At 69.7% G+C, this 57476-nt stretch carries 50 protein-coding genes (1 of these 50 running past the window's edge); 26 read left to right on the top strand and 24 right to left on the bottom strand.

The features are described 5' to 3' along the window. Positions 1 to 244: 244 nt before the first annotated feature. Both TSO352_RS22345 and TSO352_RS22350 read right to left on the bottom strand, forming a co-directional pair. Positions 245 to 814, bottom strand: a complete 570-nt coding sequence (locus tag TSO352_RS22345) for a cob(I)yrinic acid a,c-diamide adenosyltransferase (RefSeq protein ID WP_109109410.1) — start codon at positions 812 to 814, stop codon at positions 245 to 247. A gap of 8 nt (positions 815 to 822) precedes the next feature. Next, complete coding sequence (locus TSO352_RS22350) at positions 823 to 1017, bottom strand: twin transmembrane helix small protein (RefSeq protein ID WP_109109411.1); 195 nt, start codon at positions 1015 to 1017, stop codon at positions 823 to 825. A gap of 395 nt (positions 1018 to 1412) precedes the next feature. Here TSO352_RS22350 and TSO352_RS22355 point away from each other — a divergent pair, with 395 nt between their 5' ends. Next, entirely contained in the window at positions 1413 to 2876 is a 1464-nt protein-coding gene (locus TSO352_RS22355; RefSeq protein ID WP_109109412.1) for a GH1 family beta-glucosidase, read from the top strand. 28 nt (positions 2877 to 2904) lie between these two features. Then, positions 2905 to 3324 carry a hypothetical protein gene (locus TSO352_RS22360; protein ID WP_109109413.1) on the top strand — a complete coding sequence of 140 codons (420 nt, stop codon included), beginning with the start codon at positions 2905 to 2907 and terminating at the stop codon, positions 3322 to 3324. 3 nt (positions 3325 to 3327) lie between these two features. Here the strand turns inward: TSO352_RS22360 and TSO352_RS22365 are convergent, their stop codons facing one another. Further along, positions 3328 to 3588 (bottom strand): hypothetical protein, encoded by a 261-nt coding sequence (locus tag TSO352_RS22365; RefSeq protein ID WP_109109414.1) that lies wholly within the window; start codon positions 3586 to 3588, stop codon positions 3328 to 3330. 237 nt (positions 3589 to 3825) lie between these two features. Here TSO352_RS22365 and TSO352_RS22370 point away from each other — a divergent pair, with 237 nt between their 5' ends. Beyond that, positions 3826 to 4764, top strand: a complete 939-nt coding sequence (locus TSO352_RS22370) for a peptidoglycan-binding domain-containing protein (RefSeq protein ID WP_109109415.1) — start codon at positions 3826 to 3828, stop codon at positions 4762 to 4764. A 6-nt stretch (positions 4765 to 4770) separates the two neighbouring features. Here TSO352_RS22370 and TSO352_RS22375 read toward each other — a convergent pair whose 3' ends face one another. The 7 genes from TSO352_RS22375 to TSO352_RS22405 form a co-directional block, all read right to left on the bottom strand. Then, on the bottom strand, positions 4771 to 5013 hold the full coding sequence (locus TSO352_RS22375; RefSeq protein ID WP_199231692.1) for a DUF1178 family protein: 243 nt from the start codon (positions 5011 to 5013) through the stop codon (positions 4771 to 4773). A 94-nt stretch (positions 5014 to 5107) separates the two neighbouring features. Further along, positions 5108 to 5788, bottom strand: a complete 681-nt coding sequence (gene nth / locus TSO352_RS22380) for an endonuclease III (protein ID WP_109109416.1) — start codon at positions 5786 to 5788, stop codon at positions 5108 to 5110. 108 nt (positions 5789 to 5896) lie between these two features. Then, complete coding sequence (locus TSO352_RS22385; protein WP_109109417.1) at positions 5897 to 6715, bottom strand: ATP-binding cassette domain-containing protein; 819 nt, start codon at positions 6713 to 6715, stop codon at positions 5897 to 5899. Between the two features lie 11 nt (positions 6716 to 6726). After that, the gene (locus TSO352_RS22390; protein WP_109109418.1) at positions 6727 to 7503 is read right to left on the bottom strand and encodes an ABC transporter permease; all 777 of its coding nucleotides are present in this window, start codon (positions 7501 to 7503) and stop codon (positions 6727 to 6729) included. Between the two features lie 365 nt (positions 7504 to 7868). Next, on the bottom strand, positions 7869 to 9005 hold the full coding sequence (alr, locus tag TSO352_RS22395) for an alanine racemase (protein WP_247872311.1): 1137 nt from the start codon (positions 9003 to 9005) through the stop codon (positions 7869 to 7871). Between the two features lies 1 nt (position 9006). After that, the gene (locus TSO352_RS22400) at positions 9007 to 10512 is read right to left on the bottom strand and encodes a replicative DNA helicase (protein ID WP_109109419.1); all 1506 of its coding nucleotides are present in this window, start codon (positions 10510 to 10512) and stop codon (positions 9007 to 9009) included. A gap of 138 nt (positions 10513 to 10650) precedes the next feature. Beyond that, positions 10651 to 11235, bottom strand: coding sequence for a TIGR00730 family Rossman fold protein (locus TSO352_RS22405; protein WP_109109420.1), 585 nt, complete (start codon positions 11233 to 11235; stop codon positions 10651 to 10653). 158 nt (positions 11236 to 11393) lie between these two features. On the opposite strand from TSO352_RS22405, the gene TSO352_RS22410 reads away from it, so the two are divergent. The 3 genes from TSO352_RS22410 (at position 11394) to TSO352_RS22420 (ending at position 13979) form a co-directional block, all read left to right on the top strand. Continuing rightward, the gene (locus TSO352_RS22410) at positions 11394 to 11873 is read left to right on the top strand and encodes a cytochrome c (RefSeq protein ID WP_109109421.1); all 480 of its coding nucleotides are present in this window, start codon (positions 11394 to 11396) and stop codon (positions 11871 to 11873) included. Positions 11874 to 11877: 4 nt separating this feature from the next. Continuing rightward, positions 11878 to 12756: a cytochrome c gene (locus TSO352_RS22415; RefSeq protein ID WP_109109422.1), complete on the top strand. Its 879-nt coding sequence runs from the start codon at positions 11878 to 11880 to the stop codon at positions 12754 to 12756. A gap of 155 nt (positions 12757 to 12911) precedes the next feature. Next, positions 12912 to 13979, top strand: a complete 1068-nt coding sequence (locus tag TSO352_RS22420; protein ID WP_247872312.1) for a LysM peptidoglycan-binding domain-containing protein — start codon at positions 12912 to 12914, stop codon at positions 13977 to 13979. Positions 13980 to 14000: 21 nt separating this feature from the next. Here the strand turns inward: TSO352_RS22420 and TSO352_RS22425 are convergent, their stop codons facing one another. Next, positions 14001 to 14414 (bottom strand): hypothetical protein, encoded by a 414-nt coding sequence (locus tag TSO352_RS22425; RefSeq protein ID WP_109109424.1) that lies wholly within the window; start codon positions 14412 to 14414, stop codon positions 14001 to 14003. A 10-nt stretch (positions 14415 to 14424) separates the two neighbouring features. Next, complete coding sequence (corA, locus tag TSO352_RS22430) at positions 14425 to 15432, bottom strand: magnesium/cobalt transporter CorA (protein WP_109109425.1); 1008 nt, start codon at positions 15430 to 15432, stop codon at positions 14425 to 14427. Between corA and TSO352_RS22435 the strand changes: the two genes are divergently transcribed. From TSO352_RS22435 to TSO352_RS22455, 5 genes are all read left to right on the top strand, one after another. Then, entirely contained in the window at positions 15431 to 16096 is a 666-nt protein-coding gene (locus TSO352_RS22435; protein ID WP_247872313.1) for a hypothetical protein, read from the top strand. The genes corA and TSO352_RS22435 overlap by 2 nt on opposite strands. Before the next feature lie 101 nt (positions 16097 to 16197). Beyond that, positions 16198 to 17124, top strand: a complete 927-nt coding sequence (gene prs / locus TSO352_RS22440) for a ribose-phosphate diphosphokinase (RefSeq protein ID WP_109109427.1) — start codon at positions 16198 to 16200, stop codon at positions 17122 to 17124. Between the two features lie 213 nt (positions 17125 to 17337). After that, positions 17338 to 19110: a methyl-accepting chemotaxis protein gene (locus tag TSO352_RS22445; RefSeq protein WP_109109428.1), complete on the top strand. Its 1773-nt coding sequence runs from the start codon at positions 17338 to 17340 to the stop codon at positions 19108 to 19110. 199 nt (positions 19111 to 19309) lie between these two features. Beyond that, positions 19310 to 19816 (top strand): hypothetical protein, encoded by a 507-nt coding sequence (locus TSO352_RS22450; protein WP_109110800.1) that lies wholly within the window; start codon positions 19310 to 19312, stop codon positions 19814 to 19816. A gap of 119 nt (positions 19817 to 19935) precedes the next feature. Beyond that, the gene (locus TSO352_RS22455) at positions 19936 to 22677 is read left to right on the top strand and encodes an EAL domain-containing protein (protein WP_247872314.1); all 2742 of its coding nucleotides are present in this window, start codon (positions 19936 to 19938) and stop codon (positions 22675 to 22677) included. A 41-nt stretch (positions 22678 to 22718) separates the two neighbouring features. Here TSO352_RS22455 and TSO352_RS22460 read toward each other — a convergent pair whose 3' ends face one another. The 3 genes from TSO352_RS22460 to TSO352_RS22470 form a co-directional block, all read right to left on the bottom strand. After that, entirely contained in the window at positions 22719 to 23123 is a 405-nt protein-coding gene (locus tag TSO352_RS22460) for a type II toxin-antitoxin system VapC family toxin (RefSeq protein WP_109109429.1), read from the bottom strand. Then, positions 23120 to 23380 (bottom strand): AbrB/MazE/SpoVT family DNA-binding domain-containing protein, encoded by a 261-nt coding sequence (locus tag TSO352_RS22465; protein WP_109109430.1) that lies wholly within the window; start codon positions 23378 to 23380, stop codon positions 23120 to 23122. The genes TSO352_RS22460 and TSO352_RS22465 overlap by 4 nt, the downstream gene beginning before the upstream one ends. 91 nt (positions 23381 to 23471) lie before the next feature. After that, positions 23472 to 24779: an acetylornithine deacetylase/succinyl-diaminopimelate desuccinylase family protein gene (locus TSO352_RS22470; RefSeq protein WP_109109431.1), complete on the bottom strand. Its 1308-nt coding sequence runs from the start codon at positions 24777 to 24779 to the stop codon at positions 23472 to 23474. Positions 24780 to 24973: 194 nt separating this feature from the next. On the opposite strand from TSO352_RS22470, the gene TSO352_RS22475 reads away from it, so the two are divergent. The 4 genes from TSO352_RS22475 to TSO352_RS22490 all read left to right on the top strand — a co-directional run bounded on the left by TSO352_RS22475 (position 24974) and on the right by TSO352_RS22490 (position 28860). Continuing rightward, a complete protein-coding gene (locus tag TSO352_RS22475; RefSeq protein WP_109109432.1) occupies positions 24974 to 25816 on the top strand; it encodes a 2-keto-4-pentenoate hydratase in 843 nt (280 codons plus the stop codon). Positions 25817 to 25976: 160 nt separating this feature from the next. After that, positions 25977 to 26927, top strand: coding sequence for a DMT family transporter (locus tag TSO352_RS22480; RefSeq protein WP_247872315.1), 951 nt, complete (start codon positions 25977 to 25979; stop codon positions 26925 to 26927). 123 nt (positions 26928 to 27050) lie between these two features. Next, positions 27051 to 27518, top strand: coding sequence for a DoxX family protein (locus TSO352_RS22485; protein ID WP_211100391.1), 468 nt, complete (start codon positions 27051 to 27053; stop codon positions 27516 to 27518). Positions 27519 to 27594: 76 nt separating this feature from the next. Further along, positions 27595 to 28860, top strand: a complete 1266-nt coding sequence (locus TSO352_RS22490; protein ID WP_199231693.1) for a hypothetical protein — start codon at positions 27595 to 27597, stop codon at positions 28858 to 28860. A 142-nt stretch (positions 28861 to 29002) separates the two neighbouring features. Here TSO352_RS22490 and TSO352_RS22495 read toward each other — a convergent pair whose 3' ends face one another. From TSO352_RS22495 to TSO352_RS22510, 4 genes are all read right to left on the bottom strand, one after another. Then, entirely contained in the window at positions 29003 to 30697 is a 1695-nt protein-coding gene (locus TSO352_RS22495) for a HAMP domain-containing methyl-accepting chemotaxis protein (protein WP_247872316.1), read from the bottom strand. Between the two features lie 276 nt (positions 30698 to 30973). Continuing rightward, entirely contained in the window at positions 30974 to 32878 is a 1905-nt protein-coding gene (uvrC, locus tag TSO352_RS22500; protein ID WP_109109434.1) for an excinuclease ABC subunit UvrC, read from the bottom strand. Between the two features lie 125 nt (positions 32879 to 33003). Next, on the bottom strand, positions 33004 to 34059 hold the full coding sequence (locus tag TSO352_RS22505) for a GMP reductase (protein ID WP_109109435.1): 1056 nt from the start codon (positions 34057 to 34059) through the stop codon (positions 33004 to 33006). Between the two features lie 265 nt (positions 34060 to 34324). Further along, positions 34325 to 35140 (bottom strand): DeoR family transcriptional regulator, encoded by an 816-nt coding sequence (locus tag TSO352_RS22510; RefSeq protein ID WP_109109436.1) that lies wholly within the window; start codon positions 35138 to 35140, stop codon positions 34325 to 34327. 338 nt (positions 35141 to 35478) lie between these two features. Here TSO352_RS22510 and TSO352_RS22515 point away from each other — a divergent pair, with 338 nt between their 5' ends. From TSO352_RS22515 to glpK, 9 genes are all read left to right on the top strand, one after another. Continuing rightward, on the top strand, positions 35479 to 37659 hold the full coding sequence (locus TSO352_RS22515; protein ID WP_109109437.1) for a methyl-accepting chemotaxis protein: 2181 nt from the start codon (positions 35479 to 35481) through the stop codon (positions 37657 to 37659). A gap of 206 nt (positions 37660 to 37865) precedes the next feature. Further along, on the top strand, positions 37866 to 39518 hold the full coding sequence (gene glpD / locus TSO352_RS22520) for a glycerol-3-phosphate dehydrogenase (RefSeq protein WP_109109438.1): 1653 nt from the start codon (positions 37866 to 37868) through the stop codon (positions 39516 to 39518). Next, positions 39515 to 40618 (top strand): ABC transporter ATP-binding protein, encoded by a 1104-nt coding sequence (locus TSO352_RS22525; protein WP_109109439.1) that lies wholly within the window; start codon positions 39515 to 39517, stop codon positions 40616 to 40618. Before glpD ends, TSO352_RS22525 begins: the two co-directional genes overlap by 4 nt. Positions 40619 to 40631: 13 nt before the next feature. Continuing rightward, a complete protein-coding gene (locus tag TSO352_RS22530; RefSeq protein WP_109109440.1) occupies positions 40632 to 41720 on the top strand; it encodes an ABC transporter ATP-binding protein in 1089 nt (362 codons plus the stop codon). 12 nt (positions 41721 to 41732) lie between these two features. Further along, on the top strand, positions 41733 to 42608 hold the full coding sequence (locus tag TSO352_RS22535) for a sugar ABC transporter permease (RefSeq protein ID WP_109109441.1): 876 nt from the start codon (positions 41733 to 41735) through the stop codon (positions 42606 to 42608). 131 nt (positions 42609 to 42739) lie between these two features. Continuing rightward, complete coding sequence (locus tag TSO352_RS22540; RefSeq protein WP_247872520.1) at positions 42740 to 43492, top strand: carbohydrate ABC transporter permease; 753 nt, start codon at positions 42740 to 42742, stop codon at positions 43490 to 43492. A gap of 13 nt (positions 43493 to 43505) precedes the next feature. Continuing rightward, positions 43506 to 43784 carry a DUF2160 domain-containing protein gene (locus TSO352_RS22545; protein ID WP_199231695.1) on the top strand — a complete coding sequence of 93 codons (279 nt, stop codon included), beginning with the start codon at positions 43506 to 43508 and terminating at the stop codon, positions 43782 to 43784. Positions 43785 to 43919: 135 nt separating this feature from the next. After that, positions 43920 to 45695 carry an ABC transporter substrate-binding protein gene (locus TSO352_RS22550; protein WP_247872317.1) on the top strand — a complete coding sequence of 592 codons (1776 nt, stop codon included), beginning with the start codon at positions 43920 to 43922 and terminating at the stop codon, positions 45693 to 45695. 273 nt (positions 45696 to 45968) lie between these two features. Beyond that, positions 45969 to 47462: a glycerol kinase GlpK gene (gene glpK, locus TSO352_RS22555; protein ID WP_109109443.1), complete on the top strand. Its 1494-nt coding sequence runs from the start codon at positions 45969 to 45971 to the stop codon at positions 47460 to 47462. 108 nt (positions 47463 to 47570) lie between these two features. Here glpK and TSO352_RS22560 read toward each other — a convergent pair whose 3' ends face one another. The 3 genes from TSO352_RS22560 to TSO352_RS22570 form a co-directional block, all read right to left on the bottom strand. After that, positions 47571 to 49196: a 3-(methylthio)propionyl-CoA ligase gene (locus TSO352_RS22560; RefSeq protein WP_109109444.1), complete on the bottom strand. Its 1626-nt coding sequence runs from the start codon at positions 49194 to 49196 to the stop codon at positions 47571 to 47573. Between the two features lie 79 nt (positions 49197 to 49275). Beyond that, positions 49276 to 49680 (bottom strand): MerR family DNA-binding transcriptional regulator, encoded by a 405-nt coding sequence (locus TSO352_RS22565; RefSeq protein WP_109109445.1) that lies wholly within the window; start codon positions 49678 to 49680, stop codon positions 49276 to 49278. Between the two features lie 196 nt (positions 49681 to 49876). Further along, the gene (locus TSO352_RS22570) at positions 49877 to 51568 is read right to left on the bottom strand and encodes a methyl-accepting chemotaxis protein (protein ID WP_247872318.1); all 1692 of its coding nucleotides are present in this window, start codon (positions 51566 to 51568) and stop codon (positions 49877 to 49879) included. Positions 51569 to 51910: 342 nt separating this feature from the next. On the opposite strand from TSO352_RS22570, the gene TSO352_RS22575 reads away from it, so the two are divergent. Continuing rightward, positions 51911 to 53638 carry a glycosyltransferase family 39 protein gene (locus TSO352_RS22575; RefSeq protein ID WP_146210782.1) on the top strand — a complete coding sequence of 576 codons (1728 nt, stop codon included), beginning with the start codon at positions 51911 to 51913 and terminating at the stop codon, positions 53636 to 53638. A 9-nt stretch (positions 53639 to 53647) separates the two neighbouring features. On the opposite strand, the gene TSO352_RS22580 is transcribed toward TSO352_RS22575, so the two are convergent. Then, positions 53648 to 55048, bottom strand: a complete 1401-nt coding sequence (locus TSO352_RS22580) for a sigma-54 dependent transcriptional regulator (RefSeq protein WP_247872319.1) — start codon at positions 55046 to 55048, stop codon at positions 53648 to 53650. Then, positions 55041 to 56855 (bottom strand): ATP-binding protein, encoded by a 1815-nt coding sequence (locus TSO352_RS22585; RefSeq protein ID WP_109109448.1) that lies wholly within the window; start codon positions 56853 to 56855, stop codon positions 55041 to 55043. Before TSO352_RS22585 ends, TSO352_RS22580 begins: the two co-directional genes overlap by 8 nt. A 326-nt stretch (positions 56856 to 57181) precedes the next feature. Here TSO352_RS22585 and TSO352_RS22590 point away from each other — a divergent pair, with 326 nt between their 5' ends. Next, positions 57182 to 57476, top strand: partial view of a class I SAM-dependent methyltransferase gene (locus TSO352_RS22590; protein WP_109109449.1) — the beginning only. It continues 323 nt past the right edge of the window; 295 of the gene's 618 nt are visible here — the first part of the coding sequence; its start codon is at positions 57182 to 57184; its stop codon lies beyond the right edge, outside the window.

Below are 57476 nucleotides of genomic sequence, written 5' to 3' on the forward strand. Positions count from 1 at the left end.
GATCTTCACGTTGTAGTCGACCACTCGCTTAACGGGGACGAGGACTTTCATAACTCACCCTGGCTGCTCTGAGCGCGCCTTTTACGGCGAACACCGCGAAAATTGCTGTGGTTGCGAACGGACCATAGGATCTGGCATTACCACTGTCAATGACGCCCCGAGGTTGGGCGGGAACCGGGTATCGCACTCTTTGGCGCTGCCTCGTCAGCGCTTGCGCGGTGGTCGGGTTCGCGCGGGTGGTCGGTCAGCGGTTGGCACCGGGCACCCACAGCACGTCGTCGGCGCCGTTGCGATTCACCACACGGCTCAGCACGAACAGATGGTCGGACAGCCGGTTGACGTATTTCAGCGCCGCCGGGGTCACCGCTTCGTCGCGGGCGAGGTCGGTCATCAGCCGCTCCGCCCGCCGCACGACGGTGCGGGCCAGATGCAGGTGGGCCGCCGCCGGCGAGCCGCCGGGCAGGATGAAGGAGGTCAGCGGCGCCAGGCCGGCGTTCATCGCGTCGATCTCCGCCTCCAGCCGGTCGACCTGGGCGTCGACGATGCGCAGCGGCGGGTATTTCGGCGCCTCCTCCTCCGGCGTGCAGAGGTCGGCGCCCAGGTCGAACAGGTCGTTCTGAATGCGGCCGAGCATCGCGTCGGCCTCCGGCCACGCCGCGGTGTGGAGACGGGCCATGCCGACGGTGGCGTTCGCCTCGTCCACCGTGCCGTAGGCGGCGACGCGGCGGTCGCCCTTCGGCACCCGGCGCCCGTCGCCGAGCGAGGTTTCCCCGGCGTCGCCGCCGCGCGTGTAGATCTTGGTCAGCTTCACCATGGCGTCGGTCAGCCCCGTGTCAGGATGGCGAGCACGAACAGCAGCAACGCGACGCCCTGCAGCATCACGCGCAGCCGCATCGCCTTGTTGGAGCGCCGCGGGTCGCCGCGGCCGCCGCGGGCCATGAAGAAGAGGCCGACGAACAGCGAGCCGACCACCGTCAGCATCGCCAGGACCATCAGGATGGGGAAAAGGTCTTGCATGGCGTCACTATACCGCAGCGATGACGCCACGCCTACGGCGTCGCTGTCGAATCCTCCGCCGGCGCGACGCTCCCGGTTCCGTCCCGGATTTGCGCGGGTGCGCCGTCAGTGATAGGAATAATAGCCTTTATGTGCCGGGAAAGGGGCCGTCATGCTCGTCATCCGCCGCCGTCCATCCGCCCGCCGGATGAAACAGTGGAACATCGCCCCAAAAGTGTTTCACCGTGTTCCAAACGTTCCATCGGCGCTCACCCTTCCGTTGGATGATCCGGAAAGATATCCGGAGAATCGCCGATGCGGGAAATCCCCCCGTTGCCAAAACCGTTGGTCCGCATAGAGTGCGCGGCGACGGACACCGAAGCGTCGGCTTCGGGATCGGATCGGAGACACGGGCGATGCGGCGGCGGACTTTTCTGAAGACGGCCCTGAAGGCGACGGTGGCGGCGACGGCCGGCACCGGGGCGCTGGCGGCGTTGACCCGCGGTGCCGTGCAGGCGGCTCCCGGCGCCCCCCCGGCCCGGGTCGCCCTTCCCGACGGCTTCCTGTGGGGCTGTTCCACCTCGGCCTACCAGATCGAGGGCGCGGTGACGGAGGACGGGCGCGGACCCAGCGTGTGGGACACCTACAGCCATTCCTTCGGCCGCACCGTCGACGGCGACACCGGCGACATCGCCTGCGACCACTACCACCGCTACGCCGAGGACGTGGAGTTGATGGCGCGGGCCGGCATGCGCGCCTACCGCTTTTCCATCGCCTGGCCGCGGGTGCTGCCGCTGGGGACCGGCACGGTCAACCCCAAGGGACTCGACTTCTATGACCGCCTGACCGACACGCTGCTGGCCCGCGGGATCGAGCCCTGGCCCTGCCTGTTCCACTGGGACCTGCCGCAGGCGCTGCAGGACAAGGGCGGCTGGACCAACCGCGACATCGCCGGCTGGTTCACCGACTACGCGCTGGCGGTGACCGCCCGGCTGGGCGACCGCGCCAAGCACTGGGCCATGCTGAACGAGCCGTCGGTCGTCGCCATCTTCGGCCACGGCACCGGCGGGCACGCGCCGGGGATGACCGGGCGGGTGAACTGCCTGAAGGCGATCCACCACCAGAACCTGGCGCAGGGCACCGCGCTGGCCGCGCTGCGCGCCGCGGGGGCGACGGCGAAGGGCTGGCAGCTCGGCACCGTGCTGTCGCTGCAACCGTCCTGGCCGGTCGGCGGGCTCGACTCGAACTACCCGGCCTCGCTGATGTGGGACGCGGTGTGGAACCGCTCCTGCCTCGACCCGCTGATCAAGGGCCGCTATCCGGAGTTGCTGGAGGCCGACTTCGCCCGCATCATCAAGCCGGACGACCTCGCGCGCATCCGCCAGCCGGTGGATTTCCTCGGCGTCAACTATTACAGCCGCATGCACCAGCAGCCCGACCCGCAGGGGCTGTTCGGCACCGGTTACGGCTCGCCGCCGGAGGGCACGCGCAAGACGGCGATGGACTGGCCGGTGGAGCCCGACGGGCTGGCCGAGATCCTGGTCGAACTGCAGGAAAGCTACGGCAATCCGCCGGTCTACGTGACGGAGAACGGCGCCGACTACCCCGACAGCGTCGGGCCGGGCGGACAGGTCGAGGACGGCGATCGCATCGCCTACCTGCGCGACCACATGCTGGCCGCCGCCAAGGCGATCGACGAGGGCTGCAACGTCAAGGGCTGGATGGTGTGGACGCTGCTGGACAATTTCGAATGGTCGGAAGGCTACCGCCGCCATTTCGGCCTCGTCCAGGTCGATCGCAAGACGCTGGCCCGCAAGCCGAAGGCCAGCTACGACTGGTACGCCTCGGTCATCCGCAACAACGCGGTTCCGCTGGCGTAGGGGCGCCGGTGACGGGTAGACTGCCGCCATGCCCGCCCCCCGCCCGCCCCAACCGACCCGCTACGCCATCCAGAAGGCGCGCGGCAAGGGATGGAAGACGCTGGAGGTCGGCGACGGGCTGCCGCAGGCCAAGGCGCGCTTCGACCAGATGGTCGGCGTCAACCCGCGCGCCTATTTCCGGCTGATCCAGCTCGATTACAACGCCGACTCCGGCTACGAGGGGATGGAGTTCAACTGGACGCTGATCGAGCTGTATGACCCGACCAGGGGCGGCGGCATCCGGCCGGCCCCCCGGCCCGGGAAGGCCCCCAAGGCGCCGCCCAGGCCGGACGCCAAGCCGAAGGCGAAGGAAGCGGTCGCCCTGCCGCTGCGCGTCTATTTTGCGGTGATCCTCATCGGCACGCTGGCCGGGGTTCTGACCTACCTGCACCTGGCCGGCGGGCGGTGACCGTCACTCCGTGCCGTAGCCCTTGCGCCGCATGCATTGGCTGAAGATTTCCTTGCGATAGCCGAACTGCGGCGTCTCCGGCAGCGGGCGCAGCGGGTAGCCGCGCAGCCGCATGGTGTTGTCCACCTGCTCGGTGCATTCGTCGTAGGCGATGGTCGGCACGGCCTCGCCCGCCGTCCACTCGCGGTAGGACGGCGCGCTGCCGCAACCCGCCAGCAGCGTTGCGGTCGCGAGCGCCAGCCCGGCGATCCTGAATCCGGTCATGGGTTGCGTCCCCTTCTGCTGCCCCCGAATTGACGGTAGCACGGCCGGACCCATCTCATCCATTTTCGGAGCCTGTTTTTCGAGCGCGCCTTTTCGGCAACGCTGCGCCGGGGACAACGCAGACGCACAAAAATCGCCACCGGAAAAGGGCCGCAATCTGGTAACACGGTTGCAGCCCCTGATCGGGGTGTGTCGTGGCTCTGAAGTTGGTCGGGCGTCACGGACGGAGGGATAGGCATGTCTGGGAATTCGCGGCGGGCGCCGGGTGGCGCCGCTGTGGCGGCTGTGGCGGTGATCGTGTCGGCGCTGGCGGTGGGCGCACCGGGGGCGGCCTGGGCTCAATCGGCGGCGGCCGACATCCAATGGGCGCAGACCATCCTGAAGGAAAAGGGCTACGACATCGGCGGCCGCGCCAAGGGCCAGATGACGCCGGAGACGCGCTCCGCCCTCAGCGCCTACCAGAAGTCGGTCGGCCTGCCCGCCACCGGCAATCTCGACCAGGCCACCGTCGCCAAGCTGATGGGCGAGCGGGAGAAGAAGGCTTCCCCGACCATGGGCAGCCTGTCCAAGAGCCAGATCGGCCAGACCCGCCACGACAAGGAGGTGGTGCCGCGCGCCGCCCCGACCGGCCGGGTCGATGCCGGCAACGAGAGCGTCGGCGGCATGGCGCAGTTTGGCGGAGCGCCGGTGTCCTCGTCGTCCTCATCCTCATCCAGTTCGGCCAGCCACAGCGCGCCGGCGCCCTCCGCGGCACCGGCGGCCCGCCCGGCAACTGCCGCCGCGGCATTGAGCGCTTCTGTCCCGGCCGCCACGCGCCCGGCGACCGGCGCGTCCGACGGGCCGGTCCCCCAGGCGGCGCCCCGTGGGGCTGTCGCGGCGGCTGCCCCCGATGGCCAAACGGTTCCGGTCGAGGAGCCGGTGGCGGTGGGCGGCGGCCCGTCGGTCTGGCAGTCCAACGCCGCGCGGGCCGGGGTCGCAGGATTGATCGCCGCGACGCTGGGCGGCATCGGCTTTGCCTGGTGGCGCAGCGGCCGGGGCGTCGATCCGATCCGTGGTGCTCCCGCCGGCGATGACCGGCCGCGCGAGAACCGCGTCGAGCCGAGCTTCGGCACCCCCCGCCGGCGCGAGGAGTTGACGCCGGGGCCGCGGCTGACCGCCGAGGCGCGCCGGCGGTAACACCGCTCACATCATCGACATCATCGGACAGCCGCCCCCGCCGCCGCAGCCTCCCGGCGCGCAGGCGGGGGCCGGCGGGGCGGCCTGGGTCTTGCCGACGCGGGGCGCCATGATCGCCTTGGCGACGTCGGTGCCGTTGCAGGACGGGCAGGCGATGCCGGCGGATTTCTTGGTGTCGTAGTCGGCCATGTTGTCGAACCACTGGTCGAACTCATGGCCGCAGGCGCAACGCAGGGCATAGACGATCATCGCGGAGCCTTGGAAAGCGGAACGGTGGCGTCCTTCTAGCCGTCCCGCCGCCGCCTCGCCAGGATCTGCGTCAATGCGTCGCTGACGGTTCCACTCACCGGTGGTCGGTAACACCGACCCGCGCGCACATCGACAGCAGCGGGCAGGTCGAGCAGCGTGGCCGGATGCCGGTGCAGATCCATTTGCCGAAAGGCACCAGCCGTTCGTTGATCTCCACCCAATAGCGTTTCGGCAGCACCGCCAGCAGGGCCGCCATCGTCTTTTCCGGGGTCGGTGCGGCGACGTAGCCCCAGCGGTTGGTGACGCGGTGGACATGGACGTCGACCGCCAGCGCCGGAATGTCGAAGCCGACCGCCAGCGTCAGCGCTGCGATCTTCGGCCCGACCCCGTGGAACCGCATCAGGGCGTCTGGGGTGTCGGGCACCTCACTGCCATGCTCGTCCCGGATGCGGCGGGAGAGGGCGAGGATGTCGCGCGCCTTCGGCTCGGGAAAGGTGGCGCCGCGCAGCAGCCCGACCAGCCGGTCCTCCGCCAGGGCCGCCATCGTCGCCGGGGTACGGGCGACGGCGAACAGCCGCTCGCACACCACCAGGGTCGTCTCGTCGCGGGTGCGGGCGGAGATCAGGCTCGCCACCAGCTGTTCGAAGGGCGAGGCGTAGCCGCGGTCCCGCAGATCGAACATCGCCGCCTTCGGATAGCCGGCGACCGCCAGGCGCAGACGGCGAAAGGCCTCGTCGATGTCGAAGGCCTGGGACGTCGCGGGGTGCGAACTCAAGGGCGGCTCTCCGGACACGGGGGCGCGGGATACGGGCGTATGGCTGAGCAACACCGGCCCCCCGCCTCCGTTCCACCGCGGCCTTGTCCGTACGGTGGAAAACCGGACCTACAGCGCCTTGATCTGCATCTTGATCGGTCCGTCGGCCCGGCCGTGGACGAACTGGTCGACATAGGCATTGCCGGAATTGTCGATGTCGCGGGCGTGGCCGGTCCAGATGATGCGGCCCTGGTAGATCATGGCGATGCGATCGGCGATCTTGCGGGCCGAGGCCATGTCGTGGGTGATGGTGACCGCGGTGGCGCCGAGGTCCTTCACGCACTGCACGATCAGCTCGTTGATGACGTCGGCCATAATCGGGTCGAGGCCGGTCGTTGGTTCGTCGAAGAAGATGATTTCCGGCTCGTCGGCGATGGCACGGGCCAGAGCGACGCGCTTCTGCATGCCGCCCGACAGCTCCGCCGGCGACAGCTCCGCCACGTCGGGGGTGAGGCCGACGGCGCCCAGCTTGGCGATGGCGATCTCCTTGGCCTTGGCGCGCGGCATGTGCTCGCCCTGGATCAGGCCGAAAGCGACGTTCTCCCACACCGGCAGGCTGTCGAACAGGGCGGCGCCCTGGAACAGCATGCCGAACTTGTGCAGCAGCTTCTCCCGGTCGCGCGAGCGCAGCCTGGTCGTCTCTTCCCCATCGACCTTGATCGAGCCGGAGTCGGGTGTCAGCAGGCCGAGGATGCTCTTCAGCATCACCGACTTGCCGGTACCCGACCCGCCGATGACGACCAGCGACTCGCCGCGGCCGACCTCCAGGTCGATGCCGTTCAGCACCTTCTTGTGGCCGAAATGCTTGGTGACGCCCTTGAGCGCGATCTTGGGGACCGTGGCGGGCGGAACGGCATTGGATGAAACGGCGGCGGGCGGAACGGTCATGGCAATGGCGCTCACTTCGTCGAGAAGAAGATGCCGGTGATCAGGTAGTTCCACACCAGAATCATGATGGAGGCCGACACCACCGCGTTGGTGGTCGCCGCGCCGACGCCCTGGGCGCCGCCCTTGGAGTGGTAGCCGTGGTAGCAGCCCATCAGCGCGATCAGGAAACCGAAGATCGCCGCCTTCACCAGACCGGAGATGACGTCGATCGGGTGGAGGAATTCCCAGGTGCGGTTGATGTAGCTGGCGGCGTTGAAGTCCAGCCGGTAGACGCCGACCAGGAAGCCGCCGAACACGCCGATGATGTCGGCGACCACCACCAGCAGCGGCACCATGGTCAGGCCGGCGATCAGCCGCGGCGCCACCAGATACTTGTAGGGATTGGTCGACAGGGTCGACAGGGCATCGATCTGCTCGGTCACCCGCATGGTGCCGATCTCGGCCGCCATGGCGGCGCCGATGCGTCCCGCGACCATCAGGCCGGCCAGCACCGGCCCCAGCTCGCGCGTGATCGACAGCACCACCACGGTGGCGATGGCGCCCTCCGCCTGGAAGCGGGAGAAGCCGCTGTAGCTCTGCAGCGCCAGCACCATGCCGGTGAACAGCGCCGTCAACCCGACCACCGGCAGCGAGTAATAGCCGATGTCGATCATCTGCCGCAGGATCTGCCGGGGGTAGAGCGGCGGGCGCACGCAGTGCGACAGCGCGGACCCGGTGAACAGGGCAAGGCGTCCGGTCGCTTCCAGGAAGATCAGGAAGGCCCGGCCGGTGGCGGCGAGGAAACCCATCAGTCGGCCCGCATCCTAGTTTGTGTCTCGTTTGGGCGATGCGGTCATAGCACCGATAGGCCTTGCGGTCATCCTTGGACTTCGCAATGGCAGGGCATGTCAGTCAAACGCCCGGCATCGTAGCCGGCGACGGCTCCCCCTTCCCCGACGCGGTGGAATGGAACGTTTGAAACAGGTTTGGCGTTCTGTTCCATTGTTCCATCCGCCGGACCGGCGTCCATGAGCCACTGCGTGTCGGAACGGGTGGGGCATGCGGACGCCTTTGCGGTCGAGGACAGGACGTGTCTTCCTACCACGGGCGCGAGGCGTGGTTAACACCGGGGTGAAAACCGGTGCCTTCCGGAAACCGACAGACCGATGGACGGTCACCCGCCGAGATAGATCCGGTGGTAACGCCGGCCGAGCGAGGTCAGGATTTCGTAGCCGATGGTCCCACCTTCCGCCGCGACCTGGTCGACCGGGCGGTGGGGGCCGATCAGCTCGACCAGTCGGCCGGGCTGCGCCGCCGATTCGGGCAGGCCGGTGACGTCGATGGTGATCAGGTCCATGGAGATGCGGCCGACGATCGGCGCCGCCACGCCATCGACGATGATGTGCCCCTTGCCGCCCAGCGAGCGCATGTAGCCGTCGGCGTAACCGACGCCGATGGTGGCGATCCGCGCCGGTCCCGTGAGCCTGTGGGCGGCGCCATAGCCGACCGTCATCGGCGGGGCGCAGTGCCGCACCTGCAACAGCCGGGCGTCCAGCCGCACCGTGTCCCGCATCGGGTTGGCGAGGTGCGGCGTCGGGTTGACGCCGTAGAGCGCGCAGCCCGGCCGGGCGAGGTCGAAGTGATGGTCCTTGCCGTGGAAGATGCCCGACGAATTGGCGAAGCTGGCCTTCGCTTTGGGCAGCCGGGCCAGCGCCGCACGGAAGCGGTCGCGCTGCTCCGCCGTCATCGGCTGGTCGAACTCGTCGGCGCAGGCGAGGTGGGTCATCCAGTAACGGACGTCGATGCCCTCCAGCCACTCCGGATGGGCGGCCAGAGCGTCCAGCTCGTCGGGGCCGAGGCCCAGGCGGTTCATGCCGGTGTCGATGTGGATCACCGCCGGCAGCACCTCGCCCCGCGACGCGGCGACGTCCCGCCAGGCCGCGATCTCGCCCAGATGGTTCAGCACCGGCAGGATGCGGTTGGCGAGGAAGTCGCCCGCGCAGCCGGCCGGCAGGCCGCCGAGCGAGAAGATTTGCGCGTCCGGGGCGACCGGCTCCAGCGCCCGGCGGACGGCCAGCGCCTCCTCGAGCTGGGCGACGACGAAGGTCCGGCAGCCGGCAGCGGCCAGCGCCGGGACGATGCGCGGCACGCCTAGCCCATAGGCGTCGGCCTTGACCACCGCCGAGCATTCGGCGGGGGCGACGCGGTCGCGCAGCTGGGTCCAGTTGGCGACGACGGCGCCGAGATCCACGGTGAGGATCGCGCCGGCGCGCGGGTTCGGGTCGGTCACGGACACAATGTTGCCAGACACCTTATTCGTCACCCTGATGGTGTTGGTCGAGATCGCCGAACTTGGTGAACTGGCCGTCGAAGTAGAGACGCACGGTTCCGATCGGACCATGGCGCTGCTTGGCGATGATCACCTCGGCGGTGTTGTGCACCTCGCCGAGGCGCTGCTGCCAGCGCTGGTAGCGGTCATTGAACTTGTCGTCGCTCTCGTCCGGCCGGCGCGACGGCTCGGCGCGCTCAAGATAATACTGTTCGCGGAAAACGAACATCACGACGTCGGCGTCCTGCTCGATCGAGCCCGATTCGCGCAGGTCGGCGAGCTGCGGCCGCTTGTCCTCGCGCAGTTCAACCGCGCGGCTCAACTGCGACAGCGCCACGACGGGGACGTCGAGTTCCTTGGCGATCGCCTTCAGGCCGCGGGTGATCTCCGAGATTTCCTGCACCCGGTTCTCGGCCCCGCGCGCCGACGAGCCGCGCAACAACTGCAGGTAGTCAACCACCACCATGCTGAGGCCCGAGGTGCGTTTCAGCCGGCGGCAGCGCGTGCGCACCGCGGCGACCGACAGCGCCGGGGTGTCGTCGACGTAGAAGGGGCAGCGCGCCAGATCCTGGCTGGCCTGGACGAATTTCGGGAAGTCGGTGTCGCGGATCTCGCCGCGCCGGATCTTGTCGCCGGGCACCTGCACCTCGTCGGCGAGGATACGGGTGGCGAGCTGTTCGGCCGACATTTCCAGCGAGAAGAAGCCGACGACGCCGCCTTCCTGGCCGCTGGAGCGCATGTGCGCCTTGGCGGCGTTGAAGGCGATGTTGGTCGCCAGCGCCGTCTTGCCCATCGAGGGACGGCCGGCGAGGATGATCAGGTCCGACGGGTGCAGGCCGCCCAGCTTGCGGTCGATGTCGATCAGGCCGGTGGTGACGCCGGTGACGTGGCTGGAGCGGCGGAAGGCCGCCTCCGCCGTGGTGATGGCGTGCTTGACCGACTCGCCGAACGCCACGAAGCCGCCCTGCACGTCGCCGGTGGAGGCGAGGTCGAACAGCTGCTTTTCCGCCTCGCCGATCTGGTCGAGCGCGGTGATGTCGAGGTCGTGGCGGTACGCCTCGTTCACCATGTCGGTGCCGACCTCGATCAGCTGCCGGCGGATGAACAGGTCGTGGATGGTCTTGCCGTAATCGGCGGCGTTGACCACGGTGACGACGTTGGCCGCCAGCTCCGCCAGATAGGCGCTGCCGCCTTCGACCGCCAGTTCGGGGTCGTTGTCGAACAGCGACTTCAGCGTCACCGGGTTGGCGATCTGGCCGCGGTCGATCATCTTGTTGATCGCCGCGAAGATCCGCTGGTGCGCCGGGTCGTAGAAATGCTCCGGCCGCAGGAACTCGCCGACCTTCTCGTAGGCCTTGTTGTTGACCAGGATCGCGCCCAGCAGCGCCTGCTCCGCCTCCTCGTTGTTGGGGGGCGTGCGGTACTCGGCCGTCGGCTTGACCGCGGCGGAGGGGCGGGGATCGAACAGCGATGAGGTCTGGTTGCTCATGGGGGACACAATAGCAGAAACGGAACGGGAACGCTCGGTGAAGGGCGGGGGATCCTCCACAAAAGCTGTGCACAGAAGTTATCCACAGGCTGAGAAGTTTGGGGATAACGCCGGCGGGGCCTTACGGCCCCACGGCCCTCACAGCTTCTTCGGCTGGTCGGGCCGGCTCGCGCCGGGCATCGTCTCCAGCGCCTCGAACACGCCGTCGATCTGGTCGGCGACGCGATAGAGCGTGCTGCGGTCGATGCGGGCGAAGCCCTGCGCCACCATGTGGTCGATCAGCCCGAGCAGCGGGCGCCAGTAGCCGTCGACATCGGCGAAGACGATCGGCTTGTCGTGCAGCTGCAACTGCCGCCAGGTCAGGATCTCGAACGCCTCGTCCAGCGTGCCCAGGCCGCCGGGCAGGATGACGAAGGCGTCGGACCGCTCCACCATCATGCGCTTGCGGGTGTGCATGCTGTCGACGACGTGCAGTTCGGTCAGGCCGGTGTGCTCGACCTCCGCCGACTGGATGTGTTCGGGGATGATGCCGACCACCTCGCCGCCGGCCGCCAGCGCGGCGTCGGCGGCGATGCCCATCAGCCCGACCCGGCCGCCGCCGTAGATCATCCGTATGCCGCGCCGCGCCAGCCCGTCGCCCAGCGCGTGGGCGGCTTCCTTGTGGACATCGGCGACGCGGCTGGAGGCGCCGCAATAGACGCAGACGGACGACAGGGTCTTCATCGCGGGTCAACCTTTCTCGCCCCCGCCATGGGCCGACAGGGGGCCGGGCAGGGGGCAGTAAAAAATCCTGGTGAGCACCATGGAATATCGGGCGGGCCCGGCGCGTCAACAGCGGCACAGGCTCCGTTCAAGACCATGGCATCATCGGGAGGGACCACATGAGCAACCGCGTCGTCAATGTCCTTGCGGCGGCATCCGTCGCCGGCATGCTGTTCGCCACCTTCGGCTTGTCGGCCGCCGGCGCCGCCGATCCGGCCGAGCAGGTGAAGGACCGCCAGCAGACGATGAAGAAACTGGGTGGCGGCATGGGCGCCGTCGCCAAATACGTGAAGAACGAGGGCGCCACCGCCGAGGACGCGGCCAAGGGGGTGGCGACCGTGCTGGCGGTGTCCAAGATGGACCCCAAGGCCATCTTCCCCGAGGGCACCGCCGTCGGCGTCGCCGACAGCGCCGCCAAGCCGGAGCTGTGGAAGGACTGGAACGACACGCAGAAGCGCTGGGCGGCGGTGCAGCCGGCGGCCACGCAGCTCGAAGCGGCGATCAAGGGCGGCGACCGCGCCCAGATCGCCCAGGCCCTGGGGGCGACCTCCAAGACCTGCGGCGGCTGCCACGAGGACTTCCGCGTCAAGAAGAACTGACGCGATGCGGCGTGTCCTGCTCCGCGCCGCGCTGACGCTGCCGCTCGCCCTGGCGGGCGGCGGCGCTTCGGCGGCCGATCCGGCCCCACCCGCCGACGCGGCGGCGCGCGGCGCCTACATCTTCCAGGCGGCGGGCTGCCTGGGCTGCCACACCGACGAGAAGGCGGGCGGGGCGCCGCTGGCCGGCGGCCGGGCGCTGGTCACGCCCTTCGGCACCTTCTACACGCCGAACATCACGCCGGACCCGGTCAACGGCATCGGGCGCTGGACCGACGCCGACTTCGTCCGCGCCTTCCGCGAGGGCAAGCGGCCGGACGGCGCCGCCCTGTTCCCGGCCTTTCCCTACGCCAGCTACACGCGGATGACCGACCGCGACCTGCTGGACCTGAAGGCGTTCCTGGCCACCCAGCCGGCGGTGTCCGCCCCCAACAAGCCGCACGACCTGACGCCGCCCTTCTCCTGGCGGTTCCTGGTGCCGGCCTGGCAATGGCTGTACCTGACGCCCGGCCCGGTGCCGGACGACCCGGCCAAGCCGCCGGCGTGGAACCGCGGGCGCTATCTGGTCGACGCGCTCGGCCATTGCGGGGAGTGCCACACGCCGCGCAGCGTCCTGGGCGGCATGGACGGCGACCGCTATCTGGCCGGCAATCCCGACGGCCCCGACAAGGACAAGGTGCCGAACATCACCAGCACCAAAGGCAAGGGCATCGGCGACCTGTCGGACGGCGACCTGACGCTGCTGCTGGAAACCGGGCTGACCCCGGACGGCGACGTCGTCGGCGGCGCCATGGGCGAGGTGGTGCGCAACAGCACCTCCAAGCTGACCGCCGCGGACCGTGCCGCCATCGCCGCCTACCTGAAGACGGTGCCGGCGAAGAACTGAGCCGGCCCGGCCCATCCGATGGGGCAGTCCGCCGCTTACGGCGGATGGTGTTGATCCAACGGCACCATTCTTTTGGGACCTGTCCTTCTGCTATACTCGATCATCCTGCCGTGGTGGTGGGCCGCCGGATGGGTGCTCAGGTGAAACGAAACGCGTTGTTCGCAGCTTTGGGCGCGGCCCTGATCGCCGGGGCTGCGGGGGTTGCGCTGTGGCCGGCCGGGGCGCCGGGACCGGTTCCCGCCACGCCGACCGCGGCGACACCGACCCAGGCGCCGCCGGTTGCCGCCGCCCAACCCGCGGCCGCCGCGCCCTCCGCGCCAGCGCCCTCCACACCGGCGGCGCCCAGCTTCGACGTGGTGCGGGTGGCGCCGGACGGGGCGACGGTGTTGGCCGGCCGCGCCGCTCCGGGGGCGGAGGTGACGGTGACCGACGGCGGCACGCCGGTCGCCTCGGCCAAGGCCGACACGCGCGGCGAGTGGGTGATGCTGCCCGACAAGCCGCTGCCGCCCGGCACCCGCGAACTGGCCCTCAGCGAAACCCGCCCCGGCTCCTCCTCCGCGGTCCCGGCGGACAAGGTGGTCGTGGTGATGGTCCCCGACCCGCCGAGGGCCAGCGCCGGCGCGGGCGTTGCCGCCGCGGCCGTCCCAGCCGCGGAACCGGCCGCCGTCGCCGTGGCGGTGCCGCGCGACGGTCTGGTGGGGGCCAACCCGGCGATGGGCGGCAGTTCGGTGTTGCAGGCGCCGCCGGTGCCGGCCCAGGGCGCGCCCGCCCCGCCGGGCGGCGTCACGGTCGACACGATGGACTACGACCCGGCCGGCCGGGTGGCGCTCGGCGGGCGGGCGGCGCCCAACAGCGCGGTGCAGCTCTATCTGGACAACATCCTGGTCGGCAGCGCCCACACCGACCCCAAGGGCAACTGGCGCCTGCTGCCGGAAAAGCTGATCGACCCCGGCGTCTACACCCTGCGGGCCGACCAGATCACGCTGGCCGGCAAGGTCGTCGCCCGCGCCGAACTGCCGGTGCAGGTGTCGGCGATGCCGGCCGACATGACCGACGGCCACAGCGTCGTCGTCCAGCCCGGCAACAGCCTGTGGCGCCTGGCCCGCCGCACCTACGGCGACGGCATGCTCTACACCACCATCTACACCGCCAACCGCGACCAGATCCGCTCGCCGGACCTGATCTACCCGGGCCAGATCTTCGCGCTGCCGCAGGTGAACTGAGCGGCGGCGCGTCGGCCGGGATCAGTCCGGCGGCACCCGGCCGATCGCCGCCCAGCCCAGCGGGCTCAGGCGCAGCAGCTCCGGCCCTTCCCCGGCCGGGTTGGGGTCCAGCGTCACCAGCTCCCGATTCTCGAACCATGCCCAGCGCGTCACCTCGGCGGTGGTGCCGGGCCAGCCGTCGGCCAGCCGTTTCAGCATCTCCAGGTCGGCCGCGGCGATGGGGAATTTCGGCCCGGCCACCCGCGGCCTCGCGGCCGGCGCCGGGGCGGGGTTTTCGACCGGCGGCGGCGGCGGGGCCGGCTGCCCGGCATGGGCTCGGATCCAGTCGGTCTGGTAGGCGCGCAGGGACTGCTCCAGCTCCGTACGCGTCGCCTCGACCGGGCAGCGGGTGTACGTGTCGAGCAGGGCGTACAGCCTGTCCTTCGGGTCGCTCATCGTCTCACCTTCAAAGCCATCCAGTCCGGCGGAAGCGGACGTACAGTGCGACGCAGGTCACGGCGATCGCCGCCAGCACCGCCGGGTAGCCGTAGCGCCAGTGAAGCTCCGGCATATGCTCGAAGTTCATGCCGTACAGGCCGGCGATGGCCGTCGGCACGGCGAGGATGGCGGCCCAGGCGGCCAGCTTGCGCGTCACGTCGTTCTGCCGCGCGGCGGCCAGGATCATACTGGTTTCGAAGGCGAAGGACAGCACCTCGCGCAGCGAGCCGATCTGCTCGTTGACGCGGATCACATGGTCGTGGACGTCGCGGTAGTAGGGGCGGATGACCGGGTCGATGATCGGCAGCTCGAAGCGTTCCAGCCGGGAACAGACCTCCAGCAGCGGCGAGGCGTTGCGGCGCAGCCGTTCCAGATCACGGCGCAACTGGTGGATGCGCTCGATCTCCGCCGTGCCGGGCGGCCGGACGATCAGCATGGCGTCCAGCTCGTCGACCAGCCCGGCCATCTGCTCCAGCACCGGGAAGTAGCAGTCCACCACATAGTCCATGATGGTGTAGACGACGAAGTCCTCGCCGTGCTTCAGCAGATGCGGCGCGCTTTCGCAGCGTGCCCGCACCGGCGAATAGCTGCTGGACGCCCCATGCCGCACGGTGACGACATAGCCGCGTCCGGCGAAGACATGGGTTTCACCCAGAACCAGCGCGTCATTCTCCAGCCGGGCGGTGCGCAGGACCATGAACAGGCTGTCGCCATAGACTTCGATCTTCGGCCGCTGGTGGGCGTGCAGCGCGTCTTCCACCGCCAGTTCGTGCAGGCCGAACTGGCGCTTCACCTCCATCAGCAGCGCCTCGTCGGGCTCCCACAACCCGATCCAGACGAAGGCGCCCTCCTTGGCGGCCCAGGCCCCGGCCTCGGTGATGGCCACGTCGGCGACTCGCCGACCGTCGCGGTAGACGGCGCTGGCCACCACGGCGTCGGGGTTGGCGATCGGCTCGGGGGAAGGGGGCAGCGGCATGACAGGGGAACCCGGCGGAGGACGGCGAGGAGCCGGCACTCTAAAGAGGTTCTCCGGCAGCGTCGACGAATCCGGCATCGCCCGCCGGGCGGACCGGCCGCGCCGCGCGTTGTGCCTGCGGGTGGCGGCGCGGCAGGAGGACAGGGTGAACGGCATGTTCCAATCGGCATCACGCGGCATGTACAGGCTGGCGGCGGCGACGCTGACCCTGTTCGCCCTGCTGTTCATCGGCCTGTCGGCGCTGACGGTGGTCGAGGGGATGGTGGCGCTCGACGCGGCCACCCTGACCGCGGCGATGCTGGACGGGGTCGGGATGATCGTGCTGGCCATCGCCGTGTTCGAGATCGCCAAGTATCTCTACGAGGAGGAGATCGCCCGCGACCGCGAACTGCGCCGCGCCGACGAGGCCCGCCGCACCCTGACCAAGTTCCTGACCACCATCATCATCGCCTCCAGCCTGGAGGGGTTGGTGCTGGTGTTCGAGGCGCGGACGTCGGAGATCTCCGCCATCGTCTATCCGGCGCTGCTGCTGGCGGTGGTGGTGCTGATGGTGGTCGGGCTGGGCGCCTTCCAGTGGATGGCCCGCCGCGCCGAAAGCATCCGCATCGATCCGCGCGCCTCCGAGGCCGACGAGGCGGAGCAGGACAAGCGCTCGCACCCCTAGGACGGATGAACGCCGCCGCTTCGGCCTTTTGCCATGATTGACCCGGCCGCGCGTCCTGCGCCAAGCTTGCCACCGTCCAAGGTGGTGCAGGGAGACCGGGCATGGCCCGCAATACGGGCGATCACACGGGTGCCGGCTATACGGCGGTCTACGGCTTTCCGGAATCGGCGGACGCGGCGCGGCGGCTGGCGCAGGCGCTGGACATCCCCTGCCACATCGCCGAGCTGCACCGTTTCCCGGACGGCGAAAGCCTGGTGCGGCTGCCGGAACCGGTGGAGCGCGCCATCGTCTACCGCTCGCTCGACCGGCCGAACGACAAGCTGGTGGAACTGACGCTCGCCGCCTCGGTCCTGCGCCGGCAGGGGGCGACCGACCTCTGCCTCGTGGCGCCCTACATGGCCTACATGCGCCAGGACGCTGTCTTCAAGCCGGGCGAGCCGGTCAGCCAGACGGTGGTCGGCGACTGGCTCGGCCGCTGCTTCGACCGCTTCGTCTGCGTCGAACCGCATCTGCACCGCACCCACACGCTGGACGAGGTGTTCGTCGGCCGCCCCGCCATCGCGCTGGGCGGGGCCGCTCCGATCGTTGAACGCCTGCGGGCGGAGCGGGTGTCGCCCAAGACCGTGATCGTCGGCCCCGATGAGGAGGCGGCGCCGCTGGTCGAGTCGGTGGCCGGACCGCTCGGCCTCACCGGCATCGTCGGCCGCAAGGAAAGGCGCGGCGATCATGACGTCACCGTGGCGCTGCCGCCCGACGCCCCGCTGTCGGGCCGGCCGGTGGTGATCGTCGACGACGTCATCAGTTCGGGCGAAACGATCTTCTCCTGCGCGCGGGCGGCGCGGGCGCTGGGTGCCGGCAGCCTGCGGGTGTTCGGCGTCCACGCCCTGTTCGGCGACGTCGCCGCGGCGCGTTTCGCCGCGGAGGGGCTGGGGCAACCGCTGTCGTGCGACGGCGTGCCGCATGCCTCCAACGCCCTGCCGCTCAGCGGGCTGATCGCCGACGCCATCCGTTCGTTTGTTGCCGCATGACGGGCGGACGCGCCAGAGTCCGGTAAAACCCACGCCTTCTGGCGCAAGATTGAAAGGGCGGGTGCTCCGAACATTGCACCCGCCCTTTCTTTCATTTCCCCCGCCCCATCGATCCCTTGCATTGCGTTTGATGATAATTTTGTATAACCAAAGGCTAATAGAAACGACGCACACGAATCTTCTGTGCGCTGCAACATAAGCCGGGTGGATGACATGACGGGCGACAGGGTGGGGCTGCGGGCGGATGCCGCGTTCTTCGGGCTGGATGCGGAAGAGCGGGGCGTCCTGTCCAGCATGGGACGTCTGATCGACAGCCGCCTGCCCGACCTGTCGGAGCGGTTCTACGCCCACCTCGCCCGCTGGCCGACCACCCGCGCCCTGCTCGACGCCCAGGGCGACCTGGGCCGGCTGAAGCGTGCGCAGGCCGACCACTGGCGCCTCCTGTTCACCGATGTCGGCACGGCGGAGCATGAGGCGCGCTGCCGCGCCGCCGGGGAGGCGCACCGGCGCATCGGGCTGGACCCGTCCTGGTACATCGGCGCCTACGGCATCGCGCTCGGCGAGCTGATGGCGCTGGTGCAGGGGGCGCTGCGCTGGCGCCCGGCGATGGCGCGGCGGGCGGCCGCGGCGCTGGCCCGCGCGGTCGCCTTCGACCTGGACCGCACGCTGGCCGGCTGCGGCCTTTCGGCCGGGAGCGGCTACGGCCCGTCGACCGGCGCGGCGGGATGCGGGAAGGAACTGGGCGGCTTTGCCACCTCGCTGATGGACCAGACGATCGAGGTCGCGATCGCGATCAACGAATCGGCGGTCGCCAACGCCCAGATGGTCGGCCAGTTGAGCGCCGTCGACCATGAGGCCCAGGGCATCGCCGCCGCGACCGAGGAGACCGTCACCGGCATCCAGGAGATCTGGGCGCGCAGCCGCGACGTCGCGGCGCTGGCGGGGGAGGCGCAGACGGTGACCGCCGACGGCAGCCGCACCGTGCAGAGCGCCGTCGTCCGGATGGAGCAGATCGCCGAGGCCGTGCAGGGGGCGGCCACCCGCGTCACCGAGCTGTCCACCGCGTCGGAGCGCATCGCGGAGATCGTCTCGACCATCGAGGCGATCGCCAAGCAGACCAACCTGCTGGCGCTCAACGCCACCATCGAGGCGGCGCGGGCGGGGGAGGCCGGCAAGGGCTTCGCCGTGGTGGCGAGCGAGGTGAAGAACCTGTCCAACCAGACCGCCCGCGCGACGGAGGACATCCGGACGCGCATCGACGCGCTGAAGGCCGAGATGGGCGCCATCGTCGCGTCGATGGAGGGCGGGACCCGCGCGGTGACCGCCGGCGAGGAGGCGATCCGGGCGGTCAGCGACCGCATGGCCGACATCGGCGACCACATCGGCCGGACCGAGCAGCGCATGTCGGACATCGCCAGCATCCTGACCCAGCAGACCGCCGCCGCCAACGAGGTGGCCGCCGGCACCGCCCGCATCGCCGAGAGCAGCGCGGCCAACAGCGCCTCCATCCTGCGCAGCGTGCACGCGACCCGCGGGGTCGAGGCGCTGCTGGGCAAGCAGTTGAAGGAGCTGTTCGAACAGGACGTGCCGGGCAAGATCGTGAAGATCGCCAAGGTCGACCACGTCATCTGGAAGAAGCGGCTGGCCGACATGCTGGTCGGGCTGGAAACCCTGCGCCCGGACGAATTGGCCAGCCACGAGGCCTGCCGGCTGGGCACATGGTATTACGGGCCGTCGTCGATGGCCTACCGCGCCAACCCGGCCTTCGTCACGCTGGAAACCCCGCACCGCAAGGTCCACGACCACGGCAAGGCCGCGGCCCGCGCCTACGCCGACGGCGACATGCCGCGTGCGCTGGCCGAGGTGGCGGAGGTCGAGCGCGCCTCGGCGGAGGTGATCGCGCTGCTCGACGCGCTCGACAAGTCCGGCCTGGACGGCGCTGCCGGCCGGGGCGGCGCCACGGCCGCCACGGCCATCGGCTTCTGATGGCGGCGGCCTTCGATGGTGCCCCGTCGGGGGCCGCATTCCCCCAACCGACCGTGTGGGCGTCACAACGCCGCGCCGCTCCGCCGACCCGCGGGTAATACTAACGATAGAGGCGGCTTCTGGTGTAGGCTCGTCCTCCGTACACCGGCGTTCAAGGGAATTCCGGCCTGAAGGAGACCGGCGTGAGCGGAGGGGTATGATGTCGCAGGTGACGAACGTCGTGCTTCGGATGTCCCGCAAGCTGACCGAAGACATCGCCGCGCTCGGCCGGCTGCGCGCCGCCGGAAAGCCCAAGACCTTTCCGCGGTTCCGCGAGATACGCGCCGCCTATCTCGACATCCAGGGGCTGATCTTTTCGATCCAGGAGCGGCTGGACGCCGCCGGCAAGGAACTTCCGCCCAATTTCCCGCAGTGGGTGCTGCGGCAGAAGCTGAGCGCCATCGCGATCTTCACCGACATCAGCCACGCCTTCGTCGGCGATCCACCGCTGGCGCTGACCGCGTCGCTCGGCGCCTTCGACGTTCTGGTGGCCGAGCAGAAGGCCTTCCGCGAAACGCTGCACACCTTCGACACGATGCTGATGGAAGCCGGCATCGACGACAAGACCGCCGACGAACTGGACGCCACCCGCACCAAGATCGAACAGATCCTGGGCATGATCGAGCGGCTGCTGCTGACCAGTCCGAAAATCCTCGAGGAGTTCTGATGGCGGAGCCGGCAGCCGACCCACCGCAGGCCCCCCCACCGGATCCGGCGCCGGCGCCTGCCCCGCCTTCGCCCTCGTCCTCGTCCTCGCCCCTGCCCCCCGTCCGGCCCGTTCCGCACGTGCTTCAGCGGCTGCGGCTGCTGCGGCTGGCGGGCATGGTGTCGGCCCTGGTCCCGACGCTCGTCCTTGCGGTCGGGGTCGGGCTGTCGCTGCTGGCCTGGATCCAGTCCGACCGCCTGCTGCGCAGCGAGGAGGAGCATCACTTCTCCATCCGGGCGGAGGAGTTGCACGACCAGCTGGCCGACCGTCTGCGGGTCTACGAACAGGTGGCGTGCAGCGCGGCGTCGCTGATGATGACCTTCCCGGATCTGCACTGGGCCGACTGGAACCGCTTCGTCGAGGCGCTGGACATGCCGCGCCGCTACCCCGGCATCATCTCCATCGCCTACGCCCGCGCCGTTTCCGCCGGGCGCGGCGGCGAACTGGTCGCGTCGATGCGGGCGAGCGGCCTGTCCGGCTTCCGCATCTGGCCGGACTCCGCCGGGGCGGAGCGGATGGTCAACGTCTTCGCCGCGCCGGTCAACGAGGCGAACACCCGCGCGCTCGGTTTCGACATGATGTCGGAGGGCAACCGGCGCGCCGCCATCGAACGGGCGCGCGACAGCGGCCAGCCGTCGGCGACCCGGGCGATCACGCTGAAGATCGACGAGGCGTCGGGGGCAAAGCCGGCCTTCATCCTGTACCAGGCGACCTACCGCGGCGACCCCCTGCCGGCGTCGCTGGAGGCCCGCCGCGCCGCCTTCACCGGCGTGGTGCTGACCCCGGTGCGGATCGACGCGCTGGTCGACGGGCTGCTCGACGGCCGTCGCCAGGACGCCAGCGTGGAGATCTTCGACGTCGCTCCCGGCGAGGCGGAGTTCCCGCTGTTCCGCAGCCAGCGGCCGTCGGCGACGCCGGCGGCGCTGACCATCACCCGCGAACTGCCGGTCGGCGGCCGGATCTGGACCGTCCGTTACGAAAGCCTGCCCGATCCGGCGCTGACCGCCCAGGACTGGGTGCCGGTGGCGGTGCTGGCGGGCGGCCTTGCCCTCAGCCTTGCGCTGTTCGCGATGCTGCGCACGATGACGGCGACCCGCTCGCGCGCCCTGGAGATGGCCGGGGACATGACCGCCTCGCTGCGCCTTCAGGAGGCGGAGCGGCAGCAACTGTTCACCCAGGCACCGCTGGGCATCGCGCTGATCGGCATCGACGGCGCGGTGCTGGACTGCAACCCGGCCTTCACCGCCGCCGCCGGCCTGCCGCGCGACGAGCTGGTCGGCACCGACGCGCGCCTGCGCTTCGGCGATCAGGCGTCGGTCTTCGCGCTGGAAGCGGCGCTGCAGGGCGAAAGCGGCAAGCTGGAATCCGACCAGCCGCTGCTGCTGGGTGGTCGGCGCAGCCATTTCAGCCTGCATTTCCAGCCCGTGACCACCGGGGACGAACTGCAGTTCGTGCTGGCCTTCGCCGAGGACATCGGCGAGAAGCGCCGGGCCGAGCAGCACATCCAGTATCTTGCCCATTTCGACGCGCTGACCGGCCTGCCCAACCGCGTCCTGCTGTTCGACCGCATCGCCCAGGCGCTGCGGGAGGCGCGGCGCGACGGTTCCAAGGTGGCGGTGCTGTTCATCGACCTCGACCGCTTCAAGGTCATCAACGACAGCCTGGGCCATTCCTTCGGCGACGAGGTGCTGCGGTCGGTGGCACGGCGGCTTCAGGCCGGTGTGCGCGAGTCCGACACGGTCGGGCGGCTGGGCGGCGACGAGTTCCTGATCGTCGTCCGCCGGGTGGCGGAACCGAACGACGCCGCCTGCGTCGCGGAAAAGGTGGTGGCGCATCTGGCCAGCCCCTTCGCGGTCGGCGGCCAGAACTTCGTGGTGACGCCCAGCATCGGCATCAGCCTGTATCCCGACGACGCCGACGATGCCGAAGGGCTGATCCGCTGCGCCGACATCGCGATGTACCACGCCAAGGAACAGGGTCGGAACGGCTTCCGCTTCGTCACCAAGGAGATGGGCGCCCGGTCGCGCGAACGCATGGACCTGGAGGGCAGCCTGCGCCACGCCATCCGCGAGGGCGAGCTGTTCCTGGTCTACCAGCCGCAGGTCGACACCCTGACCGGCCGCATCGTCGGGCTGGAGGCGCTGATCCGCTGGCGCCACCCCCAGGAGGGGCTGATCATGCCCGGCCGCTTCCTGCCGGTGGCGGAGGAAACCGGGCTGGTGCTGGCGATGGGCGACTGGGTCCTGTTCGAGGCCTGCGCCCAGATCCGCCGCTGGAAGGCGGCCTTCAACCTGTCGGTGCCGGTGGCGGTCAACGTCTCCGGCGCCCAGTTCCGCGACGGGCAACTGCCGGCCAAGGTCGCTCGCGCGCTCGACGCCAACGGCCTGACCGGCCCGGAACTGGAGGTCGAGGTGACCGAGAGCACCCTGATCGACGACGTCGAATCGGCGGCGGCGACGCTGGAAGCGCTGAAGCGGCGCGGCGTGCTGATCGCGCTGGACGATTTCGGCACCGGCTATTCCAGCCTCAGCTACCTGCACCGGCTGCCGATCGACAAGCTGAAGATCGACCGCTCCTTCATCCACGACCTGTCGACCGGCGCCAGCGACGCCTCGGTCCCCCGCGCCATCGTCGGGCTGGGCCGCAGCCTGGGCCTGTCGGTCATCGCCGAGGGGGTGGAAACGCAGGAGCAACTGTCGCTGCTGCGCGACCTGTCCTGCGAAAGCTACCAGGGCTTCCTGTTCAGCCGCCCGATCCCGGCCGACGAGATCGAACGGATGATGGGCGGGGTCGAGGTGGTGGAACCGGCGCCGGTGGGGTGAGGGCGGGCGCGTCGACCCCGGACGTCCGCGCGTGGCCCGGTTCACCCAGTGCGGGGGGTCAGCAGGGTCACGGCATCGGGTCCCGCCAGCTGTGCGAAGCCCTGGTCGAACGTAACCAGCTTTGCGGCTTTGCCTTTCTCGGATTCGTAGAGGATTACACCGTCCGCGAAGTCTCCTCCGGCGCCAAGCAGCCGGAGTCCGGACTCGGCGGCGGCCCGGTTGGTTTCGACCGTCCGGCTTTCGATCAGGTCCCGCAGGGTCGCGACGATCTCCGACGCCTTATAGCGGTAGGCACGCTTCAGGACCCAGACGACTTCGCAGAGCACGACGGTCGAGATGAACACCGTTTCCGCGTCTTCGATCACGCGTGCGGCTTCGGCGGCCTGTTCCGGGTCGTCCCAGGTCAGGAAACGCACCAGAACATTCGTGTCGATGGCAAGTCTCACGGCTCGCCGATCTTTTCGCCACCTCGCTCGATGGCCTCTTGCATCTCCTGCAAGGTCACCGGAGCCTGACCGGGACGGCGCAAAGCCCCCCGCAGCCGGGCGAGATCTGGGCGTCCGGCGGACGGCCTCAATTCTGCCCGTCCGTCCGGCAGCAACTCGACATCGACCTGCTGGCCTGGCTTGACGCCCAGATGGTCGAGGACAGCCTGCCGCAGGGTGATCTGCCCCTTTGCGGTGACGGTCAGTTCAACCCTCATCACACCACTCCGCGGTAAGGTATCCAATGCCTTACTGTAGGGGGCTGACGGTTCAGTATCAAGTGGACATCATGGCATGGCGGGCGAACCCTCAGAACCGCAGCCCGTCGTCGCCCGCCATCAGCCCCAGCGTCGCCAGCGCCATCACCTGCGCCGCGTGGACCATGTCGTCGATGCCGACCCATTCGTCGGGCTGGTGGGCGAGGTCGAGGATGCCGGGACCGTAGGCGATGCAGTCCTTCAGGTGGCCGATGCGGACGATGTGCTTCTGGTCGTAGGTGCCGGGCGACACCACGCGCTGGGCCGGGCGGCCGAGCACGGTTTCGATCGCCGCCGCCACGGCGCGCACCACCGGCGCGTCGGCGTCGGTCATCGTCGGCAGGAAGGCCAGCACCTCGCGCAGGTCGTAATCGAAGCCGGGGCGGGTGCGGCGCAGATCCTCCAGGATGGCGACGATCTCGCCGCGCACCGCCGCCGGGTCCTCCTCGATCAGATAGCGGCGGTCGATCACCATGCGGCAGCGGTCGGGCACCATCGGGCTGGGCAGGCCGTCATGGTCCTCGCGCTGGCCGCCGTGGATGGCGTTGATGTTGATGGTGGACTGCCGCGCCCCCTCCGGCACCACCGGCATGTCGGTGCGCTTGAGCGCGAGGCGGGGGATCAGTTCGTCCTCGATCCGCTGCAGCACGGCGCCCATCTGGCGCACCGCGCAGTTGCCGAGGAAGGGCATGGAGCCGTGGGCGACGCGGCCCTTGGTCTCGATCTCCGCCCACCAGACGCCGCGATGGCCGACGCAGACGCGGTCGACGTTCAGCGGCTCCGGGATGATGACGTGGTCGACCCGGGGCTTCGAGAAGTAGCCGAGCTTCGCAAGGTGACCGACGCCGCCGTAGCCGCCCGATTCCTCGTCCACCGTGCCGGAGATCTCCAGGGCGCCGGCGGTCAGCAAGCCCTCGTCCAGCAGCGATTCCACCGCGATGATCGACGCCGCGATGCCGCCCTTCATGTCGCAGGCGCCGCGGCCATAGACCCGGCCGTCCTTCACCACCCCGCCGAACGGGTCGACGGTCCAGCCCTGGCCGGCCGGCACCACGTCGATGTGGCCGTTGAAGTGGACGCACGGCCCCGGCCGCGGCCCCTCGATCCGCGCGACGACGTTGGTGCGCGGGTAGCGGTCGCTGTCGCCGGCCGCGCCCTGCGCCCGCACATACTCCACCGTGAAGCCGCGGGTGGCGAGCCGGCGGCCGATCAACTCGGCGCAGTCGGTGTAGACGTCGCCGGGCGGGTTGACGGTCGGGATGCGGATCAGGGCCTGGGTCAGCGCGACCAGATCGTCGCGGCGCTCCTCGATCCGGCGGAACAGGGTGGATTCGGACATGCTGTCGGCGGGGTTCGGCATCGCAACTCCCACGGAGGTGTCGCCGTCAGTGTGTCCGCAAGCGGACGGTCCGTCCACCCCGCCTTTCGCGCCAACCCTTCGAATACGAACGGACGGGTGCCGCGGCCAAGGCGCTTTCTTGCGGCGCACAACGCCGGTACAGTCGCCGCGACCCCGCCGTGGAGCCCCGGCGGAGACCTCATGGAGATCCCGTCATGACCGTCACGCACCCCGTTGGGCTGAGCGCCCCGACCCTGGCCGACCCGGTGATCGCCGAGGCCGCCGCCCGCTTCGTCGCCGCCCGCCGCGGTGCGACCGGGCTTGCCGACTTCCCCGGCCCGCTGCCGGCCGACCTCGCCACCGCCTACGCCATCCAGGCGACGGCGACCGCGGCGTGGCCCGACGAGGTCGCCGGCTGGAAGGTGGCGCGCGTGCCGCCGGCGCTGGAGGAGACGCTGGGCGCCATGCGCTACATCGGCCCGATCTTCGCCGGCACGGTGGGGCGGGCGGAGGGCGGCCCGCTGTCCTTCCCGGTGATCCGCGGCGGCTTCGGCGCGGTGGAGGCGGAGTTCGCGGTGCGGATCGCCGCCGACGCCCCGGCCGACAAGCGCGACTACAGCCCGGCGGAGGCCGCGGCCTTCATCGCCGCCGTCCACGCCGCCATCGAGGTGGCCGGCGGGCCGCTGGCCAGCGTCAACGCCCTGGGCCCGACCGCCTCGACCGCGGTGTTCGGCAACAACAACGGCCTGATCGTCGGCGAGGAGATCATCGGCGGGGTCGAAGGGGCCGACGCCCTGCGCGCCGAGGTGCTGATCGACGGCCAGAGCGTCGGGGTCGGCAGCGCCGCCAAGCTGCCGGGCGGCATTGCCGCGGCGGTGGCGGTGGCCCTGGGCATGGCGGCGCGGCTGGGCCGGCCGTTGAAGGCCGGGCAGTGGGTGTCCACCGGCGCCTTGACCGGCGTGCACGCCGTCGCCATCGGCCAGAGCGCCCGCGTCGCTTTCACCGGCCTCGCCCCGATGGTCGGCACCGCGGTCGCCGCCGTGCCGGCGGAGGGCTGACCGGGGCGGAACCGTCCGTTTCACCGACCGTCACGCCCGCGAACGGTGCAATCCAGGGAAGGGCGGCGGGCATGGCGCGTCGCCGCCTTGGGGGAAGCCAAAGCGGGCCGGGGATGCTTGAATGGCGTCCCCGTCTCCCCAGCCAAGGCGCAACGCCCCCGTGTCCCAGCCCAGCCTGTCGCCGCAAGCCCCCGCCGCCCTGGAGAGCCGGACCCTGCCGTCGCTTCACCTGCTTGTGGGGCTGGGGCTCGCCGTCGCCGGGGTGATCGCCTTTTCGCTGCGGCCGGTCATCATCAAGCTCGCCTACCGCTACGACGTCGACCCGGTGACGCTGATCATGCTGCGCATGGTCTTCGCGCTGCCCTTCTTCCTGGCGGTGGCGGCGTGGCAGAGCGGGCGCGGCGGCCGGGCCCGCATCGGCCGGCGCGATCTGGCGCTGACCATCGGGCTGGGCGTCACCGGCTATTACGCCGCCAGCTTCTGCGATTTCCTGGGGCTGCGCTACGTTTCCGCCGGGATGGGCCGGCTGCTGCTGTTCCTCTACCCGACCATCGTGGTGGTGCTATCGGCGCTGTTCCTCGGCAAGCGGATCGGCCTGCGCGAGGTGGTGGCGCTGGTCGTCTCCTACGCCGGCGTCGCGCTGGTGGTGTGGTCGGAGGTCGGGACCGGCCATCCCGACTTCATGACCGGCGCCGGGCTGGTCTTCATGGGCGCCTTCCTCTATTCGGTCTATCTGGTCGGCAGCAGCCAGGTGGTGCGGCGGGTCGGGTCGATGCGCTTCACCGCCTACGCCATGACGGCGGCCTGCCTGTGCTGCATCGCGCAGTTCCTGCTGTTGCGGCCGCTGTCGGCGCTCGACCTGCCGGCGCCGGTGTTCGGCCTGTCGGCCTTCATGGCGGTGGTCTGCACCGTGCTGCCGGTCTTCATGACGGCGGAGGCGCTGCGGCGGGTCGGCGCCAACATGGTGGCGCTCTGCGGCGCCATGGGACCGGTCGCCGCCGCCATCTTCGGCTATCTGGTGCTGGCCGAGCCGATGGGCTGGCTGCAACTGGCCGGCGCGGCGTTGACGGTGGCCGGCGTCATGATCATCTCGCTGTGGAAAACCGCCTGACGATCCGCCCGCGCATTCTGTCGTACACGGAATAATTCCGCCGCCGCCGTCGTCCCACCCGGAGAGCGAAGCGCCGCCGACCATGCCGGTGCTCGAACAACAGGGTCGAAGAGGGACAGAGCGATGATCAACCAACACACCACGGCCACCGGGGCCACCGGCTGGACCGACCGCGGCGCGATGGCCGGGCAGGACGCGCTGCTGCTGGCGGCGCGTGTGCTGCTGGGCGCCATTTTCGTCCAGAGCGGCTTCGGCAAGCTGATGGCGCTCGGCGGCTTCATCGGCGGGCTGGAAAGCCAGGGCGTGCCGATGGCCGCGGTGCTCGGCACCATCGGCGCGCTGGTCGAGGCGTTCGGCGGTCTGGCGGTGGTGCTGGGCGCCTGGACCCGGCTGGCGGCGCTGCTGGTCGCCGCCTTCACCGTCGCCGCGACGCTGATCGCCCACCGCTATTGGGAGGCGCCGCCGGAGGCGATGAAGATGCAGCAGATCCAGTTCATGAAGAACCTCGCCATCATCGGCGGCTTTCTGGCGCTGGCGGCATCGGGAGCGGGGCGCTACAGCGTCGATGGCTGGCGGCTGTCGCGAAGCTAGAGCGGGTCGGTTGCGGCCGGGGACGGGCATCGCCATATCAGGGGCAGTCCAAAACCGGCCAGCAGTCCCGATCGTCATGCGTGGCAGCGTCAAGCGTTTCAGCACAGGATGGCGCCGCACGGCGCTGGCAGTGGCCGGCGCCCTGCTGTTGAGCGGCGCCCCGGTCCTGGCGGCCACACCCGCCCCGGCGACCGACCTCGCGCAGAAGACCTGCGCCACCCTGGCGGCGCGGGTGGACGCGGTGCCCGGCCGCGGGCCGCTGTTCCTGCGCAGCTACGACAACGCCTACGCGCCCGGCCCGACCTCGGAGCCAGCGCTGGCCAACGCCGCCTTCACCTACGACAACGCGTTGGCGATCATGGCCTTGACCGCTTGCGGCCAGCGCGACCGCGCGTTGCGCATCGGCGAGGCGCTGCTGGACGCGGTGTCGCTCGACCGCGCCGGCCGCAAGGGGCGGCTGCGCAACACCTACCGCGCCGGCGAGCAGCGGCAGCGGCCGATCCCGCCCAACGGCTGGTGGGACGCGGTGGAGAATCATTGGGGCGAGGACCCCTATCAGGTCGGCACCGCCACCGGCAACGTCGCCTGGGCCGGGCTGGCCCTGCTGACGCTGGCGGACGCAACCGGACAGTCGCGCTTCCGCGACGCCGCCGCCGAACTGGCGCGCTGGATCGTCGACCACACCCGCGACCCGCGCGGGCCGGGCGGCTTCAACGGCGGCCTTCAGGGCTTCGACGACGCGCCGCAGCCGCTGACCTGGAAATCGACCGAGCACAACACCGACCTCGTCGCCCTGTTCGGCCGGCTGGGCGGCGATACCGCCGGCCCGGCGCGGGAGGCGCGCGGCTTCCTCGACGCCATGTGGGCGGCGGGCGACGGGCATTTCCCGATCGGCACCACGCCGGATGGGGTGACGGTCAGCCACGCCACCTCCGGCCTCGACGCCCAGCTCTGGCCGCTGCTGCTGCCGGGGGCGCCGGAGGCATGGCGGGCGGCGCTGGCCTACGCCGAGCGGGCGCACGGCGCCGACGGCGGCTTCGACTTCAACGACGACCGCGACGGCATGTGGGTGGAGGGCACGGCGCAGGCGGCGCTGACCTACCGCGCCGTCGGCCGCGGCAAGGATGCCGACCGGCTGTTCGGCGAGCTGCTGAAGGAGATCAGCCCGGGCGGCTATCTCTACGCCACCCGGCCGCAGGTGCTGACCACCGGGCTCGCCATCGGGCCGGACAGCAAGACCGACGATTTCCTCTATTACCGCCGCCCCCACCTTGGCGCCACCGCCTGGGCGGCGCTGGCGGCGCTGGGTTGGAACCCCTTCACCGGCAAGACGGTGCCCTGATACCGGCGAGCCCGTTGGGCTTGCCGTATCGCGTTCAAGCGCCACGCAGGCTATGCCGCGCCCATGGGCGCGCGCCGCCGCCGTCGCGGCGGCCGGCGAGCGCTTGAAAATGTCCGTTCAAGCGCTCGCCGGTATCAGGGCGTCAGCCGGCGCGGATCTGCGACAGGAAGCCCTCGACCTCGCGGTGCATCGCCTCCGACTGCTGCGACAGCTCCTGCGCGGCGGACAGCACATGGCCGCCCGCCGTCTCGGTCTGGGTGGCGACCCCGGTCAGCTCCGACAGGCTGGCCGACACGCTGGTGGTCGCCTGCGACGCCTGCTGGATCGCGCGGCTGATCTCCTCTGTCGTCGCGTTCTGTTCGGTGATGGCGCTGGAAATCGCGGTGGCGATCTCGCTCATGCGGGTGATGGTGACGCCGATGCCCTGGATCGCCGTCACCGCGGTGTTGGTCACCGACTGCATCGCCTGGATCTGGGCGGCGATCTCGTCGGTGGCCTTGGCGGTCTGGCTGGCGAGGCTCTTCACCTCGCTGGCGACCACGGCGAAGCCCTTGCCGGCCTCGCCCGCCCGCGCCGCCTCGATGGTGGCGTTCAGCGCCAACAGGTTGGTCTGGCTGGCGATGTCGTTGATGAGCTGGACCACCTCGCCGATGCGCTGGGCGGACTGGGACAGGTCGCCGACCACGGCGTTGGTCTGTTCGGCCTCCGTCATCGCCGCGCTGGCGACGGCGGTGCTCTGGTTCACCTGCCGGGCGATCTCGGCGATGGAGGCGTTCATCTCCTCGGTCGCCGCGGCCACCGCCTGGACGTTCGCCGAGGTCTGTTCGGACGCCGCCGCCGAGCTGGTCGCCTGCTGCATCGACTTCTGGGCGATGCCGCTCATGCCGCGCGCGGTGCTTTCCAACTCCGTCGCCGCCGAGGACACGCCGCGCAGGATGCCGGAGATCGCGCTGTCGAAGGCGCGCAGCAGCCCTTCCCGGCGGGCGGCGAGTTCGAGCGCCCGCTCGCGCTGGCGGTCGGCCTCCGCCTGGACCTCGCGCCCCTTCACCAAGCCCTGCCGGAAGCCCTCGACCGAACGGGCCAACTCGCCGATCTCGTCCTTGCGGACGATGCCGCCGACCGGGCTGTCGATCGTGCCGCCGGCCATCCGCCGGACCTCCTGCATCAGCGCGCGCAGCGGCAGGACCAACCCGGCGCGCGAGATCAGGAAGGACACCAGCAGCCCGGCCGCCAGGGCGACGGCGGCGGCGATGGCCAGCGTGATCTTCATCGTTTCCGCCAGCCCCAGCGCCGCGCTGACGGCCTCGTCGGTCCGCTTCGACACGTCGGTGTTGTAGGTCTTGACCGCGTCGGTCAGCGCCATCTGGCCGGTCCGGCTGTTCTTCAGACCCTCCAGGATCGCCTTGCGGTCGCCGCTGCCCTGCGCCGCGACGCTCTTCGCGGTGTCGAGCATGGCGCGGACGTTGGTTTCATAGCCGCGGAAGCCGGACCGGATGGCGTCGACCTTCGACATTTGCGCCGCGTCGGTGCGCGCCGCCAGGGAATCGACGCGCCCGTTCATCTCGGCGATGCGCTTGTCCGCCTGGGCGGTGAAGGTGCCGACCTGGCTGGGGTCGTTGCCGAGTTCGTACTCCATCCGGCTCAGCGCGATGATGTCGATGCGCATGTCGAAGGCGTCGAGCTGTTCCTTCTGGGTGCGGACCAGTTCCCCGACGGCGCGTTCGGTCTGTTGCAGCGCGTAGAAGCCCGCCGCTGCGGTGACGACGGAGAAAAGGCCGACCACCGCGGCGGCGGCGGCCGTTTTCGTTTGGATGTGCCAGTCTGCGAACATGGCCATGCACCGTGCTTGGAGGATGTCGGGCGATGGCGAGCGGCGGGGGCGAGCGGTTGGTTCGGCCGCGGTCCGCGGGCGCATCGAAAGACCAGGAATAGTCAGGAGCGGTAAATTTTCCTTAAAAAATTCGGTTCTGGTCTTTCCTGAGTCCGTCACGACATCTTGCAACCCAAACGCAGCAATTTACCAATCGCCGCGTGTTTTTTTATCGCCTCTTCCGCCGAGACGGATGGAAGGGGTCGGCGCTGTTCAAAGATGTCGCGACCTGTGGGGTTATTTTCACCCGTGAAAGTAATCGTAGAGCTTCTGGGCGATGGCGTTGCTGATGCCGGGGGTCGCTTCCAGGTCCTTCAGGCCGGCCGAGGCCACCGCGGTGGCGCTGCCGAAATGGTGGAGCAGCGCCTTCTTGCGGGCCGGGCCGATGCCGGGGATGCCGTCGATCCGGCTGTGCGACATCGCCTTCATCCGGCGGGCGCGGTGGCCGTCGATGGCGCAGCGGTGGGCCTCGTCGCGCAGCCGTTGCAGGAAATGCAGCACCGGGTCGTTGGGGGCGAGGCTGAGCGGCGGCTGGCCGGGACGGAAGAGGCGCTCGCGCCCGGCGTTGCGGTCGGGGCCCTTGGCGATGGCGACCAGCGGGATGTCGGTGATCCGCAGCATCGCCAGCTCGTCGCGCACCGTGTTCAACTGCCCTTGCCCGCCGTCGATCAGGATCAGGTCGGGCCACAGCCCGGCGCTGCGGTCGGGGTCGTCGGTCCGCGCCCGGTGGAAGCGGCGGGTGAAGGTCTCGCGCAGCATGGCGTAATCGTCGCCGGCCGCCTCCGGATCGCGGATGTGGAAGCGGCGGTAGGCGTTGCGCTGGAACCCCTCCGGCCCGGCCACCACCATGGCGCCGACCGGGAAGGCTCCCTGGATGTGCGAGGTGTCGTAGATCTCGATGCGCCGTGGCGGGGCGGGCAGGGCGAAGACGCGCGCCACCCCCTCCAGCAACGTCGCCTGGGTCGAGCGTTCGGCCAGACGCCGTCCCAGCGCGTCGCGGGCGTTGGTCAGCGCGTGGTCGATGGTGCGCCGCTTCGGCCCGCGGCTGGGGCATTCCACGGCGACGCGCCGGCCGGCCTGCAGGCTGAGCGCGTCGGCCAGCAACTCGGGCGCCGCCACCGGGTGGCTGAGCAGCAGCAGGGCCGGCGCCGGGGTGTCGGCGTAGAGCTGGGCGGCGAAGGCGGCCAGGATGTCGCCCGGTTCCTCCTCGGCATCGACGCGCGGGAAGAAGGCGCGGGTGCCCTGGTTGCGGCCGCCGCGGAAGAAGAAGGCCTGGACGCAGGCCACCCCGCCTTCGCGGTGCAGGGCCAGCACGTCGGCGTCGGCGAGCACGCCCTCCAGGTTGATGTCCTGCCGGCTTTGCAGGGCGGTCAGCGCGCGGATGCGGTCGCGCCAGCGGGCGGCGTCCTCATACTCCAGCCGGTCGGAGCTGTCGGTCATGTGGCGGGCGAACACCGCCTGCACCTCGGCGCTGCGGCCCGACAGCACGTCGCGCACGCCCTGGACCTGGGCGGCATACTCCTCCTCGTCGACGCGGCCGACGCAGGGGGCGGAGCAGCGCTTGATCTGGTGCTGCAGGCACGGCCGGGTGCGCGAGGCGAACACCCCGTCGTCGCAGGTCCGCAGCAGGAAGGCGCGTTGCAGCGCGGCGATGGTCATGCCGACCAGATGCGGCGAGGCGTAGGGGCCGAACAGGTCGGAATCGCGGCGGTTGCCCTTGGCCGCCTCGCCCTTGCCGCCCTTCCGCCCGGCGGCGCCGCGGTGCTGCATCAGGCGGGGAAAGTCGTGCCCCTTGCCGATGACGATGTAGGAGAAGGAGCGGTCGTCCTTGACCAGGATGTTGAAGGGCGGCAGCAGGCTGCGGATCAGGTTCGCTTCCAGCAGCAGCGCCTCGGCCTCGGTGTGGGTGGTGACGAACTCCATGGCGCGGGTCAGCGCCACCATGCGCCGGGTGCGGTTGGGCAGCCCGTCGGTCCGGGTGTAGCTGGCCACCCGGCGTTTCAGGTTCTTCGCCTTGCCGACATAGAGGACCGACCCGTCGGCCGCCAGCATCCGGTAGACGCCGGGCGTGTCCGGCAAGGTCGGCAACTGGGCGCGGATCACCCCCGCGCCGTCTTTCGGCACCCCGTCCTTCGGCACCCCGTCCATGAAACCGCTCTTGCTCCTGGCACCCCGATTCGCCGCTCACCCAAGCAGTAGAACGGAACGGGTCCAAGAGACAAGAATCGGACGGGGCACCGCACGGAAATCAGCCATGCGTCCAGCGGGCCCCGTCAGCCGCCGAACACCGTGTTCAGCTGGGCGCCGACGCGGACGAAGGTGGTGCGTTTCGGCACCTCCTTCAGCCGGGTGGCGCCGATGTAGGTCATCATGCTGCGCACGCCGCCCATGATCTCCTGCATCGTGCCCTCCACCGGGCCGCGGTAGGGGATATCCACCGTCTTGCCTTCCGAGGCGCGGTAGGCGGCGACGCCGCCGGCGTATTTGTGCATCGCGGTGTCCGACGACATGCCGTAGAAGGTCATGGCGACCGGCACCCGGTTGCCGTCGCGCTCCTCGTAGCGGATGTCGCCCTCGCACTCGTCGTGGCCGGCCAACATGCCGCCCAGCATGACAAAGTCGGCGCCGGCGCCGTAGGCCTTGGAGATGTCGCCCGGCACGGTGCAGCCGCCGTCGGCGCAGACCTGCCCCTTCAGCCCGTGCGCCGCGTCGGCGCATTCGATGATGGCGGAGAGCTGGGGATAGCCGACGCCGGTCATCTTGCGGGTGGTGCAGACCGACCCCGGCCCGATCCCGACCTTGACGATGTCGGCCCCGGCGAGCAGCAGCGCCTCCGTCATGTCGCCGGTGACGACGTTGCCGGCCATGATCACGAGGTCGGGGTTCTCCGTGCGCATGCGGACGATCACCTCGACGAAGCGTTCGGTGTAGCCGTTGGCGACGTCCAGGCACACCTTGCCCACTGGCGCCTTGGCCTTCACCGCCTGGAACTTGTCATGGTCGGCGTCGGCGATGCCCATCGAGTAGAAGACGTTGGACAGGGTGGCGGACTCGTCCTCCGCCTGGAAGAAGGCGATCAGCTCGTCGGCCTTGTAGTGCTTGTGCAGCGCGGTCATCGCGCCGAAGCGCGACAGCGCGCGGGCCATGCCCATGCTGCCGGTGACGTCCATGTTGGCGGCGATCAGCGGGAAGCCCGTCCAGTCGCGCTTGGTGTGCAGGAAGGTGAAGGTCCGGTTGACGTCCACGTCGTTGCGGCTCTGCAACGTGCTGCGCTTCGGCCGGATCAGCACGTCCTTGAAGTCGAGCTTGAGGTCGCTTTCGATGATCACCGCACACCCGCCCCGTCTGTCGATCGGGTCCCGTCTGTTGATCGGCATGCCCCCCGGACGGGAGGCCCGAATTCAGGAGAGTGGGAGCAGGCGCGGGCTTGGGCAAGCGTGAACTGATACCGGCGGGCGCTTGAACCGACGGTTCGAGTGCTCGCCGGCCGCCGCGACGGCGGCGGCGCGCCCCCGTGGGCGCGGTAAAGCCTGCGTGGCGTTTGAACGCAATACGGCACGTCAAGTCTTTGGCGTGCCGGTATGAGACGGTGCCCTACTCGTCGAAGCCGTTCTCGTCCGGGGCGGCGGTGTCGCTGCCGTCGGCGACGTGGACCTGGCAGTCGGCGTTGTTCAGCACCTCCATCAGTTCTGGCGGCGGCAGGCGGTCGGTGAACAGCGCGTCGAGCACGCTGACGTCGGCCATGCGGATCATGGCGTTGCGGCCGAACTTGGTGTGGTCGGTGACCAGGAAGACCCGGCGCGAGCTGTCGATGATGGCGCGGGCGACGCGGACCTCCTGCTCGTCATAATCCAGCAGGTCGCCTTCGGAATCGATGCCGCTGATGCCGATGATGCCGATGTCGACCTTGTAGCGGCGGATGAACTCCACCGTCGCCTCGCCGACGATGCCGCCGTCGCGCTCGCGCACCAGCCCGCCGGCGATCGACAGGGCGAAGTTGGTGTTCTTGTGCAGGACGGTGGCGACGTTCAGGTTGTTGGTCAGCACCCGCAGCCGCTTGTGGCCGAGCAGCGCCTGGGCCACCGCCTCCGTCGTCGTGCCGATGTTGAGGAACAGCGAGGCGTCCTCCGGGACATGGCGGGCGACCATCTCGGCGATGCGGCGCTTTTCCTCCGCCATCAGGGTCTGGCGGGTGGAATAGGCGATGTTCTCCACGCTCGACGGCACGGTGACGCCACCGCGGAAGCGGCGGACGGCGGACTGGCCGGCCAGATGCTCGATGTCGCGGCGGATGGTCTGCGGCGTGACGTCGAAATGCTCGGCCAGCCACTGGATCTGCACCATGCCCTTGGCGTGGACCAGGGCCACGATCTCCTGCTGGCGGCGTTCGGCGTCCGGGCGCACGTCCATAAGGCTGATGTCTCCGGCGGGAAAGGGGAGGCTAGTGAATCAGATGCGCGGAATGGGTCAAAGCGAAAATCGTCGGGCCGGACGTCGCGGATGCGGTTCAGTGCCGCGGCGGCCCGCCCATACCGCACGGTACGCCAGGAATTGTTCGCAACACAAGCATGTTTCTTTACGAAAATGAACGCGCATGCTATGAGTGGAATCGGCTGATCGGGTCGTGATCGGCCCCCGCCCGGATCAGGGCTCCCAGACATTTCGCGCGTTTCGGCGCCGCGTCGACCATGCGTTCAAAGGCGAAGAACACGCCCTGCCGCCGGCAGCATAACCTATAGGAGAGGACTATGACCATTGCGGCGCTGAGCGAAGACGGGCAGACCCGGCGGCGCGGCCGGGCCCGCCTCGGCATCCAGGGGCGGTTGTTCCTGGCGTTCGGCGGCGTGGCGGTGCTGGCGGCCTTCGCCAGCGCGATGGCGTGGTGGTCGTTGAGCGACACCGGCCGGTCGATGGACCAGATCGGCCGCAGCAGCGTGCCGGCCATCGTCCGCTCGCTCAGCCTCGCCAAGGACAGCACGGCGATCGCCGCCGACGCGCCGGGGGTGGCGGCGGCGCAGGACACGGCGGCGCTGAACGAAAAGGTAGGCGGCCTGACCCAGCGGCTGGCGGCGCTGCGCGACCGCATCGCCGGGATGCGCGGCGAGGCCGGCGGGGTGTCCAGCGATGTGGAGGCGGTCGCCGCCCTGGCGGAGCGCATGGGCGCCGCGCTGGACACGCTCGGCAAGCGGACGGCCGAGCGGCTGACCGTCGAGGAGCGGCTGAACGCCCTGATCAGCGACGCCGTGATGGCGCACGAGGACTTTACCGAGCTGGTGGCGCCGCTGCTGGAGGTCTCCACCCTGTCGGTCGGCAATGTGGTGGCCGATCTTGCGGCGGCGAACGCCGTCGACGCGGCGACCGGGCTGGGCCGCCGGCTGGCGCAGGAGGAACTGCCGGTCATCACCCAGCTGATGAACGTGCAGGCGAACGGCAACCTCGCCTTCGGCATGATCGCCGCGGCGTCGAGCGTGCCGAACGGGGCGACGCTCAACAGCATCCGGTCGAAGTACAATTGGGCGCTGCTGCGCGTCGACAACGCCATCGGCGCCTATCCCAAGGACAGCCCCGACCGGCCGGCGCTGGTCAAGGCGCGCGACGGCTTGGCCGCCTTCGGCAGCGGCGCCGGCAGCGTCTTCCGGATGCGCGACGATCAGGAGCGGATCGTTGCCGACATCGGGGCCGCGCTGGCGGAGACGGTGACGCTCGCCGCTGAACTGAACCGGACCATCGACGCCATGGTGGCGCACCAGCAGGAACGGACCGACGCCGACGTGGTGCGGACCGAATCCGCGATCGCCGGCGCCGTGGTGGTCCAGAGCGTCACCAGCGCCGTCGTGCTGCTCTCCACCGCGCTGATCGCCTGGTTCTACGTGCGCAACCGGCTGACCCGGCGCCTGAAGCGGGTGATCGACGCCATGGGCGCGGTCGCCGCCGGCGATCTTTCGGTCGACCCCGCGGTCGGCGGCCGCGACGAGATCGCCGAGATGGCGGCGACCCTGGCGGTCTTCCGCTCCAAGAGCGCCGAGATCGCCCGCCTGCACGGGGAGCAGGAGGCGATGAAGCGGGCGGCCGACGCCGAGCGGTCGCGCACCATCGAGTCGATCACCACCAGCATCGAGGCCAGCGTCAAGGAGGCCTCGCGCCACATCGCCACCGCCTCGGCCGACATGCGCACGGCGTCGGAGGGGATGTCGGCCACCGCCGAGCAGACCTGCCGCCGCATGACCGATGTCCGCTCCGCGGTCGCCGACACCGCCGTCAACGTGCAGACCGTCGCCTCCACCGCCAGCCAGCTCTCCGCCTCGATCGGCGAAATCACCCGGCGGGTCGGCGATTCCAGCCAGATCGCCCGCGACGCGGTGGACGAGGCGCGCCACACCAACGCGCTGATGGTCGAACTGGCGGCGGCGGCGCAGAAGATCGGCGACGTGGTCGGCATGATCAACGCGATTGCCGGCCAGACCAACCTGCTGGCGCTGAACGCCACCATCGAGGCCGCCCGCGCCGGCGACGCCGGCAAGGGATTCGCCGTGGTGGCGGAGGAGGTGCGCAGCCTTGCCGGCCAGACCGCCAAGGCGACCGAGGAGATCGCGCAGCAGGTGTCGGCGGTGCGCAGCACCACGCAAGGGGCGGTGTCGGCGATCGACGTCATCGGCCGCACCATCGGCCGCATCGACGAGATCACCGCCATGGTCGCCGCCGCGGTGGAGGAGCAGTCGGCGGCGACCGACGAGATCGCGCGCAGCATCAACCACGCCTCCGACGCGGTGCGCAGCATCTCCGAAACGGTGATGTCGGTCGGCGACGCGGTGAACCAGACCGGCAGCGCCGCCGTCCAGGTGGTCGACGCCACCCGCGCGCTTTCGCAACGGTCCGAAAGCCTGACCGAGGACATCGACCGTCTTCTCGGGCGGATTCGAACGGCCTGAGCGGCCGCGGACCGGTGCTCGACAGGCGCGGGTCCGCCGGGCGGGCGTATGGCGAATTTGCGGTAGGCAACGGGCCGAATCGAGCGTAGCCTCAAAATATGGTCCGCTGAACAAACATTTTCCTTTTCACGCGCTAACGAACATCGTATGTTCCGAAACGAAAGCGGCCGGGTTCGCAAGGAACCGGCGCGGTACGGAGAGGAACGATGACAAACGCGAGCCCCGCAGGAACGGACGCCCAGGCCGGAACGGTCGGCCTGCCCGCGACCGAGCGGCCGGCGACCGGTTTGCCGGTGACCGATCTGCTGATCGTCGGCGGCGGCGTGAACGGCGCAGGCATCGCCCGCGACGCGGTTGGGCGCGGGATGTCGGTGGTGCTGTGCGAACAGGGCGACCTTGCGGGCGCCACCTCGTCGGCCAGCACCAAGCTGATCCATGGCGGTCTGCGCTATCTCGAATATTACGAATTCCGCCTTGTCCGCGAGGCGCTGCAGGAGCGCGAGGTGCTGTTGCGCGCCGCGCCGCACATCATCTGGCCGCTGCGCTTCATCCTGCCGCACGACAGCAGCATGCGCCCGGCCTGGATGGTGCGCATCGGGTTGTTCCTTTACGATCATTTGGGAAAACGCACGCTGCTGCCGGGGTCGCACGGGGTCGATCTGACGACCGCGCCGGCCGGCCGGCCGCTGGCCGGCGGCTTCACCAAGGCCTTCGAATATTCGGATTGCTGGGTCGAGGACAGCCGGCTGGTCGTGCTGAACGCGATGGACGCCCGCGACCGCGGGGCGGAGGTGCTGACCCGCACCCGCTGCGACCGGGCGGTCCGTCGTGACGGGCTGTGGGAAGCGACCCTGGTCGACGTCGACAGCGGGGCGACGCGCACCGTGCGGGCCCGCGCGCTGGTGAACGCCGCCGGTCCCTGGGTGCGCGAGATGATCGCCAAGCGCACCGGCGTCACCGTCGACAAATCGGTGCGTCTGGTCAAGGGCAGCCACATCGTCGTGCCGAAGATGTTCGAGGGCGACCACGCCTACATCTTCCAGAACGACGACCGCCGCATCGTCTTCGCCATTCCGTACGAGCGCGATTTTACCCTGATCGGCACCACCGACCTCGATTATTCGGGCGATCCCGGCGCGGTGGCGATCAGCGCGGACGAGATCACCTACCTGTGCCGGGCGGTGTCGCGCTACTTCGCCAAGCCGGTGCGCGAAAGCGACGTGGTGTGGACCTACAGCGGCGTCCGGCCGCTGTTCGACGACGCCAGCGGCAACGCCTCGGCCGTCACCCGCGACTATGTGCTGGAACTCGACGATCCGGCCGGCGAGGCGCCGATGCTGTCGATCTTCGGCGGCAAGATCACCACCTTCCGCCGTCTGGCGGAGGAGGCGACCGACAAGCTGGGCCGCGCGCTGGGAAGGGGCGGCGCCAGCTGGACCGCCGCGGTGGCGCTGCCCGGCGGCGACATCGCCGGCGCCGATTTCACCGCCTTCCTGGCCGGGCTGCGCCGGGCCCGGCCCTGGCTGCCGGACGCGCTGGCGCTGCGGCTGGCGCGCGCCTATGGCACCCGGGTCGACCGGCTGCTGGGGGACGCGACGAGCCTCGCCGATCTCGGCCACGACTTCGGCGGCGGCGTGCACGAGGTCGAACTCGACTATGCGGCGCAGGAGGAGTTCGCCCGCAGCGGCGACGACTTCCTGTGGCGGCGCTCCAAACTCGGGCTGCACCTGGACGCGACGATCCGGGAAGCCATCGGCGACTGGTTCGACCGCCGCCGCGTTGCGACGACCGTTCAGGCGGCGGGCGCCCAGGCGATGGGCGCCGTCCCCGACCTGCGGTCGATGGGAGGGATCCGGTGACACTCACACTTGAAAACGTCGCGAAGCGCGTCGGCGCCGACCAGCATCTCGACCCGCTGTCGCTGGAGCTGCAACCCGGCAGTTTCAACGTGCTGCTCGGCCGCACGCTGGCCGGCAAGACGACGCTGATGCGGCTGATGGCCGGGCTCGACGCGCCGACCTCCGGCCGGGTGCTGGAAAACGGCAAGGACGTCACCGGCGCCTCGGTCCGTCACCGCGACGTGGCGATGGTCTACCAGCAGTTCATCAACTACCCGGCGATGACCGTCTACGAGAACATCGCCTCGCCGCTGCGCCGCCAGGGCAAGGACAAGGCGGAGATCGACGCCAAGGTGCGGCGCACCGCCGCCATGCTGCGCATCGACCCCTTCCTGCAACGCCTGCCGGCGGAGCTGTCGGGCGGCCAGCAGCAGCGTTGCGCCATCGCCCGCGCGCTGGTCAAGGGCGCCGGCCTGCTGCTGCTCGACGAGCCGCTGGTCAACCTCGACTACAAGCTGCGCGAGGAGCTGCGCGCCGAACTGCGCGACATCTTCGCCGATGGCAAGACCACCGTGGTCTACGCCACCACCGAACCGCAGGAGGCGCTGATCCTCGGCGGCAACGTCACCGTGCTGCACGAGGGGCGGATGCTGCAGACCGGCCCGACCGGCGCGGTGTTCCACGCCCCGGCCTCGCTGGAGTGCGCCGCGGTGTTCAGCGACCCGCCGATGAACGTGGTGGACGCGATCCTGACCAACGACCGGGTCGCGCTGACCGACGGCACCAGCCTGCCGCTGTCGGCGCACGACCGCAACCTGCCGGCCGGCCCCTGCCGCGTCGGCATCCGCGCCAACAACCTGACGGTGCTGCGCCGGTCCGAACGGCTGGTGCCGATCAAGGGCCGGGTCGAGCTGTCGGAGATCAGCGGGTCGGAGACCTTCGTCCATCTGCGCCACGGCGACAGCACGCTGATCGCGCGGGAGGAGGGGGTGCACAGCCACCCGTTCGGCAGCGAGATCCAGGTCTACGCCGATCCCGACCGCATCTTCGTCTTCTCCACCGCCGGGCAACTGGTGGCGGCACCCAACTGGCGGCGCGGCGCGCTGCGCAACATCGCGTAAGGGGAGGGGAGCGATGGCGACCATCCAATTCGACAATCTCGGCCATTCCTACCACCCGCACCCGAGCAAACCGGACGACTACGCGCTCCGCCGTCTGTCGCAGGAGTGGGAGGACGGCAAGGCCTACGCGCTGCTGGGGCCGTCCGGCTGCGGCAAGTCCACGCTGCTGAACATCATCTCCGGCCTGCTGGTGCCCAGCGAGGGCCGGGTGCTGTTCGACGGGCTGGACGTCACCCGCTGCACGCCGGAAGAGCGCAACATCGCCCAGGTGTTCCAGTTCCCGGTGATCTACGACACCATGACGGTGTACGAGAATCTCGCCTTCCCGCTGCGCAACCGCAAGGTCCCGGCGGCGGACGTCGACCGCCGCGTCCGCCAGGTCGCCGAGGCGCTGGACCTGACCGCCGACCTGAAGAAGCGCGCCCAGCGGCTGACGCCGGACGCCAAGCAGAAGATCTCGATGGGCCGCGGGCTGGTGCGGTCGGACGTGGCGGCCATCCTGTTCGACGAGCCGCTGACCGTCATCGACCCGCACACCAAATGGATCCTGCGCCGCAAGCTGCGCCAGATCCACGAGGAATACCGCCTGACCATGATCTACGTGACCCACGACCAGGTGGAGGCGCTGACCTTCGCCGACAAGGTCGCGGTGATGTACGAGGGCGCCATGGTCCAGCTCGGCACCCCGCAGGAGCTGTTCGAGAACCCGCAGCACACCTTCGTCGGCTACTTCATCGGCAGCCCCGGCATCAACCTGATGCCCTGCACGCTGGGCAGCGATCACGCGCTGGTCGAGGGCATCGCCATTCCGCTGCCGGAGCGCGGCGTGGGCGGGGCCGTGCCGACGGTCGGCGGCCGCTTCGAGCTGGGCATCCGCCCGGAATTCGTCGAGCTGACCCGGACCGGAACCAGCGGCGCCATCCCGGTGCAGGTGGTCGGCGTCGACGATCTCGGCACGTCGAAGCTGGCGACCCTGCGCATGGGCAACCACACGCTGAAGGCCCGGCTGTCGGAGGACCAGGAGATCCCGGCGCTCGACGCCGCCATCCGTTTCCCGACCCGGTGGACCAAGCTCTACCGCGACAGCCATCTGGTGAATTGAGGAGCCGTCGCCATGGATAAAGTCCAGGACAACCGGGCATGGTTCCTGATCATTCCCGTCTTCCTGATCGTCGCCTTCAGCGCCGTCCTGCCGCTGATGACGGTGGTCAACTACTCGGTGCAGGAGATCTTCGGCCCCGGCCAGACCTTCTTTGTCGGCACCGAATGGTTCGAGAGCGTGCTGGCCGACGACCGGCTGCACGACGCGCTGGTCCGCCAGATCATCTATTCGCTGGCGGTGCTGGCCATCGAGATTCCCTTCGGCATCCTGATCGCGCTCGGCATGCCGGGCGGGCGCAGCGCCCGGACCTCGCTGACGCTGGTGCTGCTGGCGCTGCCGCTGCTGATCCCGTTCAACGTGGTCGGCACCATCTGGCAGATCTTCGGCCGCGGCGACATCGGCCTGCTGGGCGCCACCTTCCGCGCCATCGGCATCGATTATAACTACACGAACAATTCGGCCCACGCCTGGATGACCGTGCTGGTGATGGACGTCTGGCATTGGACCAGCCTGGTGGCGCTGCTGTGCTACGCCGGCCTGCAGTCGATCCCGCCGGCCTTCTATCAGGCGGCGAAGATCGACGGCGCGTCGAAATGGGCGGTGTTCCGCTACATCCAGCTGCCGAAGATGCGCGGCGTCCTGATCATCGCGGTGCTGCTGCGCTTCATGGACAGCTTCATGATCTACACCGAGCCGTTCGTGCTGACCGGCGGCGGCCCCGGCAACTCCACCACCTTCCTCAGCCAGTATCTGACGCAGATGGCGGTGGGGCAGTTCGACATCGGCCGGGCCGCGGCCTTCTCGATCATCTACTTCCTGATCGTGCTGCTGTTCAGCTTCGTCTTCTACACGATCATCACCAAGACCGGCGAGGGAGAGAAGAAATGAGCAAGGCCGCCACCGCCTCTGCCGCCCACGCCCTGGCGCCGGGCGCCCTCGCCTCGCCGGCCAACATCCGCCGCTCGTCGTCGCGGGTGTCGGGCAAGACCGTCATCCTCATCGGCTACATCGTCTTCCTCATGCTGCCCATCTACTGGATGGTCAACATGTCCTTCAAGACGAACGAGGAGATCCTGTCGGGCCTGACGCTCTACCCGCACGCCCCGACGCTGCGCAACTACGTCATCATCTTCACCGACCCGAGCTGGTACAGCGGCTACATCAACTCGATCTACTATGTGACGCTGAACACCATCATCTCGCTGACGGCGGCGCTGCCCGCCGCCTACGCCTTCTCGCGCTACCGCTTCATCGGCGACAAGCACGTCTTCTTCTGGCTGCTGACCAACAAGATGGCGCCGCCGGCGGTGTTCCTGCTGCCCTTCTTCCAGCTCTACCAGACGGTCGGGCTGTTCGACACGCACATCGCGGTGGCGCTGGCCCACTGCCTGTTCAACGTGCCGCTGGCGGTGTGGATCCTGGAAGGCTTCATGTCGGGCGTGCCGCGCGAGATCGACGAGATGGCCTACATCGACGGCTACAGCTTCCCGCGCTTCTTCACCACGGTCTTCATGCCGATGATCCGCGCCGGGATCGGTGTCACCGCCTTCTTCTGCTTCATGTTCAGCTGGGTCGAACTGCTGCTGGCCCGCACCCTGACCTCGGTCGACGCCAAGCCGATCGCCGCGACCATGACCCGCACGGTCAGCGCGTCGGGCATGGACTGGGGCCTGCTGGCCGCCGCCGGCGTGCTGACCATCCTGCCGGGGGCGCTCGTGATCTGGTTCGTCCGCAACTACATCGCCAAGGGCTTTGCCCTCGGCCGGGTCTGAGGAGATCGCCGTCATGGATTTGCAATGGATGGCGTGGACCACGCCGACCGCGCTCTTCTTCATCGGCATCGCCATCATGCTGGCCGGCATGACGGTGTGGGAGGTCGTGTCGCCGACTGCGGAGGCCAAGGGCTTCCTGCCGATGCGCACCACCCGCGGCGACCGTCTGTTCATCGGCCTGCTGGGCAGCGCCTTCATCCATCTGGGCTGGCTCGCCGCGACCACCGTGTCGCTGTGGGGGGCCCTGGCGGTCTCGCTGGTGTGGACCGCTTTCGTGATCCGCTTCGGCTGAGGGGGAAGATCAGGACGTCTTTCAAGGGATCCGTCGTTTCCGCCATCCCGGGAACGACGAGCAGGGGGGCCTCGGTCGCCCAAGAGCAACAATCAGCGTCAATCTGATATCAAAGCGATCCAAATGGGAGGAACCATGCTTCAGAACACTGTGTTTCGGGCGACTCTGCGGCGGCGTCTGACCGGGGCCGTGATGGCCGGTGGCATCGGCGTGCTGCTGGCGATGGCGTCGGCGGCCCCTTCGGCGGCGATGACCCCGGAGCAGGAAGCCGTCGCCAAGAAGATCATCGACGAACTCCAGCCCTCCACGCTCTCCAAGGACGAGCAGATGAAGGAGCTTGAGTGGTTCGTGAAGGCGGCCGAGCCCTTCAAGGGCATGGACATCAACGTCGTCTCCGAAACGCTGACGACGCACGAGTTCGAATCGAAGACGCTCGCCAAGCTGTTCAGCGACCTCACGGGCATCAAGCTGAAGCACGACCTGATCCAGGAAGGCGACGTCATCGAGAAGTTGCAGACCCAGATGCAGTCGGGCCGCAACGTCTATGACGCCTACATCAACGACAGCGACCTGATCGGCACGCATTTCCGCTACGGCCACGCCATCCCGCTGTCCGACTTCATGACCGGCGAGGGCAAGGACGTCACGCTGCCGACGCTGGACGTCAAGGACTTCATCGGCACCAGCTTCACCACCGCGCCGGACGGCAAGCTCTACCAGCTGCCCGACCAGCAGTTCGCCAACCTCTACTGGTTCCGCGCCGACTGGTTCGCCCGCCCCGACCTGAAGGAGAAGTTCAAGGCCAAGTACGGCTACGACCTGGGCGTCCCGCTCGACTGGTCGGCCTACGAGGACATCGCCGAGTTCTTCACCAACGACGTGAAGGAAATCGACGGCGTCCGTGTCTACGGCCACATGGACTACGGCAAGAAGGACCCGTCGCTCGGCTGGCGCTTCACCGACGCGTGGTTGTCGATGGCCGGCGCCGGCGACAAGGGCCTGCCGAACGGCAAGCCGGTCGACGAATGGGGCATCCGCGTCGAGGGCTGCCGCCCGGCCGGCGCGTCGGTCGCCCGCGGCGGCGACACCAACGGTCCGGCGGCGGTCTATTCGCTGAACAAGTACATCGACTGGCTGAAGAAGTACGCCCCGCCGGAAGCGGCCGGCATGACCTTCTCCGAAGCCGGCCCGGTGCCGGCCCAGGGCGCGGTCGCCCAGCAGATCTTCTGGTACACCGCCTTCACCGCCGACATGACCAAGCCGGGCCTGCCGGTGGTCAACGCCGACGGCACGCCGAAGTGGCGCATGGCCCCCTCGCCGCACGGCCCGTATTGGGAGCAGGGCATGAAGCTCGGCTACCAGGACGTCGGCTCGTGGACGCTGCTGAAGTCGACCCCGCTGGAACGCCGCAAGGCCGCGTGGCTCTACGCCCAGTTCACCGTGTCGAAGACCGCGTCGCTGAAGAAGACGCTGGTTGGCCTGACGCCGATCCGCGAAAGCGACATCAAGTCCGACGCGATGACCCAGGTGGCCCCGAAGCTGGGTGGTCTGGTCGAGTTCTACCGCAGCCCGGCCCGCGTCGCCTGGACGCCGACCGGCACCAACGTGCCGGACTATCCGAAGCTGGCGCCGCTGTGGTGGCAGAACATCGCCGAAGCGGTCACCGGCGAGCGCACCTCGCAGCAGGCGATGGACAATCTGGCCGAGCAGATGGAGCAGGTGTTGGCCCGCATGGAGCGTGCCAACATCGGTGGCGACTGCGCGCCCAAGCTGAACCCGAAGAAGGACCCGAAGGAGTGGTTCGCCGCCCCCGGCGCCCCGAAGGCCAAGCTGGACAACGAGAAGCCCAAGGGCCAGACCATCGCCTACGACGACCTGCTGAAGGCCTGGAAGGAAGGCCGCGCCCAGTAACGGGCATGGCTTGACGGTTCTCCCGCCTGGTTGCGCCGGGGGTGAACCTCGGGGCGGCATTCATTCGAAAGACTGGCGCCGCCCCGTTTTTATTTCCCTCTCCCGCCCCGGGAGAGGGAAGGGACCCGAGCGAAGCTTGGGAAGGGTGAGGGGTGATCCAAGGATCGAAATCCATGTCTGGACCACCCCTCACCCTCCCGCCTTCGGCGGGTCCCTCCCTCTCCCGGGGCGGGAGAGGGTACGAAAAGCGCGAATTCACGAGGGAACGCATCCATGAGCAAGGCCGGCCACATCCTCGCCATCGACCAGGGCACCACCTCGTCGCGGGCGATCCTGTTCGACGGCCGGGGGACGCCGCTGGTCGAGGCTCGCCGCGAATTCCCGCAGCATTACCCCGGCGACGGCTGGGTCGAGCATGATCCCGCCGACATCCTGCGCGACATCCGCACCGTGGCGCGCGAGGCGGTGGAGAAGGCGGGCGTCGACGCCGCGTCGATCGCCGCCATCGGCATCACCAACCAGCGCGAAACCACCGTGGTGTGGGACCGCGCCACCGGCGAGCCGATCCACCGCGCCATCGTCTGGCAGGACCGCCGCACCGCCGCGCTGTGCCACGATCTGGTGGCGGCTGGGAACGCCGAACTGGTGCGATCCCGCACCGGACTGCTGATCGACGCCTATTTCTCGGCGACCAAGATCGCCTGGATCCTCGACCATGTGCCGGGCGCCCGCGCCCGGGCCGAACGCGGCGAGCTGTGCTTCGGCACCATCGACAGCTTCCTGATCTTTCACCTGACCGGCAAACGGGTGCACGCGACCGACGCGACCAACGCGTCGCGCACCATGCTGTTCGACATCCATGCCCAGGATTGGGACGACGAGCTGCTGGCGCTGTTCCGGGTGCCGCGCGCCATGCTGCCGCGGGTGCTGGACAGTTCCGACGATTTCGGCGCGACGGAGCCCGAGCTGCTCGGCCGGCCGATCCCGATCGCCGGCGTGGCGGGCGACCAGCAGGCGGCGGCCTTCGGGCAGGCGTGCCTGACGCCGGGCATGGCGAAGTCGACCTACGGCACCGGCTGCTTCGCGCTGATCAACACCGGCACCACCCCGGTGGTGTCGAAGAACCGGCTGCTGACCACCATCGCCTACCGGCTGGACGGCGTGACCTCCTACGCGCAGGAAGGCTCGATCTTCGTCGCCGGCGCCGCGATCAAGTGGCTGCGCGACGGGCTGGGCGTCATCACCCACGCCAGCCAGACCGACGACATGGCGACCCGCGTGCCCGACAGCCACGGCGTCTATTTCGTCCCGGCCTTCGTTGGGCTGGGCGCCCCGCATTGGGACTCGGACGCCCGCGCCGCAATCTTCGGCATGACGCTGGACGTCGGCCCCGCCCACATCGCCCGCGCCGCGCTGGAGGCCGTCGCCTACCAGACCCGCGACCTGATGGAGGCGATGAGCGGCGATTGGGGCGGCACCATCAACGCGCTGCGCGTCGACGGTGGCATGGCCGCCAACGACTGGCTGTGCCAGTTCCTCGCCGACCTGCTGGGGATGCCGGTGGAGCGGCCGAAGGTGATCGAAACCACCGCGCTGGGCGCCGCCTGCCTCGCCGCGCTGCGCGTCGGGGTGTTCGATGGGCTGGAGCAGGTGTCCGACGCCTGGCGCAGCGAACGCCGCTTCGACCCGCGGATGGAGGATGGTCGGCGCGACCGGCTCTACACCGGCTGGCGCGACGCCGTCTCGCGGGTGCGGTCGGACCGGTAGCCGGATTTTCCGTTACGCGCTCCTCCCAAGGGTTGCGTCCTCCTCCGCCCCCGGGCGGCGGACACTGGGCCGGACGGTGCACGCCGTCCGGCCCATTTTCTTCAGTGGTCAAGCCGACGCCGGGCTGATCAGCATCTCGCGGATCTTGCTCTTCAGCAGCTTGCCGGTGGCGGTGTGGGGCAGCGCCTCGACGATGCGGACGTCGTCGGGGATGCACCATTTCGCCACCTTGCCGTCATAGACCGCCAGCAGCTCTTCCCGCGTCAGGCTGGCGCCGGGCTTCAGCACGACGACCAGCACCGGGCGCTCGCCCCATTTCTCGTCGGGCAGGGCGACGGCGGCGGCCTCCTGCACCGCGGGGTGGCCGACAGCGATGTTTTCCAGGTCGATGGAGCTGATCCACTCGCCGCCCGACTTGATGACATCCTTGGTGCGGTCGACGATCTGGACATAACCGTCGGCGTCCATCGTCACCACGTCGCCGGTTTCGAACCAGCCCGGCACCGTCTCGTGCGCCGGGCTGTCGGCGATGCCGAAATAGCCGCTGCACACGGTGGAGCCGCGGACCAGCAGCCGGCCGAAGCTGACGCCGTCGCGCGGCACGTCGTTGCCGCCCCCGTCGACCACGCGGAACTGCACGCCGCAGATCGGCCGTCCCTGTTTGGCGGCCAGCGCCAGCGCGGCGTCGGCGTCCTGCCCCTTGTGCTTGCCCTTCGGCATGTTGGCGAGGCCGAGCGGGCTGGTTTCCGTCATGCCCCAGGCGTGCAGCACCTCGACCCCCATCTCCTGGAAGCGCTGGATCATCACCGGCGGACAGGCGGAGCCGCCGATGGCGATGCGGCGCATGGTGGTCAGCCGCTTCTTGTTGGCGTCCAGCCAGTTCAGCAGGGCGAGCCACACCGTCGGCACGCCGGCGCTGTTGGTCACCCGTTCCGCCTCGAACAGCTCGTAGAGGCTGGCGCCGTCCAGCTTCGGGCCGGGGAAGACCAGCTTGGCGCCGACCATCGGCGCGGCGTAGGGCACGCCCCAGGCGTTGACGTGGAACATCGGCACCACCGGCAGCACAACGTCCGACGCCGACAGGCCGAAGACGTCGGGCAGGCAGGCCGCCATCGCGTGCAGGATGGAGGAGCGGTGGCTGTACAGCACACCCTTCGGGTTGCCCGTGGTGCCGGAGGTGTAGCACATGCCGCAGGCGGTGTTCTCGTCGAGCAGCGGCCAGTCGAAACGGTCGGGCTGTTCGGCCAGCAGGTCCTCGTAGCACAGCAGGTTGGGCAGGCTGGACTGCGGCATGGTGGCGGCGTCGGTCATCACGACGATGGCCTTCAGCCCGGGCAGCTCGTGGGCGATGCCCTCCAGCAGCGGAATGAAGGTCAGGTCGGTGAACAGCACGCGGTCTTCGGCGTGGTTGACGATGTAGGCGATCTGCTCGGGGAACAGCCGCGGGTTGATGGTGTGGCAGACCATGCCCGACCCGCCGATGCCGTAATAGCATTCCAGATGGCGATAGCCGTTCCAGGCCAGCGTGCCGACCCGGTCGCCGGGCTGCAGCCCCAGCGCCGCCAGCGCGTTGGCCAGCCGCTGCGACCGCGCCCACGCCTCGGCGTAGGTGTAGCGGTGGATCGGCCCCTCGGTGGTGCGCGACACGATCTCGGTGTCGGCGTGGTACAGCGCCGCGTGACGCAGGACCGACGTCACCAGCAGCGGCTCGTTCATCATCATTCCGCGCAGCATCGTTTCACTCCCGGTTCTTTGCCTTGTGCTTGACGTTTTGTGTTTGAGGTCGTGTGTTCGAGACGGTGGGGACGGGTCGTCATTCGGCGGCGGCCCGCGTGTCGCAGGCGGCAAGGCGCTGTTCGGCGTCGGCCTCCATCACCTTCAGTTCGCCGATGATCTCGGCGATCTCGTCCTGCATCCGCTCCAGGTCGGCCAGACGGGCGCGGATCTTCCGCAAGCCGTCGCGGTACTGTCCGGCGCTCGGCCGACCGGAGCGGTAATGCGCGAGATACTCGGCGATCTGGTCGAGCGAGAAGCCGACGCGCCGGAATTTCAGGATCAGCACCAGCCGCGCCCGGTCGCGGTAGGTGAACACCCGCCGCCCCCCGGCCCGCTGCGGGGTCAGCAGTCCCTTTTCCTCGTAAAAGCGCAGCGCCTGCGCGGTCAGGTCGAACTCCGCCGCCAGTTCGCTCACGCCGTAGACCCGGTTCCGTTCGGACATGGACAATCCCCCGCGGCAGCGATTTCGCCACGGCGGCAGGGGGAAGTCAACGTCAATGAGCTAAAGCGGGCTTTATGCCGCGGCACACCCGCCGCGTGGCTCGCCCCGGGGCGTCGAACGCACCGGGTGGGGACCGCCATCGCTCCCGCCATCCTCCGGCCCCGGATGACGGCGGTCCCCCGGTCGTCCGATCCGGTCAGCCGGCGCGCACCTGTTCCAGGAAGCGGTCGACCTCGTGGCCGAGCGCGTCGGCGTGGCTGGACAGTTGGCGCACGGAGGCCAGGACCTCGTAGGCGACCTTGCCGCTCTGGCTGGCGGACTGGTTGACGCTGTCGATGCTGTCGGCGACGGTCTGCGTGCCCTGGGCGGCCTGCTGGACGTTCCGGCTGATCTCGCGGGTGGCGGCGCCCTGTTCCTCGACGGCGGACGCGATGGAGGTCGCGACCTCGTTGATGTGGCCGATGACGCGGACGACCTGCTGGAGTTCGCCCACCGCCTCGCCGGTCATCGACTGGATGTCGGCGACCTGGACGGCGATGTCCTCGGTCGCCTTGGCGGTCTGGGTGGCCAGCGCCTTCACCTCGCTCGCCACCACGGCGAAGCCCTTGCCGGCGTCCCCGGCGCGCGCCGCCTCGATGGTGGCGTTCAGCGCCAGCAGGTTGGTCTGCGAGGCGATGGAGTTGATCAGCTCGACGACGGCACCGATCCGCTCCACCGCGTGGGCCAGACCACCGACCTTGCCGTTGGCCCGTTCGGCGATGTCGACCGCCTGGCGGGCGATCTGCGACGACTGGCCGACCTGACGGCTGATCTCGCCGATCGAGCTGGTCAATTCCTCGGTCGCGGCGGCGACGGTCTGGACGTTGGCGGAGGTCTGCTCGGTCGTCGCGGCGACGTCGCTGGCCAGTTGGCCGGTCTGGTCGGCGGCGCGGGTCACCGCGTTGGCACGGGTTTCCATGCCCGCGGTTTCCTCCACCACCGCGTGGATGACGCCGCCCACCGCCTGTTCGAAACGGTCGGCGAGCTGGGCGATGGCCTTGTGCTTGTCCTCCTCCGCAAGGCGGGCCAGTTCGGCCTGCTCGGCCTCCAGCCGGAGCTTGGCCTGGGCGTTCTCCTTGAACACCTGGGTGGCGCGGCTCATGTCGCCCAGCTCGTCGCCGCGGCTGGTCTCGGGGAAGGTGACGGTCAGGTCGCCAGCGGCCATCGCCCGCATGCGCCCGGCCAGCGAGCGGACGGTGGCGCTGATGTTGTGCCCGACCAGGGTCAGCAGCACGATGGCCGGCAGCGCGAGGCCCGCGATGACGCCGACCAGGGTCCAGAGCTGCGACAGGAACGCCGCCCAGAGATCATCGATGAAGACGCCGGTGCCGATCAGGATCCGCCAGGGCTCGAAGCCCTTGACGTAGGCCAGCTTCACCGCGGTTTCGGCGCTGCCGGCGGTGCGCGGCCAGTCATAGGCGTAGGTGCCCTCGCCCTTGGCCTTGATCAGGGTGATCAGCGCGGGGATGACCGGCACGCCCTTGGCGTCCTTGATGCCCGACACGTCGTTGCCCATCAGCTTCGGGTTGGCGTGGGCGAAGCCGATCGAATCGTAGGTGTGGGCGAACAGATACTCATCCCCGCTGTAGCGGATGGCGAGGAAGGCGTCCTTGAACCGGGCCTGGGCCTCGTCGCGGCTGAGTCGGCCGGCGGCGACCTCGCCTTCGAAATGGGCGGCCATGCTGTGCCCGGCCTCCACCATGTACCGCAGGGAGTCGACCCGGTCCTGATACATCCGGTTGTAGCTGAGATAAAGTCCTGCGCCGGCGATCGCCAGGCAGGCGAGGCTTGCCGTTGCGACCAGGGTCAGCAGTTTCGCACGTATCGAGAGCGAGTTGCCAATCATCATGCACCACCTTGGGGCCGTCGAAGCCCGCATTTCTGTGGTGGGTATTATGGCGTGGAACGTTTGCCGGATCCTGTCAAAGATGCCGTGCCATGTTGTCGCAGGAACCAACCCAATATACCGGGATCGCGACACGACGAATATTCGGCGCAATTGAGCCGAATAGGCTTCATCGCGTCTGGAGACCGGATTCTGTGATCTGCATTACATTCAATTAGGTTTTTCCCTTATGAATTTCGGTCTATCCGGGCCGTTTGCCGCATTGCAGCGATTTCACATGACAGCTGGGCACCGCCGGTGCTTCCTGCAGGCTGGAGAAGAACGTCGGGGAGCGGACGGTTGGTCGTGAGGGGGAACAGCCGCGCTGCGCGCCGGGATTCTGGGCGTCCGGGTCGCCGCCCCCGCTGCACCGCGTGGGATGGCGCGGCCGCTCTCGGCCTGCTGGTGCTGCTGGCGCTGGTCGCCCTGACCTTCCGGCATTACGGCATCTCCAACGACGAGGAGGTCCAGCACGTCTATGGCGCCAAGCTGATCGACTGGTACCGCACCGGCTTCACCGACGATTCGGCCTTCACCTACAAGAACCTGTACCTCTATGGCGGGCTGTTCGACATGGCGGCGGTGGCGTTGGCGCCGCTGCTGCCGTTCGACCCCTACGAGACGCGGCACCTGCTCTGCGGCCTGATCGGCGTGGCGGGCGTGGCGGTGGTCTGGTGGATGGGGCGCCGGCTGGCTGGGCCGCGGGCGGGGCTGCTCGCCGGGCTGCTGCTGGCGCTGTGCGGCCCGTGGTACGGCGGCATGTTCAACCACACCAAGGACGTGCCCTTCGCCGTGCTGATGATGGCGGCGGTGGCGCTGCTGGTCCGGCTGGTCGGGCAGATGCCGCGGCCGCGCCTGGGCAGCGTGCTGGGACTGGGGTTGGTCGTCGGGCTGGCGCTCGGCATCCGGGTCGGCGGGCTGCTGGCCGTCGGCTATACGGCGGCGGCGCTGGCGGCGTGGGCGCTGGTCGACCGTGGCGCCGGGACGATGGCCGGGCGGCTGCGGCGGGCCGGCGGCGTCGCGCTGCGGCTTCTGCCGGCGCTGCCGGTCGCCTATGGCGTGATGGCGCTGTTCTGGCCCTGGGCGGTGCTGGAGCCGCTGAACCCGCTGCGGGCGCTGGCCGACTTCTCGCACTTCCATTACCCGATCCGCACCACGCTGGGCGGTGCCGAGTATTGGATGTACGAGGTGCCGCGCGGTTATCTCGCCTGGTATCTGGCGATCAAGCTGCCGCTGGTGATGCTGGCCGCCGCGGCCCTCGGGCTGCTGGCTCTGCCGACGGCGTTCCGCCGCGACCGACCGGACGGGCACGGTGCGGACCGGCTCGTCGGCCATGGTCTGGTGGCGCTGGCGGCGCTGTTCCCGGTCGTCTGGTTCGCCGTCACCCACGCGCCGGGCTACACCGCGATCCGCCATTTCCTGTTCGTGCTGCCGCCGCTGGCGGTGCTCGGCGGCATCGGGCTGGACCGGCTGCTGGTCGGCGCCGATGCCTGGAGGCTGGGGGCGTCGCAGCGCAGCGGTCGCGGCCTGTCGCTCGCCCCGGTGGTCGGTGCGGCGCTGGCGCTGGTGATGACGCGCGAGGCGATGGTGCTGGAGTCGCTGCACCCCGACGAATACGTCTATTTCAACGAGCTGGTCGGCGGCGTCGCCGGGGCGGCGCGGAACTACGACGTCGATTACTGGGCCAACAGCCTGCCCGAAGCGGTGGAGGACCTGTCCCAGGTCATCGCCGAGGAGGAGGCGCGCACCCACCATCACAAGACCTACAGCGTCGCCGTCTGCGCCGAGCCGTTGTCCTTCGAAAAGGTGGCGCCGCCCAACATGCGCCGGGTCAGCGACTGGAACCACGCCGACTTCTTCATCGCGCCGACGCAGGAGAATTGCGACGCGCTGATGCCCGGCCCCGCGGTGGTCGAGGTGGAGCGCGACGGCGCCCTGTTGGCGGTGGTCAGGGATCTGCGCAAGCCCGAGGCGCCGGGCGAAACCATCGAGATGGCGCGGCTGCGCACCCACGGCCGCATCCTGAGGCCGTAGCGTCCGCCGTCACCGCGGCAGGAAACGCCCGCGGTCCAGCCCGTGGCGGGTCATCTTCTCGTTCAGGGTGCGCCGCGGGATGTCCAGCAGCTCCATCACCGCCTTGATGTCGCCCTTGCAGCGCTCCAGCGCCTGCTCGATCGCCCGCTTCTCGAAGGCGTCGACCTGATCGGCCAGCGCCCGCGGGGCCGCCGCGGCGTCACCGCCGACCGGGCGGCGGCGCAGCAGCCCGGCCACCCCGCTGCGGCCGACCGACAGGACGTGGCGTTCGGCGAGGTTGCGCAGCTCGCGCACATTGCCGGGCCAGTCGTGGGCCAGCAAGGCGTCGACGTCGGCCGGGTCGAGCGGGCGCGGCTCGCGGCCGTGGCGGCCGGCGAACTCGGCGGCGAAGAAGTCGAACAGCAGCGGGATGTCCTCCGCCCGCGCCCGCAGCGGCGGGATGTGCAGCTCCGCCACGTTCAGCCGGTAATAGAGGTCGGCGCGGAAGCGGCCCTCCTCGCTGAGGTCGAGCAGGTCGGTCTTGGTCGCCGCCACCAGCCGGAGGTCGACCGCCACCGGCTTGTTGGAGCCGAGCCGTTCGATCGTGCGCTCCTGCAACGCGCGCAGCAGCTTGACCTGGATCGCCAGCGGCATGCTCTCGATCTCGTCCAGGAACAGGGTGCCGCCGCTGGAATGCTCCAGCTTGCCGGCGCGGCGCTGGGCGGCGCCGGTGAAGGCGCCGGGCTCGTGGCCGAACAGCTCGCTTTCCGCCATGCTGTCGGGGATGGCGCCGCAGTTCAGCGCCACGAAGGCGCCCTTCGCCCCGCGCGGGCCGAAGTCGTGCAGGCAGCGGGCGACCAGCTCCTTGCCGGTGCCGGTTTCGCCATGGATCAGCACGCTGACGCCGGTGGCGGCGAGGTCCAGCAGCTCGCGCCGCAACTCGGCGATGGCGGGCGAAGTGCCGATCAGCCGCGTCTCGATCCCGCCGCCGGCCGCGTCGGCGGCGATGCGCCGGCGCAAGCCACGGTTCTCCAGCACCAGCCGCCGCTTCTCGCCGGCCCGGCGGATGACGGCGACCAGATGGTCGGGCTCGAACGGCTTTTCGATGAAGTCGTAGGCGCCGCGCCGCATCGCCTCCACCGCCAGGGCGACGTCGCCATGGCCGGTGACCAGGATCACCGGCAGGTCGGCGTCGCGTTCCAGCGCGCGCTCCAGCACCGCCATGCCGTCCATCCGCGGCATCCGCAGGTCGGAGACCAGCACGCCGGGGAAGTCGGGCGTCACCCGGTCCAGCGCCGGCTGCGGCGTCTCGAACCCCTGCGCCGCGAAGCCGGCCAGTTGCAGCCATTGCGTGACCGACACCCGCATCGCCAACTCGTCATCGACGAACAGGACCGGCATCGGCTCCGGCACGGGGAGCGTATCAGCCATCATGGGCCTCCGGCAGCAGGACGACGAAGCAGGCGCCGCCGTCCGGGTTGTTCTCCGCCCGCAGGGTGCCGCCGAAGTCGCGGACGATGCCATAGGACAGCGACAGGCCGAGCCCCAGACCCTGCCCGACCTCCTTGGTGGTGAAGAAGGGGTCGAACAGCTGGAACTGGTGCGCCTCGGCGATGCCGGTGCCGGTGTCGCGGATGCGGATCTCCCAGCCCTCCGCCACGCGGGCGGCGGTCAGGGTCAGGCGGCGGTCGTCGGCCACCGCGTCCATGGCGTCGGCGGCGTTGCGCAGCAGGTTGACGAAGACCTGCTCCAACCGCACCGCGTCGCCGCGCACCCGCGCTTCGGCCGGGATCGCCTGCTCGACCCGGATGTCCTCGTCGCGCAGGCGGGGGGCGAGCAGGGCCAGGGCGCGGTCCATGGCGCGGGCGACCGGCACCGCCTCCACCCGCGCCGGCCCCTTGCGGGCGAAATCCTTCAGGTGGCCGGACAACACCGCCATCCGTTCGGCCAGATCGCCGATCATCGCCAGATTGTCGCGCACCAACACCGTCTCGCCCCGTTCGGCCAGCAGGCGGGTGGAGGCGACGAAGGTGCGGATGGCGGCCAGCGGCTGGTTGATCTCGTGCGCCAGCGCCGCCGACATCTGGCCCAGCGCCGCCAGCTTGCCGGCCTGGACCAGCTCTTCCTGCGCCTCGCGCAGGACGCGGTTGGCAGTGACCAGTTCGGCGGTGCGCTCTTCCACCCGGCGTTCCAGCATCGCCCGCGCCTCGCGCTGGAGCCGCAGCGTCTGCCGCCGCTGGTAGCCCAGGGCCGAGGCGGCGGCGAGCAGCAGGATGCCCATCGCGGTCAGCACCGCCGCCCCGGCCGCTTCGGTCCGCACCGGTTCCAGGTCGGACAGCAGGCGGATGGTCCAGCCGAACTCCGGCAGCGGCAGTTCCTGCATCAGGTAGGCGCGGCGGGCGGCAGCGGGTGCGGCGGGGCCGGCGGCGGGATCGGGCAGGCTGACCAGCCGGGCGCCACTCTCCTCCACCGGACCGTCATGCAGGCCGAGCGGCTTGAGGTCGCTGCGGTCGTACTGCCGGGTTTCGGCCAACCGCGCCTTCACCGCGGCGGGCAGCGGGCGCAGCGCGCGGTAGCGCCAGTCGGCGTGGCTGGACAGGAAGACGATGCCGTTCTCGTCGGTCACCAGCACCCGTTCGCCGCCGGCGGTCCAGTCGTGTTGCAGCGGCTCCAGGTCGATCTTGACCACGGCGACGCCGATCAGCCGCTCCGCTTGGCGGACCGCCTGCGACAGGAAATAGCCGGGCAGGCCGGTGGTGACGCCGATGCCGAAGTAACGCCCGCCGCCATCCTCCACCGCCTGCCGGAAATAGGGGCGGAAGTCGTAGGTCTGGCCGACGAAGCTCTGCGCCGGGTCGCGCCAGTTGCTGGACGCCAGCGCCAGCCCGTCGCGGTCCACCACATAGAGCGCCGCCGAGCCGGCCGCCGCGTTCGCCGCCTCCAGCCGCCGGTTGACCGCGTCGCGCGCCGGCTCCGACGGCTGTTCGAGCAGGCCCAGCACCTCGTGGTCGCGGGCGACCAGGAAGGGCAGATAGTCGTAGCGCCCGACCGCGTTGCGGATGCTGCTGGCGTACAGGCCGAGCCGCTGGTCGCCGTTCAGCGTCAGCGCCGCCCGCGCCCCCGCTTCGGCCCAGCGGTAGGCACCCCAGCAGGCCAGCGCGGTGGCGGCTGCCAACGCCACGGCAAGGAGCGCCATCCGGCGGCGCCGCACCGGACGGGTGGGAGGTGTGTCGGCCATGGCCTGTCTATGGAGCCGCGGCGCCGACGCTGTCCAGCGCCTTTTCCGTCCGCTGTGCCGGGGAGCGCCGGCGGGTGCGGGATGGCCGGGTGTCGATGCCGCGATCTGTTTTTGAATGGTCGTTCAATCAAGAAAGAACAAACAAATGACCGCTCGTGATATCCCAAATGAACGGGCGGTGGTGCGATGAAAAAGCCCCGCGCTTGTTGTTTGCATCACTTTCATGACGGGCGAAAGACCGCTATGGTTGCCGCCGCAGGCTTGGGCTTGACCTGGGGTGACAGCCGGGTCGGGCCGATCGGGATCGAGAGGGGGGATACAGAACCATGGACGCCGAATCCATTCGCGCCGCCTACCGCCGCTACGCCGGCTTCTACGACCGGGTGTTCGGGGTGCTGCTGGCCTCCGGCCGCCATGCGGCGGTGGAGTGGCTGAACCGCCGCGGCGGCCTGCGCATCCTGGAAGTTGGCGTCGGCACCGGCCTGTCGCTGTCCGACTACCGCAAGGACAACCGCGTCGTCGGCATCGACCTGTCGACCGACATGCTGAAGGTTGCGCAGGAGCGGGTGGCGCGCGAGCGTCTCGACAACGTTGAAGGGCTGCTGGAGATGGACGCCGGCA

The sequence above is a fragment of the Azospirillum sp. TSO35-2 genome, assembly GCF_003116095.1.
GTDB lineage: Bacteria > Pseudomonadota > Alphaproteobacteria > Azospirillales > Azospirillaceae > Azospirillum.

Coding starts and splice junctions, on each gene's coding strand:
- TSO352_RS22550 (WP_247872317.1), top strand. CDS start 43,920: ATGCTTCAGAACACTGTGTTTCGGGCGACTCTGCGGCGGCGTCTGACC.
- TSO352_RS22580 (WP_247872319.1), bottom strand. CDS start 55,048: ATGGCTGATACGCTCCCCGTGCCGGAGCCGATGCCGGTCCTGTTCGTC.
- TSO352_RS22535 (WP_109109441.1), top strand. CDS start 41,733: ATGGATAAAGTCCAGGACAACCGGGCATGGTTCCTGATCATTCCCGTC.
- TSO352_RS22390 (WP_109109418.1), bottom strand. CDS start 7,503: ATGGGTTTCCTCGCCGCCACCGGCCGGGCCTTCCTGATCTTCCTGGAA.
- glpK (WP_109109443.1), top strand. CDS start 45,969: ATGAGCAAGGCCGGCCACATCCTCGCCATCGACCAGGGCACCACCTCG.
- TSO352_RS22345 (WP_109109410.1), bottom strand. CDS start 814: ATGGTGAAGCTGACCAAGATCTACACGCGCGGCGGCGACGCCGGGGAA.
- TSO352_RS22425 (WP_109109424.1), bottom strand. CDS start 14,414: ATGAGCGACCCGAAGGACAGGCTGTACGCCCTGCTCGACACGTACACC.
- TSO352_RS22375 (WP_199231692.1), bottom strand. CDS start 5,013: ATGATCGTCTATGCCCTGCGTTGCGCCTGCGGCCATGAGTTCGACCAG.
- TSO352_RS22400 (WP_109109419.1), bottom strand. CDS start 10,512: ATGAGCAACCAGACCTCATCGCTGTTCGATCCCCGCCCCTCCGCCGCG.
- TSO352_RS22370 (WP_109109415.1), top strand. CDS start 3,826: ATGTCTGGGAATTCGCGGCGGGCGCCGGGTGGCGCCGCTGTGGCGGCT.
- TSO352_RS22585 (WP_109109448.1), bottom strand. CDS start 56,855: ATGGCCGACACACCTCCCACCCGTCCGGTGCGGCGCCGCCGGATGGCG.
- TSO352_RS22360 (WP_109109413.1), top strand. CDS start 2,905: ATGCCCGCCCCCCGCCCGCCCCAACCGACCCGCTACGCCATCCAGAAG.
- TSO352_RS22445 (WP_109109428.1), top strand. CDS start 17,338: ATGACGGGCGACAGGGTGGGGCTGCGGGCGGATGCCGCGTTCTTCGGG.
- TSO352_RS22490 (WP_199231693.1), top strand. CDS start 27,595: ATGCGTGGCAGCGTCAAGCGTTTCAGCACAGGATGGCGCCGCACGGCG.
- TSO352_RS22355 (WP_109109412.1), top strand. CDS start 1,413: ATGCGGCGGCGGACTTTTCTGAAGACGGCCCTGAAGGCGACGGTGGCG.
- TSO352_RS22565 (WP_109109445.1), bottom strand. CDS start 49,680: ATGTCCGAACGGAACCGGGTCTACGGCGTGAGCGAACTGGCGGCGGAG.
- TSO352_RS22405 (WP_109109420.1), bottom strand. CDS start 11,235: ATGAAGACCCTGTCGTCCGTCTGCGTCTATTGCGGCGCCTCCAGCCGC.
- TSO352_RS22385 (WP_109109417.1), bottom strand. CDS start 6,715: ATGACCGTTCCGCCCGCCGCCGTTTCATCCAATGCCGTTCCGCCCGCC.
- TSO352_RS22415 (WP_109109422.1), top strand. CDS start 11,878: ATGCGGCGTGTCCTGCTCCGCGCCGCGCTGACGCTGCCGCTCGCCCTG.
- TSO352_RS22560 (WP_109109444.1), bottom strand. CDS start 49,196: ATGCTGCGCGGAATGATGATGAACGAGCCGCTGCTGGTGACGTCGGTC.
- TSO352_RS22470 (WP_109109431.1), bottom strand. CDS start 24,779: ATGCCGAACCCCGCCGACAGCATGTCCGAATCCACCCTGTTCCGCCGG.
- TSO352_RS22450 (WP_109110800.1), top strand. CDS start 19,310: ATGTCGCAGGTGACGAACGTCGTGCTTCGGATGTCCCGCAAGCTGACC.
- TSO352_RS22350 (WP_109109411.1), bottom strand. CDS start 1,017: ATGCAAGACCTTTTCCCCATCCTGATGGTCCTGGCGATGCTGACGGTG.
- TSO352_RS22495 (WP_247872316.1), bottom strand. CDS start 30,697: ATGGCCATGTTCGCAGACTGGCACATCCAAACGAAAACGGCCGCCGCC.
- prs (WP_109109427.1), top strand. CDS start 16,198: ATGGCCCGCAATACGGGCGATCACACGGGTGCCGGCTATACGGCGGTC.
- corA (WP_109109425.1), bottom strand. CDS start 15,432: ATGCCGCTGCCCCCTTCCCCCGAGCCGATCGCCAACCCCGACGCCGTG.
- TSO352_RS22540 (WP_247872520.1), top strand. CDS start 42,740: ATGCTGCCCATCTACTGGATGGTCAACATGTCCTTCAAGACGAACGAG.
- TSO352_RS22465 (WP_109109430.1), bottom strand. CDS start 23,380: ATGAGGGTTGAACTGACCGTCACCGCAAAGGGGCAGATCACCCTGCGG.
- TSO352_RS22510 (WP_109109436.1), bottom strand. CDS start 35,140: ATGGACGTGCGCCCGGACGCCGAACGCCGCCAGCAGGAGATCGTGGCC.
- TSO352_RS22410 (WP_109109421.1), top strand. CDS start 11,394: ATGAGCAACCGCGTCGTCAATGTCCTTGCGGCGGCATCCGTCGCCGGC.
- TSO352_RS22485 (WP_211100391.1), top strand. CDS start 27,051: ATGATCAACCAACACACCACGGCCACCGGGGCCACCGGCTGGACCGAC.
- TSO352_RS22365 (WP_109109414.1), bottom strand. CDS start 3,588: ATGACCGGATTCAGGATCGCCGGGCTGGCGCTCGCGACCGCAACGCTG.
- glpD (WP_109109438.1), top strand. CDS start 37,866: ATGACAAACGCGAGCCCCGCAGGAACGGACGCCCAGGCCGGAACGGTC.
- TSO352_RS22515 (WP_109109437.1), top strand. CDS start 35,479: ATGACCATTGCGGCGCTGAGCGAAGACGGGCAGACCCGGCGGCGCGGC.
- TSO352_RS22530 (WP_109109440.1), top strand. CDS start 40,632: ATGGCGACCATCCAATTCGACAATCTCGGCCATTCCTACCACCCGCAC.
- TSO352_RS22570 (WP_247872318.1), bottom strand. CDS start 51,568: ATGATGATTGGCAACTCGCTCTCGATACGTGCGAAACTGCTGACCCTG.
- TSO352_RS22435 (WP_247872313.1), top strand. CDS start 15,431: ATGACAGGGGAACCCGGCGGAGGACGGCGAGGAGCCGGCACTCTAAAG.
- TSO352_RS22545 (WP_199231695.1), top strand. CDS start 43,506: ATGGATTTGCAATGGATGGCGTGGACCACGCCGACCGCGCTCTTCTTC.
- uvrC (WP_109109434.1), bottom strand. CDS start 32,878: ATGGACGGGGTGCCGAAGGACGGGGTGCCGAAAGACGGCGCGGGGGTG.
- TSO352_RS22475 (WP_109109432.1), top strand. CDS start 24,974: ATGACCGTCACGCACCCCGTTGGGCTGAGCGCCCCGACCCTGGCCGAC.